General features: G+C 51.7%; 46 protein-coding genes. 38 read left to right on the top strand and 8 right to left on the bottom strand.

The window, feature by feature from the left end:
- Nucleotides 1-63 precede the first annotated feature (63 nt).
- The 4 genes from MKX63_RS00230 to MKX63_RS00215 all read left to right on the top strand — a co-directional run bounded on the left by MKX63_RS00230 (nucleotide 64) and on the right by MKX63_RS00215 (nucleotide 5,490).
- Nucleotides 64-1,221: a 5-methyltetrahydropteroyltriglutamate--homocysteine methyltransferase gene (locus MKX63_RS00230; protein ID WP_341014476.1), complete on the top strand. Its 1,158-nt coding sequence runs from the start codon at nucleotides 64-66 to the stop codon at nucleotides 1,219-1,221.
- Nucleotides 1,222-1,877: 656 nt separating this feature from the next.
- On the top strand, nucleotides 1,878-2,945 hold the full coding sequence (locus MKX63_RS00225; protein WP_341014475.1) for an ABC transporter substrate-binding protein: 1,068 nt from the start codon (nucleotides 1,878-1,880) through the stop codon (nucleotides 2,943-2,945).
- Complete coding sequence (locus MKX63_RS00220; protein WP_341014474.1) at nucleotides 2,932-3,714, top strand: (2Fe-2S)-binding protein; 783 nt, start codon at nucleotides 2,932-2,934, stop codon at nucleotides 3,712-3,714. The genes MKX63_RS00225 and MKX63_RS00220 overlap by 14 nt, the downstream gene beginning before the upstream one ends.
- 51 nt (nucleotides 3,715-3,765) lie before the next feature.
- Nucleotides 3,766-5,490 carry an AraC family transcriptional regulator gene (locus MKX63_RS00215; protein ID WP_341014473.1) on the top strand — a complete coding sequence of 575 codons (1,725 nt, stop codon included), beginning with the start codon at nucleotides 3,766-3,768 and terminating at the stop codon, nucleotides 5,488-5,490.
- 18 nt (nucleotides 5,491-5,508) lie between these two features.
- Here MKX63_RS00215 and MKX63_RS00210 read toward each other — a convergent pair whose 3' ends face one another.
- Nucleotides 5,509-5,940 (bottom strand): DUF6442 family protein, encoded by a 432-nt coding sequence (locus tag MKX63_RS00210; RefSeq protein WP_341014472.1) that lies wholly within the window; start codon nucleotides 5,938-5,940, stop codon nucleotides 5,509-5,511.
- Nucleotides 5,937-6,143 (bottom strand): helix-turn-helix transcriptional regulator, encoded by a 207-nt coding sequence (locus MKX63_RS00205; protein WP_036693024.1) that lies wholly within the window; start codon nucleotides 6,141-6,143, stop codon nucleotides 5,937-5,939. Before MKX63_RS00205 ends, MKX63_RS00210 begins: the two co-directional genes overlap by 4 nt.
- A 152-nt stretch (nucleotides 6,144-6,295) precedes the next feature.
- Between MKX63_RS00205 and MKX63_RS00200 the strand changes: the two genes are divergently transcribed.
- The 7 genes from MKX63_RS00200 to MKX63_RS00170 all read left to right on the top strand — a co-directional run bounded on the left by MKX63_RS00200 (nucleotide 6,296) and on the right by MKX63_RS00170 (nucleotide 15,423).
- On the top strand, nucleotides 6,296-8,047 hold the full coding sequence (locus tag MKX63_RS00200) for an ABC transporter ATP-binding protein (RefSeq protein WP_341014471.1): 1,752 nt from the start codon (nucleotides 6,296-6,298) through the stop codon (nucleotides 8,045-8,047).
- Nucleotides 8,044-9,798 (top strand): ABC transporter ATP-binding protein, encoded by a 1,755-nt coding sequence (locus tag MKX63_RS00195; protein WP_341014470.1) that lies wholly within the window; start codon nucleotides 8,044-8,046, stop codon nucleotides 9,796-9,798. Before MKX63_RS00200 ends, MKX63_RS00195 begins: the two co-directional genes overlap by 4 nt.
- 73 nt (nucleotides 9,799-9,871) lie before the next feature.
- Entirely contained in the window at nucleotides 9,872-11,419 is a 1,548-nt protein-coding gene (locus MKX63_RS00190; RefSeq protein WP_341014469.1) for a GGDEF domain-containing protein, read from the top strand.
- Nucleotides 11,409-12,347, top strand: coding sequence for a phosphotransferase family protein (locus MKX63_RS00185; RefSeq protein WP_341014468.1), 939 nt, complete (start codon nucleotides 11,409-11,411; stop codon nucleotides 12,345-12,347). The genes MKX63_RS00190 and MKX63_RS00185 overlap by 11 nt, the downstream gene beginning before the upstream one ends.
- A gap of 212 nt (nucleotides 12,348-12,559) precedes the next feature.
- Nucleotides 12,560-13,417 carry a hypothetical protein gene (locus MKX63_RS00180; RefSeq protein ID WP_341014467.1) on the top strand — a complete coding sequence of 286 codons (858 nt, stop codon included), beginning with the start codon at nucleotides 12,560-12,562 and terminating at the stop codon, nucleotides 13,415-13,417.
- A 45-nt stretch (nucleotides 13,418-13,462) separates the two neighbouring features.
- On the top strand, nucleotides 13,463-14,071 hold the full coding sequence (locus MKX63_RS00175; RefSeq protein ID WP_341014466.1) for a hypothetical protein: 609 nt from the start codon (nucleotides 13,463-13,465) through the stop codon (nucleotides 14,069-14,071).
- A gap of 182 nt (nucleotides 14,072-14,253) precedes the next feature.
- Nucleotides 14,254-15,423 (top strand): DUF4317 domain-containing protein, encoded by a 1,170-nt coding sequence (locus MKX63_RS00170; protein WP_076158698.1) that lies wholly within the window; start codon nucleotides 14,254-14,256, stop codon nucleotides 15,421-15,423.
- Between the two features lie 221 nt (nucleotides 15,424-15,644).
- Here the strand turns inward: MKX63_RS00170 and MKX63_RS00165 are convergent, their stop codons facing one another.
- A complete protein-coding gene (locus MKX63_RS00165; protein ID WP_341014465.1) occupies nucleotides 15,645-16,247 on the bottom strand; it encodes a DUF4304 domain-containing protein in 603 nt (200 codons plus the stop codon).
- A gap of 153 nt (nucleotides 16,248-16,400) precedes the next feature.
- On the opposite strand from MKX63_RS00165, the gene MKX63_RS00160 reads away from it, so the two are divergent.
- From MKX63_RS00160 to MKX63_RS00140, 5 genes are all read left to right on the top strand, one after another.
- Entirely contained in the window at nucleotides 16,401-17,132 is a 732-nt protein-coding gene (locus tag MKX63_RS00160; protein ID WP_341014464.1) for a hypothetical protein, read from the top strand.
- A gap of 365 nt (nucleotides 17,133-17,497) precedes the next feature.
- Nucleotides 17,498-19,756 (top strand): hypothetical protein, encoded by a 2,259-nt coding sequence (locus tag MKX63_RS00155; protein WP_341014463.1) that lies wholly within the window; start codon nucleotides 17,498-17,500, stop codon nucleotides 19,754-19,756.
- On the top strand, nucleotides 19,753-21,162 hold the full coding sequence (locus MKX63_RS00150) for a hypothetical protein (protein WP_341014462.1): 1,410 nt from the start codon (nucleotides 19,753-19,755) through the stop codon (nucleotides 21,160-21,162). The genes MKX63_RS00155 and MKX63_RS00150 overlap by 4 nt, the downstream gene beginning before the upstream one ends.
- 5 nt (nucleotides 21,163-21,167) lie before the next feature.
- Entirely contained in the window at nucleotides 21,168-23,810 is a 2,643-nt protein-coding gene (locus MKX63_RS00145; protein WP_341014461.1) for an S-layer homology domain-containing protein, read from the top strand.
- 359 nt (nucleotides 23,811-24,169) lie between these two features.
- Nucleotides 24,170-24,592 (top strand): NUDIX domain-containing protein, encoded by a 423-nt coding sequence (locus tag MKX63_RS00140; protein WP_341014460.1) that lies wholly within the window; start codon nucleotides 24,170-24,172, stop codon nucleotides 24,590-24,592.
- 7 nt (nucleotides 24,593-24,599) lie between these two features.
- Here MKX63_RS00140 and MKX63_RS00135 read toward each other — a convergent pair whose 3' ends face one another.
- Nucleotides 24,600-25,541 carry an AraC family transcriptional regulator gene (locus MKX63_RS00135; RefSeq protein WP_341014459.1) on the bottom strand — a complete coding sequence of 314 codons (942 nt, stop codon included), beginning with the start codon at nucleotides 25,539-25,541 and terminating at the stop codon, nucleotides 24,600-24,602.
- A 194-nt stretch (nucleotides 25,542-25,735) separates the two neighbouring features.
- On the opposite strand from MKX63_RS00135, the gene MKX63_RS00130 reads away from it, so the two are divergent.
- From MKX63_RS00130 to MKX63_RS00060, 15 genes are all read left to right on the top strand, one after another.
- Nucleotides 25,736-26,755 (top strand): glycoside hydrolase family 88/105 protein, encoded by a 1,020-nt coding sequence (locus MKX63_RS00130; RefSeq protein WP_341014458.1) that lies wholly within the window; start codon nucleotides 25,736-25,738, stop codon nucleotides 26,753-26,755.
- 12 nt (nucleotides 26,756-26,767) lie between these two features.
- On the top strand, nucleotides 26,768-28,942 hold the full coding sequence (gnpA, locus tag MKX63_RS00125) for a 1,3-beta-galactosyl-N-acetylhexosamine phosphorylase (RefSeq protein ID WP_341014457.1): 2,175 nt from the start codon (nucleotides 26,768-26,770) through the stop codon (nucleotides 28,940-28,942).
- A 48-nt stretch (nucleotides 28,943-28,990) separates the two neighbouring features.
- Nucleotides 28,991-29,254, top strand: coding sequence for a type II toxin-antitoxin system Phd/YefM family antitoxin (locus MKX63_RS00120; RefSeq protein ID WP_341014456.1), 264 nt, complete (start codon nucleotides 28,991-28,993; stop codon nucleotides 29,252-29,254).
- A gap of 271 nt (nucleotides 29,255-29,525) precedes the next feature.
- Nucleotides 29,526-29,780 carry a type II toxin-antitoxin system RelE/ParE family toxin gene (locus tag MKX63_RS00115; protein WP_341014455.1) on the top strand — a complete coding sequence of 85 codons (255 nt, stop codon included), beginning with the start codon at nucleotides 29,526-29,528 and terminating at the stop codon, nucleotides 29,778-29,780.
- Between the two features lie 25 nt (nucleotides 29,781-29,805).
- Nucleotides 29,806-31,077 (top strand): helix-turn-helix domain-containing protein, encoded by a 1,272-nt coding sequence (locus MKX63_RS00110; RefSeq protein ID WP_341014454.1) that lies wholly within the window; start codon nucleotides 29,806-29,808, stop codon nucleotides 31,075-31,077.
- A 58-nt stretch (nucleotides 31,078-31,135) separates the two neighbouring features.
- Nucleotides 31,136-32,302 (top strand): GyrI-like domain-containing protein, encoded by a 1,167-nt coding sequence (locus MKX63_RS00105; RefSeq protein WP_341014453.1) that lies wholly within the window; start codon nucleotides 31,136-31,138, stop codon nucleotides 32,300-32,302.
- Between the two features lie 81 nt (nucleotides 32,303-32,383).
- Nucleotides 32,384-33,142 (top strand): peroxide stress protein YaaA, encoded by a 759-nt coding sequence (yaaA, locus tag MKX63_RS00100; RefSeq protein WP_341014452.1) that lies wholly within the window; start codon nucleotides 32,384-32,386, stop codon nucleotides 33,140-33,142.
- Nucleotides 33,143-33,404: 262 nt separating this feature from the next.
- Nucleotides 33,405-36,767, top strand: coding sequence for a HEAT repeat domain-containing protein (locus MKX63_RS00095; RefSeq protein WP_341014451.1), 3,363 nt, complete (start codon nucleotides 33,405-33,407; stop codon nucleotides 36,765-36,767).
- A 126-nt stretch (nucleotides 36,768-36,893) separates the two neighbouring features.
- Nucleotides 36,894-37,538 (top strand): hypothetical protein, encoded by a 645-nt coding sequence (locus tag MKX63_RS00090; protein ID WP_341014450.1) that lies wholly within the window; start codon nucleotides 36,894-36,896, stop codon nucleotides 37,536-37,538.
- A 192-nt stretch (nucleotides 37,539-37,730) separates the two neighbouring features.
- Nucleotides 37,731-38,834, top strand: coding sequence for an ROK family transcriptional regulator (locus MKX63_RS00085; RefSeq protein WP_341014449.1), 1,104 nt, complete (start codon nucleotides 37,731-37,733; stop codon nucleotides 38,832-38,834).
- Between the two features lie 251 nt (nucleotides 38,835-39,085).
- Complete coding sequence (locus tag MKX63_RS00080; protein ID WP_341014448.1) at nucleotides 39,086-40,126, top strand: NAD(P)-dependent alcohol dehydrogenase; 1,041 nt, start codon at nucleotides 39,086-39,088, stop codon at nucleotides 40,124-40,126.
- A 439-nt stretch (nucleotides 40,127-40,565) separates the two neighbouring features.
- Nucleotides 40,566-41,189: a glycoside hydrolase family 11 protein gene (locus MKX63_RS00075; RefSeq protein ID WP_341014447.1), complete on the top strand. Its 624-nt coding sequence runs from the start codon at nucleotides 40,566-40,568 to the stop codon at nucleotides 41,187-41,189.
- Between the two features lie 167 nt (nucleotides 41,190-41,356).
- On the top strand, nucleotides 41,357-42,217 hold the full coding sequence (locus MKX63_RS00070; protein WP_341014446.1) for a formylglycine-generating enzyme family protein: 861 nt from the start codon (nucleotides 41,357-41,359) through the stop codon (nucleotides 42,215-42,217).
- Between the two features lie 226 nt (nucleotides 42,218-42,443).
- A complete protein-coding gene (locus MKX63_RS00065; protein ID WP_341014445.1) occupies nucleotides 42,444-44,009 on the top strand; it encodes a glycosyltransferase family 39 protein in 1,566 nt (521 codons plus the stop codon).
- Nucleotides 43,999-44,247 (top strand): hypothetical protein, encoded by a 249-nt coding sequence (locus MKX63_RS00060; protein ID WP_341014444.1) that lies wholly within the window; start codon nucleotides 43,999-44,001, stop codon nucleotides 44,245-44,247. The genes MKX63_RS00065 and MKX63_RS00060 overlap by 11 nt, the downstream gene beginning before the upstream one ends.
- Nucleotides 44,248-44,317: 70 nt before the next feature.
- On the opposite strand, the gene MKX63_RS00055 is transcribed toward MKX63_RS00060, so the two are convergent.
- Complete coding sequence (locus MKX63_RS00055) at nucleotides 44,318-44,848, bottom strand: ClbS/DfsB family four-helix bundle protein (protein ID WP_341014443.1); 531 nt, start codon at nucleotides 44,846-44,848, stop codon at nucleotides 44,318-44,320.
- 107 nt (nucleotides 44,849-44,955) lie between these two features.
- On the opposite strand from MKX63_RS00055, the gene MKX63_RS00050 reads away from it, so the two are divergent.
- A complete protein-coding gene (locus MKX63_RS00050) occupies nucleotides 44,956-45,873 on the top strand; it encodes an AraC family transcriptional regulator (RefSeq protein WP_341014442.1) in 918 nt (305 codons plus the stop codon).
- Between the two features lie 24 nt (nucleotides 45,874-45,897).
- Nucleotides 45,898-46,473 (top strand): GNAT family N-acetyltransferase, encoded by a 576-nt coding sequence (locus MKX63_RS00045; RefSeq protein ID WP_341014441.1) that lies wholly within the window; start codon nucleotides 45,898-45,900, stop codon nucleotides 46,471-46,473.
- A 750-nt stretch (nucleotides 46,474-47,223) separates the two neighbouring features.
- Here MKX63_RS00045 and MKX63_RS00040 read toward each other — a convergent pair.
- Both MKX63_RS00040 and MKX63_RS00035 read right to left on the bottom strand, forming a co-directional pair.
- Nucleotides 47,224-48,999 carry an ABC transporter ATP-binding protein gene (locus MKX63_RS00040; RefSeq protein WP_341014440.1) on the bottom strand — a complete coding sequence of 592 codons (1,776 nt, stop codon included), beginning with the start codon at nucleotides 48,997-48,999 and terminating at the stop codon, nucleotides 47,224-47,226.
- Nucleotides 48,986-50,761: an ABC transporter ATP-binding protein gene (locus MKX63_RS00035; protein WP_341014439.1), complete on the bottom strand. Its 1,776-nt coding sequence runs from the start codon at nucleotides 50,759-50,761 to the stop codon at nucleotides 48,986-48,988. Before MKX63_RS00035 ends, MKX63_RS00040 begins: the two co-directional genes overlap by 14 nt.
- Nucleotides 50,762-50,993: 232 nt before the next feature.
- On the opposite strand from MKX63_RS00035, the gene MKX63_RS00030 reads away from it, so the two are divergent.
- Nucleotides 50,994-52,373, top strand: a complete 1,380-nt coding sequence (locus MKX63_RS00030; RefSeq protein WP_341014438.1) for an amino acid permease — start codon at nucleotides 50,994-50,996, stop codon at nucleotides 52,371-52,373.
- A gap of 286 nt (nucleotides 52,374-52,659) precedes the next feature.
- Here MKX63_RS00030 and MKX63_RS00025 read toward each other — a convergent pair whose 3' ends face one another.
- On the bottom strand, nucleotides 52,660-53,634 hold the full coding sequence (locus MKX63_RS00025) for a DUF4003 family protein (protein ID WP_341014437.1): 975 nt from the start codon (nucleotides 53,632-53,634) through the stop codon (nucleotides 52,660-52,662).
- 990 nt (nucleotides 53,635-54,624) lie between these two features.
- Between MKX63_RS00025 and MKX63_RS00020 the strand changes: the two genes are divergently transcribed.
- From MKX63_RS00020 to MKX63_RS00005, 4 genes are all read left to right on the top strand, one after another.
- On the top strand, nucleotides 54,625-55,617 hold the full coding sequence (locus tag MKX63_RS00020) for a radical SAM protein (protein WP_341014435.1): 993 nt from the start codon (nucleotides 54,625-54,627) through the stop codon (nucleotides 55,615-55,617).
- Complete coding sequence (locus MKX63_RS00015; RefSeq protein ID WP_341014434.1) at nucleotides 55,617-56,105, top strand: hypothetical protein; 489 nt, start codon at nucleotides 55,617-55,619, stop codon at nucleotides 56,103-56,105. Before MKX63_RS00020 ends, MKX63_RS00015 begins: the two co-directional genes overlap by 1 nt.
- Nucleotides 56,106-56,125: 20 nt before the next feature.
- Nucleotides 56,126-56,914, top strand: a complete 789-nt coding sequence (locus MKX63_RS00010; RefSeq protein WP_341014433.1) for a hypothetical protein — start codon at nucleotides 56,126-56,128, stop codon at nucleotides 56,912-56,914.
- Between the two features lie 301 nt (nucleotides 56,915-57,215).
- Nucleotides 57,216-57,671: ABC transporter transmembrane domain-containing protein (locus MKX63_RS00005; RefSeq protein ID WP_341014432.1), on the top strand; the 456-nt coding region annotated here is incomplete at its 3' end.

The raw sequence follows: 57,671 nt of genomic DNA, 5'->3' as shown, positions 1-57,671 counted from the left end.
TATGCCCTTCATGCTAGAATTTATACACAAAGACAGAACAGTGGAACTAGAGGAGGACTAACCATGTGCGACAGATTTCAGATCGTAGGCAGCCTGCTGCGTCCGGCGGAGCTATTAGAATATAAGCAGCAAATCGAACACCGGGACGATATTCAGTATCCTTTTTACGGCGATTTCCAGGGCTATGAGCAGTGTGAGTCGAAGGCGATTCAGACGGTAGTGGAGCAGGAGAAGGAGAATGGGCTGTCGATTCTGACGGATGGAGAGTATTCCAAGTCGATGTGGCATCTGGACTTCGTGTGGGGCTTCCAGGGGATTGAGCGCTATATTGCGCCTCACGGCTATTTCTTCAGAGACATTGATGGCACCTCCAAATACGAGACGCGAAAAGACATCGGCCTCCGCATTACAGGCGAACTGGGCGGCAAGAATCACCACTTCCTTCAGGCTTACCGCCAGCTTCAGGAGCATGCCGGAGACCGGGAGACGAAGCTGTGCGTGCCTTCGCCGTCCCATATCTTCGGAGAGCTGTCCTGGTCGGATAACCTTGGCGGCGAGGGTGCAGTGTACCAGAACCGAGATGAGCTGAAGGCCGGTCTGGTGACGGCATATAAGGATTTTGTTGGGGAATTCGCAGCCGCTGGCGGCAAAATCCTGCAATTCGACGACTGCCTCTGGGAGCTGTTCGCCGACGATAATCCGAATTCGCCATTTACCGGTGAGGCAATCAACCATGAAGAAGTACAGAGTCTCGCCACAGAGTTCATCGACATTAACAACACCATTATTGATTACGGACATAGCTTGGGGCTCCTGATGTGGACCCATAACTGCCGCGGCAATTATGATTCCCGGAATATGGGCGGCGGCTCTTATGTGAAGATTGCCAACCTGTTCCTGAAGCAGCTGAAGTATGACCGCTTCTTCCTGGAGTGGGACGACGAACGCGCGGGCTCGCTGGAGGCACTTGCCGTGTTCAAGGATAGACCGGAGACGGAGATTGTACTTGGCTTGCTGTCTTCCAAAACCAGTACGCTGGACGATGAGACCCGTGTCCTCCGCATGCTGGATGAAGCGTCCACGATCATTCCGAAGGAGAGATTACTGCTCTCCCATCAGTGCGGCTTCGCCTCCTGCGACGGTGGGAATGAGCTGACGGAAGCAGAGCAATGGGCGAAGATCAGACAGGGGCAAAAGATTGCCCAGGAATATTGGGCTTAACTTCATTAATAATTAGCAACTGTTCATAAAAAGCAAGCCCGTATCTGGTAACCGGATGCGGGCTTGCTGCTGTTTAGGAGTTTCTCTGAACGAGGAGCAGATGGAATGTATATGAAAAACCGAATAGAATGTGACGGGCGAAGGTACCTAGGCCAATTGTATGCGGAAAACCGAATACAATGGGGGCTGCTGCGCCAAGGGAAGGACCCATCTCCACAGCCAGTAACATGTAGAGAGAAATCCTGCAAGAATTGCAACAATGCTGCTCCTTTCAAGCAGTTTATGCTGAAATTATGCAAGAAATGCAACAATTTCAGGGCTAATCTGCTCTAAACACCGAAAATTGTGCAAATAATGCAACATTGTACTCCAGCCAGTAATAGGTAAGGAGGAATCCTGCAAGAAGTGCAACAATTCGCTATACAAGCGGCTGGTGAGAGAAGGCATCAGCATCCTTCACCCGGCAGGGTGATTTCCTCATGTTCCCGTCTATATCACCTGCTATATAAACACCCTAATAGCAACCCATGTCGCATTTATCCGGCTGCCATGTCGCAAAAGTACATGGAAACAGAGGCAGCAGATCGGATATACTCGCTTTAACAATTATGATAATGAAAATCATTATCACATACTACATAACAGGGGGAGTCAGCGTGAACAGAGCAACACAGAAACAAGAGGCCGGCAGGAAGAAATTTGCCGCCCCAAAATTAGGACTATTCATGGTATGGATGCTGGCGCTGGTACTGGTAATGACAGCTTGCGGATCTGGAGGAGGCGCTAATGCAGGTGCAACCGCACAGCCGTCTGCGTCAGCGGAGCCGTCTCCATCGGCTGAAGCACAGGCGCATACATCGCCGGAGGCACAGGCTACAGCAGCCTACCCGGTTACCCTTAAAGATATGAAAGGTGAACATACGCTGACGGAGAAGCCGAAGGTGATCGCTGTACTTGACGTGAAATTCGCCGATCAGCTGATCGCGCTTGGAGAGAAGCCGGCAGGCAGCGTGGTTGCCGGAACCAAGGACGAGTTCCCGGAATATCTGAGTGCTCAGATGGAGGGTGTGAAGGTCCTGGGTACACGCGATGAGCCCAATCTGGAGGCAATTGTGTCGCTGAACCCGGATCTGATTCTGATGACAGATTTTCAGGAAGAAGCTTATGAGAGCGTAAGTAAAATTGCGCCTACTATTGTCCTGGACTTCTATGAGGATTGGCGGGATACGCTGGCTACCATCGGTACAATTACAGGTAAGCAGGCAGAGGCCGAAGTGGTGAAGAAGGCCTATGAGGATAAAATCACCGGACTGAGTGAGCAGCTGTCGGCGAAGCTGGGCGACGAGACGGTAGCGCTGATTCGTCCGAGACCGGAAGGGATTCGGGTACATGGTCCCGAGCACCGTACGGGAAGCATTTTGTATGAGGATCTGGGATTAAAGGCACCTGCGTTCGTTCAGGCGATCAAGGATGATACCTCGGTTGAAATATCGATGGAGACTGTCTCTGATATCGGGGCAGACCGCTATTTCCTGCTCTCCGATGATCTGTTCGCCAAAGAGGCAGAGGCTCTGGCCAGCAGTCCAATCTGGAAATCCCTTGATGCAGTGAAGAATAACCGTGCCTATGATGTGAATTCAACGCTCTGGATCGCGTATTATGGTCCCCTGGCGATCAATATTATTGTAGATCAGGCCTCGGAAGCGCTGCTTGGAGCTAACTGAGATGGACCTCTATCTGTCGTCGGCCCTCTGGAGGGAACTGGCGGAGGATTACCGGATGAGGCTGGGGGAGCCGCCGGCGGACAGCATCCGCACCATCGCTCTGAGTGAGCTGCAGGACGAAGCGGTATGCCGCGAATATGTTAGCTGGCTTAAGGATTATATCGGTGCGCCGGACACGCAGGTTGCCGCTTCCATGCTGGCCAAGCGGATCGGCTATCTGTGGATCGCGCCAATAGTGACCGCCATGACCGTTCATAATCGTGAAGTGTTCTTCCCGCTGGACAGAAGCTTCCTCTATCATCCGGCTTCTATAGAAGAGACGACCTTCCCTTTCCTGGCGGTGGACGGCCTTCAGTCATCCTCACTGGCGGGTGATCGGGGAGTGTGGCGAGAAGCTGTTGTACAGGAGAATTTTGCGGTACGGCTTGCACCGCTGCTGCAGATGCTTGCCACCGTTGGACCCGTCTCCATGGCCGTGCTGTGGGAGAATATTATGGTGCGTATTGCTCCGCTGTATGCGCCCGAATCAGGTCAATCCAGCGAAGAAAGGCTGTGGATTCAAGAGGACTTTTCGTTTCTGACCCGGACGGCTCCCGGCGCATTGTTCGGCGCAAGACGTAATCCGTTCACCCGGTTCACCGAGGGGAATGACGAGGCTCCGGTTGCGAAGAGCAAGCGCATTACCTGCTGCTTTTACTATCGGATGTCGGGGGAATATTGCAGAAAGTGCCCGAAAATTGACAATGAGAATGAATCTCAATTAAAATGACAGCAGGTCTATCCGTTTAGCAAAGGATACTGTTGTCAGGAGATGAGAGAAATGCCGCAACAAGAACAGGCAAGTCTATGGAGCGATACGGCGGTCAAGATGCTTGATGTGCGCAGTGGTACGGTTCCGCCCGGTGGTAGTGTGAGCGAAACGGAACTGGCGGCAAGTCAGCTGCTGCTGGCCATCGGCGGGCAGGGAGGGCTTGTGATGAATGGTGAAGGCTGCCATGTCCAGGCCTCTTTTGCTTGTCATGCTGCCAAGGGATCAGCCTATACTCTGAGTGCGGGATCAGACAACATTCATTATACAGCTATTAGCTACAAGGCCATTCCTGTTGCGGGAGCCGCCCATGTGCTCTTCCCGCAGCGCAATCACCCGCTGAGGACTTCATTTGTACACCACTCCGCGCCCCCTGCGGAGCTGCATATAGCAGCGGAGAGAATTGCAGCCAAATGGAGCCGGGGAGAAGGACTGGAGCGCTTCTATGCCAATGCGCTGCTGCAAGGTATGCTGTGCGAGCTTATTATGGAGCATGAACGTGGTCAGGGCGGCAGAGAGCCGGATATGGTGGGGGTTGTTACCGCCTATATCGAAGGGCATTATCGTCAGGAGCTGGGGCTTAAGGAGCTGGCCGCACTGGCCGGATGCGGCGTGCGGCAGCTCCAGCGGCGGTTCAAGCAGGAGAAGCGGCTCGGCCCGATGGAATACGTGATTCAGCTGCGGATGCAGAGCGCAGAGCGGATGCTGCGTTACACGGACGCTTCCATCGGCGAGATTGCTGAGCGGACAGGCTACCGCGACATGTATTATTTTAGCAGGGCGTTCAAGAAGCATTATGGAGTTCCTCCACAGCTCTACAGGCGTACTGCTGCTTCAGCTCCAGCTGCGCTCTCCGCTCCTTCGGGGAGGACAGAGCGCTTGGCCTCCCCGCACGGATCAATACAGGGCCCGGTAATCCCCCATCTGCGCGGCGAATATCTTGTCACCTCTGCTCCGCAGCGGATCGCCGTGCTTGACGTCCAGTATGCTGACCATTTACATGCCCTGGGGATGTCCCCCGCTGGAAGCGTAGGCTTCGGAAGCGGGGCGCTGAATTTCCCGCCGTATTTCCGGGAGAGATTAACGGCAACGGAAATGCTCGGCACGTATGAATACCCGGACTTACAGGCTGTAGAACGGCTGCGCCCGGATCTGATTATCTGCACCGAGGTGCATGCTCCGCACTATGAACGCTTAAGCCGGGTAGCACCTACGGTTATGTTCAAGCGCAATGAGAGCTGGCAGACAATTCTGCGCCGGTTCGGCGAACTGACAGGCAAGCAGGAGGAGGCAGAGCATATTATTGCTAATTATCTCCGCCGTACAGCTTTGCTGTCCGCAGAGCTTGCTCCGGTACTCGCGGGTAAAAGCGTGGCACTGATCCGTCCGCGCGAGTCCATCGTCCGGGTACACACGGCTTCTCACCGTACAGGCGCTGTGCTGTACCGCGACCTTGGTCTGCCTGCTCCGCGATTTGTGGCCGAACCCGCCTCCGACACGGCCTATCATATTTCCGTGGATAGACTTCCTGCAGTGCACGCCAACTACTACTTTTTGCTTAGCGGTGAGAGGATGCAAGAGGGGATATCGATGACAGAACAAAGCGTGAGGGGCATGCTAGGTGCAGACCAGCGGCAGCTTATATACCCGGTAGATGCGGCTACCTGGATCGGCTGCTACGGACCGACTGGCATCAACTGCATTCTGGATCAGGTGGCCCAGGCCTTACTGGCTTGAGCGGATCATGGCTGCCGCTCACATCTCCCGATCATACTTGAACCGGTAATAGACGCCGTACCCAATCGTGAACAGGTAGCCGAATACCAGTAACAGCACCACGGTGAGATCGGTCTCCATTAAGGCAAGAGCCAGCATCAAGGCCCCGAACACAAACACCATCATGTCATAGGCCTTCGCCTTCGCCCGGTTGGCAATGGTAACATTACGTTCATCGTTCTTGTTGATCTCTACCTGCTTGGCGGCGGCAGGGTTACTCTTCAACGCTTGCCGGCTCATGATCTCTCCCACGCCACTTCCGAACATGCCGGAAGCAAGCCCGATACAGACATAGGGCAGTGTCCGCAACACCCCCTCCGGCTCATGAACCGTTCTAATAAGGTACAGACTGCCTGCCAGCAGGACTACACCTGTAATAACCAGAAGATAAGCGGTGACGGATTTCTTCATGAATTCTCTTCCTCCTCATAAATAAAAATCTCCTCGATGCTCAGTCCGAAATAACGGGCGATCTTAAACGCCAGCAGGATGGACGGATTATAGCGGCCGTTCTCCAGTGAACCAATCGTCTGCCTGGATACCTCAAGCGCTGCTGCTAATTCCTCCTGCCTGATCCCGCGTTGCTTGCGTAGTTCTTCCAAACGGTTGTTCATGGAATCACTCTTTTCATGGAAAGTTAACTTTACATGGAGAGTGTATCTCAGGATGATCTAAATGTAAAGTTAACTTTCCGTTATTCGATGAATCGAGAGGTTGGTCACTCCCCATATACGAACATCCGTGCTACAATATTCCTTGTGAATATATGGAAGGCGGTGGGGCTGTGACTCCAGGGCAGTGGGTGTTCAAATTCATACGGATGCACAAGCTGGTATTTGTATGCGGTTTCTTAGTAACTACGTTAATGACCTTAGTGAACCTGATGTATCCGTTCCTGGGCGGACGGCTGATTAATATCGCTTTTTATGACCAGAATCTGAAGGCCTTCCTGAAGCTGTGTCTGATCTATGCCGGAATTCTCCTGTTCAATCAGTTCATTGTGGCGACGCTGAACAATCTGATCTCCTCCCAGCTGATGACGGGGTTCGTGTTCGATATCCGGCGGGCGCTATTCCGCAAGATTCTGCATCAGAAGGGGAAGGATCTCTCCGGGATGTACAGCGGTGATCTGATCAGCCGGATGAACCGCGATGCCAAGGACATTATGAATCTGCTCTTCTGGAGCGGACTGTGGGGGTATTCCAATCTGCTGCATATCGTGTTCGCCGTGGGCTTCATGTTCTATTATCATGTCCTGCTGGGATTGTTCACGGTGGTGCTGGTGCCTGTCGTGTTCTTGGCTTCGAAATATTTTAAGCAACGGGCGCTTAGCGTGAACCGGGATATGGCGGCAGAGCAGGGGAGGCTCTCCTCGTACTTATTTGAAATTGTGGCCAATATGCGGGAGATCAAGCTGCTGAATGCCGGGAGGCGGGTAACCCGCACCTATCTCAGAAGGACCGTCTCTATCCATCACAAGCATGTGGACAATGGAAGAATTGAAGTAACCACCGAGCGGGTGAACGCATTCATCACGCTTGCTGCACAGCTGCTGCTGTTCATCATCTGTGCCCGGCTGATTGTGAAGGGGCAGATGCAGCTTGGTGTTTTTGTGGCTGCCGCCAGCTATTTCAATATGGCTGTGACTTACTTCAGCTCGATAAGCGGCAAGATTACCGATACCTGGGGCCAGAGCGTGTCCTTGCAGCGTGTGGCGGAACTCCTGAATGAACAGGAGGAGGACTACAGAGAAGACCTTCTGCCCACACTGGTTAAGGAGGGGACGATTGAATTTCGCAATGTCAGCTTCGGATATACGAATGAGAGGCGGGTGCTGGACGGGTTCAATCTCCGTGTGGAGGGAGGAAGCATCGTCGGCATTGCCGGAAGGAGCGGAGCCGGGAAAACAACGCTCGGAAGCCTGCTTTGTAGCCTATATCCCGTTGACGGCGGCGAACTTCTGATTGATGGCCGCAACGTGAACGAATATAACCTGCACAGCTTGCGGAGTCAGGTGGGTGTGGTTCATCAGGAGACGGTTCTGTACGATAACACGCTGCGGTACAATCTGTCTTTTACGAATAACCGTGTTCAGGACAGTCTGTTACTCGAAGCACTTAAGAGAGCTGCGCTGCATGAGCTGGCCCAGAATCTCCCGGACGGACTCGACACAGTGCTGGGGACTTCCGGGCAGGAATTATCGGGCGGCCAAAAGCAGCGGCTGGCTATTGCACGAATCCTGGTCAAGAATCCGAAAATTCTGGTCTTCGATGAAGCGACTTCGTCCCTCGACAGCAAGAATGAGGCGCTGATCCGGCAGATGACCGGTGAGCTTGGGCTAGACCGGACGCTGATCATCATCGCCCATCGGCTGTCCACGCTTAGAGGCTGTGACCGGATTGCAGTGCTGGAGGATGGAAGGGTCACAGGCTACGATACGCACGAGGTGCTCATCAGAAGCAACAAAACATACATAGAACTATTTAGCGAACAATCTGCAGGAGGCGAAGCGGTATGACCATGACAAGATGGGCCGCCTATAAGGCGCTGACTCAGGGAATGGAAGGTGTCCGTAAGCCGCTGCTGGCGCTCGCACTGTTCAAGCTGTGGAATCTGGTCTGCGGACTGCTCCCGTTATTCCTGTACTCTATGCTCGTCAACCGCGTGCTGGTAGAGAAGCATATGAATGAGCTATGGCCCGTTATCGCGGGATATCTGGGAGTATTCCTGCTTACAACGGCCGGGATTGCGGTCAGCAGGCGCTACGCCAACCAGTTGCTCCTGAAGTATGACCTAAGGCTTAAGCGCAAGCTGCTGAATAGAGTGAGCAGCCTGGATTATGAGGAGTATAGCGGGTACAGCATTGGTGATCTGAAAAGCCGGATCGAGCAGGATTCAGCCGCCGCCGGACGGTTCTTCACGGTTCATCTGTTAGATTTCAGCTACGCTGTCCTGTATGCTGCTGCGCTTGCTGTGATCCTTGTAAGCTATGACTGGCGGATTGCCCTCCTTAGCTTCGTCTTCGTTCCGGTCTCCCTGCTGACAGTGAATGTCCTGGGCGAGAAAACAAGGAAGGCGGGGGAGGAGCTGTGGAGGCTGCAGAACGGGTACGAATCCTTTTTACATGGGAGTCTGCAGAACTGGAAGGATATTAAGACCAATAATCTGGAGGAGGCCCAGCTAAAAGAATTGAACGGGCATTATGCAGCCATCCGTCCGGTGTGGTTCCGCAGCCAGCTCTATCAGCATCTGGGCGTTACGTATTCGTTCTTCACCAAGAACTTCATTACCCAGCTGTTCATCTATTTCATTGGCGGACTCTTCGTGATTCAGGGCTACTCGGAGGTCGGTGTGCTGCTGGTGTTCATCAGCTTCTACGGGCAGTTCTTCGGGTTCATCGAGACGATCAGCAATGGCCTGATGAATTACAAGAATGATTCGGTGAATATCAGTAAAGTGATTGGACTGTTGCAGGCAGAGGCGGACCAGCGGCCTTACAAGCGCATTAGCGGACAAGAGATTGAGGTTCGAAATTTGCAGTTCCGCTATGAGGGGAAGACCTCCTTCGCACTGGACGGGATTTCTTTCTCGGTGGGGAAGGGGGAGCATCTAGCCATTGTGGGGCAGAGCGGCAGCGGTAAGTCAACGCTTGCCAGGCTGCTGACTGGACAGATGAAGCCTCAGGGCGGGAGCGTCCGCATCGGCGGCACGGATGTGCATGCGGTGAACAGCGGGAGTGTGGCGGCCAAGGTGAGCATCGTGGTGCAGGAGCCTGTTCTGTTCAATATGACGATCCGGGAGAACCTGCTGCTGGCTGGGGACGGGGCGACGGAAGCAGAGCTGATCGCCTGCTGCCGCAGCGCCAATATCTATGACTTCGTTGCATCGCTCGAGCAAGGGCTGGATACGGTTGTCGGGGAGAAAGGAATGAAGCTCTCCGGGGGCCAGAAGCAGCGGCTGTCGATTGCGCGGACACTGCTGCAGAAGCGGGATATTATTATTTTCGATGAAAGTACAAGCGCCCTGGACCCTGAGAATGAGAGCGGCATTAGGAAGGAGCTGAAGCGTCTGTCTACCGGAACTACCATGATATCGATTGCGCACCGCCTCTCTACGGTTCAAGACTGTGACAAGGTGCTGGTTCTGCAAGCCGGGAAGGTGTCAGCCTGCGATACCCATGCTAATCTGCATGGCCGGAATGAAGCCTATGATCTGCTGTTCCGCAGCCAATACGCCGCCTTAAGCAATACCACAGAACTTGTTCATTGACGGCGTCTCCGCCCGGTAATATATTAAAATTAAGATTTAAGTTGTCCGTGACAGACTGTAGAGGAGAAGAGATATGAGCCCGACCCATGTGTGGATACCTGTCGTATTTTATTGGCTGCCGATGCTCTTCTTTTTCTACATGGGAATGGATGTGCTGCTGCGTAACCCGCGGAAGGTTGAACATCGTCTGGTAAGCGCTACGATTCTGTGCTATTTCCTGATGTTCCTGGAGGAGTACTTCCGGTATATGCTGCCGATTGAATATAGTCCGGTGCTGGCTGCGGTCTGGTTCGCCAATGTGGGGATCTTCATTCCAGGGCTTGGCTTCCATCTGATTGCCCGGTTAATCGGCCTGCAGAAGCGGATGTCACGGCCGTGGTATCCTTATCTGTTCCATATCCTAACGCTGGCGATCCCGGCAGGACTTATTGGTCAACGATCCTATACCTCTGCCCAGTTGTTCATGGTATCCGGGGTCTGGAAATGGCCGTTAGCCAATTCTGCCTACTACGGGACCTTAACGGCAAGTCTGCTGCTTAGCTTCATCCCCATCGTCATGCTGCGCAAGGCGCGCAAATGGAGTGCCTCCGATCCTGACTATCAGGAGCATGACGGTATCTTCAAGCTGCTGGAGTACGGCTCCTGGGTGACGTTCCTTTGGGTAGCAGTATTCGGCTATTTCCGCTTCAATGAAGTGCTGCCGCCTTATACGTATATCTACGGAGGACTGATCTGGTGCTTCGTGCTGCGCCTGTCCATGCAGAGGTATGAGTTCCTTAATCATGCGGGACAGCGCTATAAAAAAATGTTCCAGATTAACTCGCAGGCTGCGCTGCTTGTCTCGTTGTCCGGGAGCATCATGGAAGCGAATCCGAGTGCCGGCAGGATGTTCGGCCGTCTGCCCCTCGGGAAGGCAAACCTTGCCGATCTCGGCGGTGCTGAGATCGTGACGAAGCTTCAGGCGCAAGAGGATATCGGCGAGCTGGAAATGGTGCTGCACAGCGGGGACAGTCAAATCGAGGTGATGATTAACGGGGATTACGTAACCGTGGATCATGAGCCTCATGCCGTGCTGCTCATCCGTGACATCCGGCTGCGCAATCAGCATGTAAGGCAGATTGCCTTCATGGCCTATCATGATCCGCTTACCGGGCTGCCGAACCGCAGACAATTCTACGACACACTGGAGGAGACTCTTGCGGAAGCAGAGCGCAGCGGCGGGGAAGTAGCCATCCTGCTGCTGGATCTCGACCGGTTCAAGCAGGTGAACGACCGCTGGGGGCATGAGGCCGGAGATCAGATGTTATGCAAGGTAGCGGGCATGCTCCATCAGCTGGTTCAGCCGGACGGGCTGGCGGCCCGCTTCGGCGGTGACGAATTCGTGCTGTTCTGTCCCGTGGGCGGGGACGGGCTGGCCGCCGCAGAGCTGGAGCACCGGCTGCTGGCGGCGGCTGCACAGGCCACGCTGGATTATGAAGGCGAAGAGCTGAAGATCGATATGAGCATCGGCTTCAGCTTGTATCCGCAGGACGGAACGGCCCCGGACGCGCTGCTGCGTCAAGCTGACAGACGGATGTATGCGATTAAGCGGGGAGAGGCGGAGGGTAATCATGAGATTTGAGCTTGGCGGGGGGAAGGATTTCATTGAGGAGACTGTGCGGCAATTCCTGTCTGATAAGGCAAGGGTCCTTGATATCGAGAGCACCCGATTGCATTCGGGCTATCAGGCTGTAGACTTATTCCGGCACCGGATTCTCGTGGAGAGTGAAGGCAGACAAGAGTACAGCTCTGTGATTACCAAAATGGCAAGTGGAAATGAACGCCGGGTAATGAACCGGTTATTCGATCAGGGGGCTAATGTCCCTTTTAATAAAGCGGGTGATCTGAATTCGGACCATCGGGCGCTCCTGTGTATTCAGGATGTAGATTATAAGACGAATTATCAGAATCTGGATATCGGGATGCTTCAGCACAAGGAAATGCAAGCACTGGCTTATATTCATAACCGTAATCGTGGATTGCAGGAGGAGTTATCCTGGCTCCCCCGGATTAACCGTGCGTACATAGAGACTATAATTGATGGAGTATGGCGGCCAGCATGGGAAGAGACCCAGCACAATGAACGGTTCGTGGAGACGTTCGGGACGTATATATCTGAGGTCAATGCCATATCGGAGAAGATCGTGGACGAGCTTGAAGCCCTCTGGAAGGATGAAGCCACTCACACGCTTATACATAATGATCTAAATCCCGGAAATGTACTGGTACACAATAATGATGACGTTATGTTTATTGACTGGGAAGAAGCGCGGTACGGCTCCCTGTTCCTGGACATCCCGATGCGAGTTGACCGGTCTCAAGCTGGAGAATACCGTGAAGTGCTGGCTTCGCTGGGATGGGTGCTTCCTGCAAATACGTTCGAACAAAGATATCGGGCCGCTTCGCGGTATCTCGGCCTGCGTTATATGACTTGGAGCTTGGGGGCTTGGCTGCAGGACTCTGGTACTGAGGGCGGGCTGCGGCGATATTTGGATATGGTTATTGTGTAGTTGGTATGTTTTGATGTAGGTGTAGCCTTTTCTGTTCAATGGCAGAAAAGGCTTTTTAACATTTCATAGAAGTAGAAATATGGAATTTTTGTGTAATTTATTACATTTAATGATTTTTTATGTATGATTGTAATAGGAGGTAATCTCATTTTAGTTAAGATACTCGTTAATAGTTTTGTGCCTAAGTCTTATGAAAATTAGGAGGGGTATTTATGAAAAAAAGTTTAAAAATGTTTTCTGGATTCTTGGTAATTATAATGTTATTTGTTTTCGCATTCCCGGCAAATCAAGTAAATGCTGAATCGAACCCTTTAGCATTAGAGAAGCTGGCACAATTAAGCAGTGATAATCTACTGGATACCCTCGTTGATAACGGGCTGATCTTGCCTGAGGCATTAGAACAGAATGAATACACTGAGAATGCTGTGAAAACAATAGTTGCTGACATTGAGCGGGGAGTAGTAAGCGCGGACCACATCCCATATAATTATACAGAGCTAGCTGAGTTAACTAGGAGGATTCTCAATATCTCATCCTCAAGCAGCTCTGCTAAAGCAAGCTATTCATTAGTAAATAGCACAGTGATAGGATCATGGTCGAACAGTTATACCGGATATAATTGTTATGGATATTCTATTGGAATGCATGTATTTCAAAATCCGGGCTATCATTCCAATCAGGGTTTCAGCATGAGCTTACCTATAGCTAGTATGGCGGACTTAGTTGTTGATGATTTGAATGCTCTTGGATATTGGGGTTATAAAACAACCACAAAACCATCGCCACTAGCTAATTATCAAAAAGTAGTTGCTATTAGAAAAGGCAGCGTAGATTATCATTTTATGAAAGGTGATCTATCAGGTAACGATTGGACACATAAACCTGGGGGGACCAATCCTTTAAGATGGAATTATTCGTCCCCAGGATATACCACCTGGACAAATGAATATTCTGTAAATAATATAAGTTACCCAGGGGACATAACATACAATAGCTCAATTTATTATATTATATATTGGGCAAAAAACGGTCCTGGGCCCCAACCTAACAAGATGGAGCCTGCAATCTGATTTTTAATTTTCTATTATCCCAATTGAATAGAGGAGGTGCTGAATATGAGATTCAACAAAATCAAAGTTGGCAGATTAAGTTGGGGATTTATTTATGTAGTCCTTATGCTGGCTCTGATTGGCACCGGGTGCTCGCTCAATACGGAGGAAGAAGTGAAGGAACTGAATACTGTTGATGTGCCTGCAGACGAAATAATTGATATTTCATGGAATGCAGGGTGGTCGCCAGCAATCAGCGTGACTCCAGGCATTCTGTTTGAGCTACGCGGCAATGATGATGTTATCTATGAATTATCTGGGGACACTGCTTACTTATGTGTTGATGCTGGGGGGAAGCTCGAAAGCCTCAGCAAAGGAGGGAACATAAAGAAATCTGGAGATCGCTTCTACTGGAACTACCTCTACGGAGACCCGCAGAAACAGCCTGGTGATATTGGAGACTCATGGATCAGCATTATCCGCAAGGAGGAAAATTATCGCACCGGCTGGGTCTTGATTAAGATAACCTCAGGAACAGACAAGACAGCAGAGAGGGAGAATGGATTGTTCAAAGCTGAAGTTATGGCAAGCCTGGAATTTCCCCAACAGGACGGTAATTACCAGGTAATCTCGGATAAGAATCTGCTGGACCTTGAAGCCGCCTACAAAAAATGAATAAAACTGATAAATAAAACCCCTTCTGGCGAAGGGGTTTTATTTATCACCAACGTTGAGAATTCACCTCCATTGAGGTGAGGCGCTGAATCGGAATTTTCAACTGCATGGAGAACGTACGTGCTATAATTAAGGAAGCTATTGCCTGACCAATTCATTTCATAGGAGCTGTGTCACATACCATGATCAAGAAAGAAGCCGCACATATACGCAAGCAGTTCAAGATGGACCATGATCAGCTGAATCTGTACGATATTCTGAATGTCTATATTATGAAAGAAACGAACGAAATCTACCACTTCGAGCGCCAGCCGTTCGCCATGCTGGAACGCGAGAAGCAGGAGCTGTATATGAGCAACTTCCGGAAGCTGCTGACGGGCGAGCTGGATCAGAAGCTGTTCGAGCTGAAGTTCCTGGAGGAAGCGGAGGAGCCGTCTCAGGTGATGCTGCACCAGGGACTGATCACCGGTGACCCGGAGGAGTGGCAGGACCTGATGCTCATGCTGGTGGACAAAATGCTGGTGGACGCCAAGTATGAGAAGGATGCAGTGGTCACGTTCGTGCGGGGGCAATACTTCCGGCCGACCAAGGCGCGTAATGACGAAGCCGAGGAGACCGGGAAGGACGAGGTCTTCGCGCATCCGTTCATTCTGTGCAGCGTGAATTCCACGGAGCAGCAGCGCAAGACGCTTTTATTCGATTATGTGGAGCGGGAGTTCAAATACAATATCATGGTTGATCCGATCATCAAGCTCAGCACGCCGGAACAAGGCTTCTTCTACCCGAGTGTGACCGACAACTATTCGGATATCAACCGTGTGCTGTACTGCACGGGAAGCGCGAATAACCCGAACCCGCAGTTCATTGAGCAGGTACTGAATGCGGAGCGGTCGGTGACGGCGCTGGAGGAACGGTCTATTTTTGAAGACATTGTGAAGGAAGTAGCGGGCGAACAGATCGATGTGGCGACCATTGCCCAGGTGTACGAGGAGATTCATCAGGTGATTGAAGACAACGCGGAGGAGGAAGAGCCGCCGAGACTCGATTACCGCGATGTGGAGCGTGTGCTGAAGGCCAGCGGTGTGGAGGATGTGACGGCGGAGAAGGTAGAGCGTGCATTCGAGACCATTGTAGACAATAAGCACTACGAGATGAAGGCCAGCAGTGTCATCCCGAAGTTCACCTCCAAGTCGATCAAGATCGATACGAAGGTCGCGTCCATCACGATCAGCCCGCAGGACCTGAGATATGTACGGCAGGTGAACTACCAGGGCAAGCGCTGTATCATGATTGAGATTGATGAGGATGCGGTGATCGAAGGCTTTACGTTGCTGACGGAGAACTTATCCTAATTTTGAAAAAGGGCTATCCCGATGTCTCCTCAGAGAGCGGGGAGCCCTTTTTGTGTAGGGCCGGTACGAGAGCGAACGGCCCAACCTATGCCCATGAAAATGAGTAGTAAGAGTTTATCGCAGGTTGTACCAAACGTATTTTCACAGAAAACCAACCACAATTGGACCGTGTGCGCTGGGTAGGCGAAATGTAATCGGAAAAGCGACTAGAATCTCCTGCGCTAGGAAGAGCTTCCGTATTTCTCCCAGACCGCTGCATATTTCTGCTCCCAGATTGCCCAGCGCTTCTCGGCGCCGTATTTCGCTTGGAGCTGCTTCAGGTACTGCTCCGCAGTCTCAGTATCCCCTGTATCCAGCAGGAACCCGAAGGTCTCCTCACTTAAATGCAGTGCTGTCCGCTGCATATAGTATTCAACAATGGCCCTGGCATCGGTTAAGGTGTACAAGAATTGAAGCCCCTGATCCAAGTGGAGCAGCAGGTCTGCCGTGAACTTGTCCACATCTACCTCCGGCGTCAGGAAGTAGCGTTCCGGGGCGGCGGGGACGATTTGGTTGATTCGGGCATAGAAGTGAGCCAAGCCCAGAGACTTAGCAGGCCTATATTGCGCAAGCTCTTCGGAATGAAGATTGTAATTCACATAGAAGCTGAGTTGCTTGTGTGTATTGTACTGGTATTTCTGAATATTGATTTTATAGCTGAACTGACCCTCTGTTTTGTAGAAATTCAGATCTTTTGTACGATAGCCCTGTGCGGAGAAAAAAGGCTTAACGTCCTGCTTGATGATCTGCTTGAACAATTCCTTCATATCTAACAATTCCTGCATAGTAAGTAATCCTCCTTCACTTGGGGTGATCATAGACTGCATATTATAACATGTCGGCTGACAGCTATAATGTACTATAAACAAGATCGCCTCAAATGACTTCTTTCTGGGTAAATATAGAATAGGAGGCAGGAAAGGAGAAGGAAGTAAGTGATGAAAAATCTTAAAATTCTGCTGGGTGTATTTGTATTCGCCGCCGTTATGGTAGTGCTGTTCGGGTGGGGAGGGCCTATTGTTCTAAAGTTATTCCTACATAATGATTATGCGAGAAGTGTTATCTTGCTGGTGGTGTTCAGTCTGGTTGTGTTCGGTAAGCGGATGAACTGGTCGAACGGTCTGGTCATTGTTATTGCCTTGTTCTCCTTCTTCGGCATGTTCATCGACTCGGCGGGCAATCCGGTCTATAACAAGCCGCTGGAATGGATCATCTCGCCGTTCGGACAATTGCAGGTGGACCGGCATGTCACTAATTATGCGCCGGGGCAGTTCTCCATTACGGAGAACGTGAGCATTCTGAAGCCGGACGGCGAGGTTACGCGCCTCAGTACCGTATGGTTATACCTGTACCGCTTAGCCCAGTATATGGTGCTCTATTCGATTGTCGGCACCTTGCTCGCAGCGGTCCGGGGAAGTAAGCCGGAGCGCTGGCCGGTGCCTGCCGCGACCGTAGACGAGACGTTGACACCGCATATGGAGCAGCAGGTAGCTGCAGAGCTGAAGCGCCGGGAGGCTGCAAGCACTTCACTGAAGGTCGTTCCCGAGGAAGTTCAGGAGCATGTCCGGCAGCTAAAAAAGGATGGACAGCTCATTCTGGCCATCAAGCTGGTCCGTCAGCATACGGATATGCCTCTTGGTGAAGCCAAGCGGTATGTGGAAGAAATGTAGAGGATTATTTAGCAGCCCGTTCTGTGCCATCGGCAGAGCGGGCTTTTTTGATAGAATTTATATGTTTTGGGGTCCCCGCAAAGTACCTGAGTCACCACCTACGCTAAAGCCTCACTTTGTGGGGTTATTTTGCGCGTATTTGCGTCTTTTCACATCATGCAAGGACTTAATACACATTTATTAGCGAAAAACCTGAAGATATTTTGTCGAATTAGTTAACTAAATCGCGAAAAATGTCGATAAACCAGTATGGAAAACTAATGCTTGCTAATGCCGGGCATGTGCAGAGCGTGTGCAGCATGTTCAGAGTTTTGCGGAAGCGTTATCAATATTATGGAAATGGTCATTCGACAAGGAGGAAAGCGATGTTTAAGAAATTGGGGAAGATCGGGCTGGCTGTGGTATTGGTGATTGGGCTGCTGCCCATGATGTCACTCCGTGCCTATGCGGCGGTGGCGTCATTCAATGAAGCGGCTGATTTTGTCATTGAGCCTCCGGTTACGTATTCGGCGGGCAAGAACCTGGCGGATGCGCAGGGTCTACAGGATGGAAGTACGGCGGTGCTGCTGAATTCATTCGTCTATCAGGGGAATTCTTACACGGCCTCTAATTTCTTAAGGGTCTATAACAGCGCAGGAACGCTTTTAACGGACGTTAACCTGGGCAATCTGATGGACACCTATTACAAAATGACGTATGTGAGTATGCTTGCGCTCAATAACGGCAATCTGCTGATTATGTATAGTAAAAGCGACTCCAGCGAGTACAACCTGCAGCTGGGCACAGTTACCGAGAGTACACCAAATGCCTATTTCATGGTGCTGGATAAGAACGGCCAGAAGGTGACCGGCCAGACCCGGCTGAATACCTTCAGTGCGGCCAGTCTGCCGCAGTTAACGCGCTTTATATCTGCGGCTGAGCTGTCTAACGGCGATATCGCTTTTTCCTGGCAACGAAATGATAATGTAAGCACGGTTACCCGCGTATTCACTGCTGCCGGCGTACCGGTGTCAAGCGAAACCCTGCTGGTAGATGCTAATGCGAGCATGTCTTACGTAGCTGCCGGTGACGGCGTGTATATGGCGGCTTACAACTCAGGACCCTCGAACGATAATATCTATCTGCGGTTATTCAATAACAGCGGAAGCCCTATAACCACGATTAATGTCGGGGCGAGAACGAATGAGAAGCAGCTGTATCTGTCTACGCTGAGCAACGGAAATTTCATGTTCAGTCAATATGCCTGGCAGACCGGAATCACGAGTGTCTCCTTATATGACAATGCAGGTGTCAGCCAAGGCGGATTTACCGTAAATGGTTCTCTGGGTGAAGCATCGGCTGCTATGTATAAGAAAGGCACACTGCCGGGATTCGTTACGGTAAGCACGGACGCTGCGTCGAATCAGGCTATTAATGATGCCTATAACTACGGCACAGAGTGGTCGGGGACCCAGTACGCCTACCTGAATTACTATGACAATGACGGGACCCTGCTGTACACAACGGATCAGCCAGTGGATTCGGCTCCTGCTGTATTTCAGGGATACGATGAAGACAGCTGGATGTTCAATGTGGAATATTATGCGAAGTTCGCCGTATATCCGGCCTTCGGCGACAAGATTGTTTTTATCACAACAGATAATACAGATGCCACTCATTACCGAATCACCGGCAAGCTGTTCAACAGGGTGGCCTTAACTCCGGTTGTGCTGCAATCGGCTGTAGCGGACGGTGTGCCGGGAACCACTACTTCAACGAAGATTGACCTGACCTTTGATGCTGCGATTGCCGGATTGACAGCAGACGATATCACCATTACAGACGGCACAGGCTCTGCGGTAAAAGGGTCCCTGAGCGGTTCCGGGACCGCTTGGAGCCTGGCGCTTACTTCAGTGACCGGCGAGGGCGCTGTATCCGTGGCTGTGAATTCGCCAAGCGGATATACGGTTAGCGGTTCGCCGCAGACAGCAACTGTATCGCTGTTCAAGCCAGCGCTGGAGCCGACACCGGCAGCGGTGATTGACTACGCAGCCGAGCAGCTAAGCGGTCTGACGGCGAATGGCACGTATACTGTGAACGGTACGGCGGTAACCGCGACTGCGGCTGGTACCCTGGCGCTGGAGCAGAGCTGGCTGGGTGAGTCTCTGAGTATTGTGAAGCAGGGGAATTCTACGACAACTGTAGACAGTGCGGCGCAGGTGCTGGTCATTCCATCCCGTCCCGCGGCGCCAACAGGTGTGACGGCAACGGATGAACTGGCGATAGATGCGGACAACGGTACACTTGAGAATGTGACTTCAGCGATGGAGTATAAGCCAAGTACCGGTGGAGTATGGACCGATGTGTCCGGTTCAACGGTGACGGGACTGGCTCCGGGTACGTACGAGGTCCGTGTGAAATTGACGGCGTCGTCTTTTGTATCGGAAGCGCATAGTGTAACGGTGAATGTGTATGTGCCAACGGCAGAGGCTACCCCGGCAGCGGTGATTGACTATGGGGCCGAGCAACTGAGCGGTCTGACGGCGAATGGTATGTATACCGTAAACGGTACATCGGTAACGGCGACTGCGGATGGTACGCTTGCGCTGGAGCAGAGCTGGCTTGGAGAGTCCCGAGTATTGTGAAGCAGGGGAATGCATCAACAACGGTAGACAGTGCGGCGCAGGTACTGGTCATTCCATCCCGTCCGGCAACACCGGCTGGTGTGACGGCAACGGATGAACTGGCGATAGAGGCGAACAACGGTACACTTGCGAATGTGACTACTGCGATGGAGTATAAGTTAAGTACCGGGGGAGCATGGACGGATGTGACCGGTACAACGGTAACGGGGCTTGCTCCGGGTACGTACGAGGTCCGTGTGAAACGGACGGCGTCGTCTTTTGCCTCCGAAGCGCATAGTGTAACGGTAAATACTTATGTGCCAATGGTAGAGACAACCCCGGCAGCGGTGATTGACTATGGGGCCGAGCAGCTAAGCGGTCTGCTGGCGAATGGTCTGTACACGGTGAATGGTACGTTATCGATACAGGCGGATTCGGCGGGCAAGCTTGTGCTGGATAGCTCTTGGCTGGGAACCACCCTGAACCTTGTGAAGCAGGGAAATGCGTCCACGACGATTAACAGTGCGGCGCAGACCTTGACCATCCCTGTTCGTCCGGCAGCACCTTCCGGAGTAACAGCAACGAATGAGACGGCGATTAACGCGAAGAACGGTACGCTTACGAATGTGCCTCCGGACATGGAGTACAAGCAAGGTGCCGCAGGCGTATGGACGGATGTAACAGGTACAACGGTGACGGGGCTGGCTCCGGGTACGTACTACGTCCAGACCAAGGCGACTTTGACGGCTTTTGCCTCGGAAGTACACAGCGTGAATGTGGTTGCGTATGTAGCGGTACCGGAAGCCACACCAGCAGCGGTCATTGATTACGAAGCTGAGCAGCTGAGCGGTCTGACGGCAAACGGTACGTATACACTGAACGGTACGTTGACCGTAACAGCAGATGCAGACGGTAAGTTGGCGCTGGATAGCGCTTGGCTGGGCAGCTCCCTTAGCCTAGTGAAGCAGGGGAATGCGTCAACTACTATAGATAGTGCGGCGCAGGCTCTGACTATTCCTGCCCGTCCGGCAGCACCTGCCGGAGTTGCGGCAACGGATGAGACGGCAATTAACGCGAAGAACGGTAAGCTCACGAATGTAACAACAGCCATGGAATATAAAAAAGGTTCAGCAGGCGCATGGACAGATGTCACAGGCACTAGCGTAAGCGGGTTGGTCCCGGATACGTACTCTGTCCGTACGAAGGGGACGGTTACAGCTTTTGCCTCGGAAGCACAAGCTGTAACGGTAAATGCCTACGTACCAACACTGGAAGCCACGCCAGCAGCGGTCATTGACTACGAAGCTGAGCAACTGGGCGGTCTGACGGCAAACGGTACGTATACACTGAACGGTACGTTGACCGTAACAGCGGATGCAGACGGCAAGCTGGCGCGCTGGATAGCGCTTGGCTGGGCAGCTCCCTGAGCCTGGTGAAGCAGGGGAATGCATCCACAACTATCGATAGTGCGGTGCAGACCCTGACTATTCCTGCCCGTCCGGCAGCGCCTGCGGGTGTAGCTTCAACGGACGAAACAGCGATTCATGCGAAGGATGGCACGCTCACGAATGTGACAACAGCCATGGAATACAGAAAAGGTACAGCAGGCGCATGGACAGATGTTCCAGGCACCACCGTCACAGGCCTTGCGCCAGGCGTGTACACTGTCCGCACGAAGGCGACAGCAACGGCGTTCAGCTCAGCTGCAGTGGAAGTGACAGTAGTCTCCTTTGCATCTGAGGCGGAAGCTACGCCTGCGGCGGTGATTGATTACGCCGCTGAGCAATTGACAGGTCTGATTGCAGAAGGGGTATACACTATAAATGGTACGGCTGTAACGGCCACCACGGATGGAACGCTCCTGCTAGACAGCAGCTGGCTGGGCAGCGTGCTGAATATGGTGAAGACGGGCAACGGGGTGACCACTACCGATAGTGATGCGCAAGTGTTGAGTGTTCCCATGCGTCAGGCCGCTCCAGTCGGAGTAAGTGTAACGGATGTGACCTATAACGGGGCTAACGACGGAACACTGCAGAATCTGACTGGCCTGATGGAATACCAGATGGGGAACACAGGGGCTTGGACAGAAGTTACAGACACTACGATTACCGGTCTTGCACCGGGCACGTACTATGTGCGTGTGAAGGCTACTTCAACGGACTTTGCTTCTGCTATTGCTCAAGTGATTGTGCATGATTCGGATGCCGTGATCCCGGCGGCTCCAGAAGTGGTAGCGGATGATCTGAACAATACGATTACGGGCCTGGACACCAGCATGGAATTCTCCGTGGACGACGGACCATACGTACGTTATGACGGAACGAACCTGCCGGACCTCAGCGGCGAGCATGCCGTGAAGGTACGGGTGGCAGCCAGCGGATCGGTTCCGGCGGGACCAGCAACTGCGCTGACTTTTACAACGAATGTTCTGATCCCTGCCGGGGACTTGGCTGTAAGTGCCAGTGATCCGGGTGGTGCAGAGAGTAACGGCTATACACAAATCAAGGTTACGCCTGTACCGGCTGAAGGGCATAAGCTGCTGTATAAGAATTTTGGTGCTGGCAGCATCATCGTGCCGAATGTGGGAGATCTTCTGAATGGATACACACTTGTTGGCAGTGAAGGGCTGATTCCGGCAGCCGATGGGGATACGCTTGGCATTGCTGAGGTAGATGGGGAAGGCAGGGTGGTAAAATACGGCAGCGTTATTGCAGTAGTTGCGGTGACTACTCCGGTAACACCAACTCCCGAGCCAGTCAGCCCGGGAAGCGGAAGCAACCCGAACAGCGGGGCTCCTTCCGGGAATCCGGCCAGTACGGTCACCGATGTGATTGTCCTTGTGAACGGCAAGGAGGAGAACGCGGGTAAAGCAACGACCACGACCTCCGGTAACGTTAGAACAACGACCATCGCGGTAGATCCGGCCAGATTGCAGGCGAAGCTGGATGCTGAGGGGAACGGGGCTGTAGTAACTATTCCGATGATGCTGGATTCAAATGTGATTGTCGGAGAATTGAGCGGCCAGATGATCAAGAATATGGAGAATGTGGCGGTCACCCTGGTGCTTCAGACCAGCAAGGGCAGCTATACGTTACCTGCATCACAGATTAACATCGGCGCATTGGCCGAAAGATTAGGTAACGGGGCTAAGCTGGAGGATATTACACTGAGAATTACCATTGGTGACGCTTCGGCTGCCATGAATCAGGTGGTTACTGCTGCGGCAGACAGAGACGGCCTTACCCTTGCAGCACCAGCCCTGGATTTCACTGTTACAGCTTCTTCCGGGACCTCAACAGTAGAGTTGAACCGGTTCAATGCTTATGTATCGCGGACAGTGGCGTTGCCGCAGGGGGTTAACCCGAACCGGCTTACAACAGGTATCGTTGTTGAACCGGATGGAACGGTGCGTCATGTACCAACCCGAATCATCCAGAAGGATAGTAAATATTACGCAGAGATCAACAGTCTGACGAACAGTACCTATTCAGTGGTCTGGCATCCGCTGACGTTCGCGGATGTGGAGAAGCATTGGGCGAAAAATGCGGTGAATGACATGGGCTCCCGTCTGGTCATTAACGGGGTTAGTGAATCCACGTTCAACCCGAACGCCGACATCACCCGTGCCGAATTCGCAGCGATCATCGTACGCGGTCTGGGCCTGAAGCTTGGAGAGGGAACTGCGAAGTTCGCAGATGTTCCGGCGAATGGCTGGTATGCAGCAGCAGTTGGTACAGCGTCCGAAGCAGGTCTGATCAACGGCTTCGAGGACGGAACCTTCCGTCCCGGAGACCGGATCACACGCGAGCAGGCCATGAATATCATCGCCAAGGCGATGAAGCTGACCGGTCTCGCCGAACAGACCGGCACGGTGGACACCGCAGGCGTGCTTGCAGGCTTCACGGATGCAAGCCGCACGGGAGCCTGGGCGAAGGACAGCCTGGCGCTCGCAGCCTCCGCCGGCTTAATCACCGGGCGCGGCGGCAATAAGCTGGAGGCGCAGGCTAACGTCACCCGCGCAGAAGTGGCGGTGCTGATCCAGCGTCTGCTCCAGAAGTCGGAGCTGATTGACTAACGCATTAGACTAAGATATTCGAATCAGAAAAATCGGATTCAGACATTGTGCTGAATTCGCTTTTTTTTGACCGATGAAGTTTAGGGTTTGGCGTATAGCCAATTAGGATAAGGCTCGATCTGGACCTTGGATAACCTGTGGGGAGGGAGATAGCAGGATGGCGGGTGGAAGCAGTTGGATTTTATACAATTGGCACAATCACTAGAATTAGTTGCTGTTTTTCCACCTGTTTGCGTACAATCCCCGGAAAGCGATAAATTAAGATACGTTTGTCCACTTGCTGATTACCCGGGCGATTGGAAGCCTTGTATTTGCTATAATTGGCTATAACAGAATCTTCAGGAGAGGGGCATGGTAGCGTGTTCATAGTTAACGTAGAAGCAGCAATCTGTAAGGAAGATAAGTGGCTTATGATTACACGGAGTACCAAAGAGGAGCATGCAGGAGGGACCCTAGCTCTTGTAGGGGGAAAAGTGGATATGGAGGGCAACACGCTCGAAATCCTCGAACGGACGGTGAAGCGCGAATGCGAGGAGGAGGTTGGCATCGTGATCAAGGATGCGGTTACTTTTGTGTATAGCTCCTCCTTCGTAACTGAGGATGGGCACCATGTCATCAATATGGTATTCCTATGTGAATATGAGAGTGGTACAGCAACTAACAGAAGTCCGGATGAAGTGGAAGCCGTCCATTGGCTGACCTGCGATGAGATCATGAAGCATCCCCAGGCTCCTCCCTGGACACAAGAGAGTATTCGAAGAGTAGCGCTGGCAAGAAAATAACCTGCGCTCACACCCAACCCGTGAACTCCAGAATACTCGCCTTCGCCGACTGTGCCTCCGACTGCGTACCCTTGCGCCATTCCTTGGGGGAGACGCCCATCAGCTTGGAGAAGCAGCGGTTGAAGCTGGAGATGGAGTGGAAGCCGACCTTCTCCGAGATCTCCAGAATGGAATCCTCGGTGCTCTTCAGCTGCTTGCAGGCTTCCTCAATCCGGGTGCTGCTCAGGAAATCCAGGGGGGCGGTGCCCATGATGTCATGGAATTTGCGGCGGAAGTGGGTGGTGCTTAAGTGGCACAGCTCGGCCAGATCATTAATGGTCATCGGCGTCATATAGTTCCTGGTGATATACTCCAGCGCAGGGGAGATTGCAAAATCGCCCTTCAGGCTATGCCCGGCCTCCTGGCCGCTCAAGGCTTCGTTCGTAGAATGAATGCGGAGCAGCTCAATATACAGGGACAGCAATAAGCCGTACGCACTCTCCTGATAGTAAGGCTTCTGCTGCTGCAATTCGCGGACGATGGAGGTAGCCAGCGTATAGACCAGGGGGTGTTTGTCCCTGCCCAGAATACAGTTCGCTCCTTGCACTGCCCAGAGATTCGGCTCGAAGCCGGCGTAGGCGCTCTTGAAGGAATGCTGAAACAGCTCCTCCGGCGAGAAAAACAGATAGGACCACAGACTGGCCTCACCCGGAGAGCTGTACGTCGTATGGGGCAGATACCGCGGCAGAAAGGTCACATCTCCGGCGGCAAAAGGCACGTTCTCGCCCTTAATCTCCATAATCCCGCTATCCGAATAGCAGATCCCGATCTCCAGATGGTTGTGGAAATGCAGGTGCTCGCTCTTGATATCGGAGATCTTCCAGCGTTCGCCGCTGAGCAGCAGGACAGGGAAATGGATCGGCAGGCTGTAGTGGCGGTACTCAATGACGGGTTTCTTTTTTCTGGGCATCTTCAGCAGCTCCTGTCCTTCTTGCGTTAGAATAGGATTGAAGAATAAAGGGTCGAAATTGCGCAGTTTTGATGTGAATGTGCTTAGATGTAGAACATTTTACTGCTTACAATAAATTATGTAAAGCGCTTGCAAGCGGATGGACGGATGATAACTGCCTTCAAGAGACGCAGGGAACAGAGAGGGGAATACATATGCTTCAAGTTCAATATAACCGGGAAGAAATCTTAAGTGTAATCGATAAAGTGGCAAGGAAGACACTGGCGATGGATTTAACGTGGGAGTGGCCTTGCGGCGTTGCCTATTACGGGGTGTCCAGAGCCTACCAGACGACGAGGAACCAGGAATACCTGGACCAGCTGGTGAAGTGGGTGGATGAATATATTGAGCTGGGGCTGCCCGCCTTTACGGTCAACACCTGTGCGATGGGCCATATGCTGATCACGTTGTACGAAGAGACCGGGGACCAGAAGTACTGGGATATTGTGTTGAGTAAAATCGGCTATATCCGGGAGAACGCGCTGCGGTTCGGGGATCATGTGCTGCAGCATACCGTCTCGGTATCCAATGACTTCCCGGAGCAGGCCTGGGCGGATACGTTGTTCATGGCGGCGTTCTTCCTGCTGCGCGTGGGCAGCAAGCTGGAGGATCAGGAGCTGATCCAGGACGCGCTTAACCAGTATTACTGGCACATCAAATACTTACAGGACCCAAGCACCGGCCTCTGGTTCCACGGCTATAACCATGTGAAGCAGGATCATATGTCCGGGCTGTACTGGGGCCGGGCGAACGCCTGGGGAGCCTATACGATGTCGCAGGTGAAGCCGCTGCTTAAGGAGTGGTACCTGTACCCGCAGTGCATGGATGTGGAATGCTCGCTGCGGGATCAGCTGGCGGCGCTGAAGCTGGTGCAGACGGAGAACGGCCTGTGGCGCACGCTGCTGGATGATGAGGAGTCCTATGAAGAGGTGTCGGCATCCTGCGGGATCGCGGCGGCCATGGTGAATAACGGCAATCCGCTGCATACCAAATATGTGCAAAAGGCCCTGAAGGGTATTCTGGAGAACATCACCGAAGACGGACGCGTACTGAACGTATCGGGCGGCACCGCCGTCATGAAGGACCGTGAAGGGTACCGCAATATCCCTAAGGACTGGACTCAGGGCTGGGGCCAGGGCCTCGCGCTTGCGTTCCTGTCGGATCTGCTCAAATAGGAGGAATTTACGTTGCAGACACCATCTACAGGTTCCACAGGAGCTTTTACCCTGCCGGGGGAAGCCGGTTATGAAGCACTGACCTTGAAGCTTGCCGAACGCTGGGGGGCCGATGTCATTCGTGACAGTGACGGTACGCAGTTGTCGGAAGAGATTATTAATGCCGGTTACGGCATTTATTCGACCCTGTGTATCATCCGTGACCATAACGCTTGGGCGTCGAAGAACCCGGACAAGCTGCAGCAGACCTTCCTGATTACAAGTCCGAAGGTGGCTGTGCAGGATTACCTATCCATCTACCTGCTGGAGGATTTCTTCGCGGAGCAGTTCCGGGTGAATGATTCCCGTGAGGCGTTCAAGTACTGGCAGGTGTACGACCGGACAACCGGGAAGGAGGTGCCGGGGGAGCAGTGGAATTACGACCGGGAGTCCGGCAATGTGGTGCTGACCGGCATAACGCCTTGGCATAAATATACGGTCAGCTTCATGGCCTACCGGATCTGGGAAGAGATCTCGATGTACAACCACACGACGAATCATTGGGACAAAGAGCATCTGATGCAGATCGATCCGATGTATCCTGAGACCCGGCAGTACCTGCTGGACTGGATGGAGGACTGGTGCGGGGAGCATCAGGCGACGACCGTGGTCCGCTTCACCTCCCTGTTCTACAATTTCGCCTGGATTTGGGGCCGCAGCGGGCAGAACCGCCATCTGTTCTCGGACTGGGGGTCCTACGACTTCACGGTGAGCGCGCGGGGCCTGGATCTGTTCGCGGAGCAATACGGCTATTCGCTGACCGCAGAGGATTTCGTGAACGGCGGCAAATACCGTGTCAGTCATATTCCGGCGGAGCAGCGTAAGCTCGATTATATGGCTTTTATCAACGATTTCGTCATCGGGTTCGGCAAGCAGCTAATTGACATTGTGCATAAGCACGGCAAGCTGGCATATGTCTTCTACGACGACAGCTGGGTGGGAGCAGAGCCGTATAACGACCGCTTCGGGGAGTTCGGCTTCGACGGGATGATCAAATGCGTGTTCTCGGGCTATGAAGCCAGACTCTGTTCAGGGGTGAAGGTGGACACGCATGAGATCCGGCTGCATCCGTATCTGTTCCCGGTTGGCCTGGGCGGTGCACCTACCTTCATGGAAGGAGGCAATCCCACACTGGATGCGAAGCAATACTGGATTAACATCCGGCGCGCCCTCCTGCGTGAGCCAATCGACCGGATCGGCCTGGGCGGCTATCTGCATCTGGTCGAGCCGTACCCGGATTTCTGCGCGTATATTGAGAAGATTGCGGATGAATTCAGGGAGATCAAGGAGCTGCACCGGCAGGGGAGACCTTATCACATCAAAACTAAGGTAGCTATTCTGCACTCGTGGGGCAAGCTGCGGTCATGGACCCTCTCCGGCCACTTCCATGAGACGTATATGCATGACCTGATCCATATCAATGAGGCCTTATCCGGCTTGCCGGTAGAGGTGCGGTTCATCGACTTCGGGGATGTCCGCCAGGGTGCCTTGCAGGATGTGGATGTGGTGATCAATGCAGGCAGCGCCGGTTCAGCGTGGAGCGGCGGGGACCACTGGAAGGACAGTCAGGCGGTGGACGCCTTGACGGAGTGGGTGTATAAGGGCGGTACATTGATCGGGGTGAATCAGCCTTCCGCCGTGGACGGCTACGATCATTACTTCCGGATGGCGCATGTTCTCGGGGTGGATGAGGACACCGGCGCACGGGTAGCGCACGGCAAATGGGCTTATGAGGTTCAGCCAGTACATGGTCTGGTGCCGGATGGTGTCAGTCTCACGCCGAAGAACGAAATCTATCTGACGGACGGGGCTGCTGCGGTGGTCCATGAGGCAGAGGGCAAGCTGGCCCTGACTGTGAATAGCTTCGGAAGAGGGAAGGGCATCTACCTGCCGTCCTTGGCCTTCAACTGGGAGAATACCCGCCTGCTGCTGAATCTGATCCGCTACGCCGGCAATGAGCTGGAGGAGACCCGCTACCTCCCGGATAACCTCTACACCGAGTGTGCGTATTATCCGCAGAGCAAGCGCCTGGTTGTGATTAACAATAGCGACCAGCCGCAGCAGACCACCATCGAGACGGACTACGGTCCGCAGGTTGTGGAGCTTGAGGCTTTTGATACGGTGATTCGGGTAATGGATAGGAATTGAATCATTATCATAATTATGATAACATGGCGCTAAAAGGAGGGGGGGTTAATGCCACAGATTCGGCCCGTATCCGACTTGTGCAACCATTTTGCTGAAATATCCCGGATTGTTCATGAGAATAATGAGCCTGTTTTATTAACCAAAAATGGTTATGGGGATATGGTAGTGATGAGTATCGAACAATATGAGAATATTCATATCATGAAACTTAAAGAAGCTGAGCATGAAGCCGATACCTCTAAGGAGCGCTATAGTCACTCTGAAGTACTTAATAAATTGCGAAAGCAGATTCGGATTAAATCAGATCAATAACGCCCTGCCAAGGCGTTTTTTATTTGCGTGAATTTGCGTGTCCAGGCACGCATCATTTAGCCGAGGAAGTAAGAAGAATTCTGCAAGAAATGCAACAATCTTGCCCATAGAAGCGGTCTATCCCTGAAATCATGCACAAAATGCAACAAATCCAGCGATAACTTGCCCAAAACACCAAAAATTGTGCAAATAATGCAACATTGTAATTCAGCCAGAAATAGGTGTGGAGGAATCCTGCAAAAAGTGCAACAATTCTCTCTACAAGCGGCCAGTGAGAGAAGGCAGTAGCAATGAGCTTGCGGCACCGGATGCAGCTAATGATCTGTTGGATAAGTTTGATGAAGCCATTGCCAGGTTAGAGTTATTTCCATTCTCAGGTCCGGTTGCCCGTAGCATGAATGGCTTAAAGGATGAATACCGTTCTCTGGTTGTGGAGAATTACATCGTGTTCTATGTTGTATTAGATGATATTGTTGAGATTAGACGGGTGCTTCACGGGAAGCGCAAGTATGAAGATCTGATGTAATATATATTCAGCCGGAGGAATGCCTATGCCAGGGTCCGACCGCTTCAGACAATCTATCGCCTTCATCGAGGAGCATCTGCATGAGGAGATTCCGCTTGAACAAGCTGCGCAGGCCGGATTCACCTCGCTGATGCAGCTGTACCGTGACTTCTATACCTACACCGGCCACTCGGTCAAAGAGTACATCCGCAAGCGCAGGCTCTCGGTGGCGCTCGGGATGATCCGAAGCTCACAGCGCCCGCTTGCCGAGATAGCATACACCTGCGGCTACAGCTCGCAGCAAGCCTTATGCAAGCATGTGAAATCAGCCACAAGCTTAACCCCGTTAGCCTATCAAAAAAGTCCCGCCTGCTATTTCTTCCCCAGATTCGACAGTGAAGCCGTCCGGCAGGTAACCGTCAGCACAGAGCTCCTTCCTGCAACCCTACATATGAAATTCTATTCAACCAGGCACAGCGGCATTGAACAGCAAGCACTGGAATCGTTATATGCTCTTCTCCCAGCCTACCAGGGCAGACTCTTCGGGCGGGACGGGCAGCCGCAGGGCGGCTTGTTCTGTTATGAGCTTGCGGTGGAGCATGACCCGGCCCTGCTGAACAGCTTAACCGGAAGTATCTTCCGGGAGCTTGCGGTTGTCCCGGCACGCAGCTTCACCTGTGCCAAGCTGGCGGTCCGAGGCGATGAGGCTGAGATTGGACGGGCCTGGGACTATCTGTATCTGAAGTGGCTGCGGACCAGCATGTTCGAGCAGGCTGAGGAGCGCTATGGGGAAGAGTATATCCGCAAGGGCTGCGAGGTGAAGAAGCTGATTCTGTATGTGCCGGTGAGGAAGCGGACGGATTATGACAAGATCAGTGTAAACTTCAGTGAAGGCCTTGAATTTCTGGCTGCATCGAGGGAAGGGGAGCAGGCGGAAGAGGAGGCAGCAGCAGCCGTGATGAGTTATTGCTCACGTTATCATCCTGAGGTACTAAGAGCGGCAAGCATGTTCTGCGTTATCCAGCACGGCGGCCGCTATACCTGCGGAGTCCGGCTGGAACAAGGGCAGGCGATAGCGCTGGCCGGAGATAGCGGCCTGCAGATTCTGCAGGCTCCCGAAGGCAGGTATGCGGTGCTTGAGAGCAGCAGCTATGGGGACCGGAGAATGTTTATCACGCTTTTGGAGAGCTGGGTAGAGGAGAGCGGGTGGAGCAGGGAGGGGGCGCCTGCTTTTACAACCTATGAGACAATAACCCCGAATCGCCCGGATGCCATAACGATGAGCGTGTGGATGAAGCTGAAAGATGTTAAGAAGTGATAATATTTACGAACCGCGGGCTACTATACTTGAGCTTAACCAGGAGAGGAGCTGACCTATGAATCTGAGCAAGCAAGCACTGCCGCAGCAAGCAGCTGAAGGCTATAGTCCCCGTGTGAAGCCGGTAATCCTGAGAATGGTGGAGGAGCTGAAGCAGATGGAGATGTTAAGTGAGGTTCATGTAGAGCAGGTTACGGAGCTGTGCAGCATTGTGGACAGGCCGGAAATGAAGGTTGTGGGGATTGCGCTGCCAATATCGTATGAGAGCCGGGGGTATGGCGGGTATTATGATTCCGGGCAGGCGGGCGGTACGATTAATGATTACTTTTATACAAAAAAGCTGGCGGCAGAAGGAGAGATTGCACTGCTCTCCAGTCTGATAGAGCACCAGATTAAAGGCCGGGAGATCGTCACAGTACGCACTGAGGTTCAGGGGGATGGCAACTACAAAGTGATTGTGGGCATGGAGGTAAGCAGCTTCGGGGGGCTGCCAGCGCATTTGCCGGAGTATACGGAGACGCTGACCGTACCCGCTTGCCGGTATGCCAAGGTTCTGATCAATGAATCGAAGAGCGCCGGGCGGACCGGCTACGAGGAACGGATGCACGCCGATGAATATTTCGTGGGTGAATTCCGCAAGGATACAAGCTATGTCTATAATCCCGCCGGCCTCAGCTTCAATACATATGACCCGTCCGGTGAGATTCTTACCAAATACGAGCCGGTGATTCTGCCGGGGAATACGGCCGAACAGTTCGGCTCCCTGCGCTTCAAGCCCGTAACCCTGCCGGAAATGAAGATTGCCTGCAGCATGACGCTGCCGGAGGATGAGGAGTTTGTGATCACCAAATATTTCGGCGTGCAGGATCAGGTATTCGCCACCGGGGCAGCCCGTTATTACTTGCATGACTATTACGGATTCCCGGTGAACAGCGGGGAGGAGGGGAAGGTGAATTCCTGCTTCGGCACAAGGGTCAGCAGCTTCGATGGCCTTCCTGACAGTGTGGAGAAGGTGACGGTGCCCGGGGGCATCTATCTGCATATTACCCAGCTTGAGGTGAACGGCGACAATCCGGGCATCCCGTACGATGCCGCGTTCAATCATCTGGAGGAGCTGTACCTGAGCGCCCACCCTGAGTATACGCGTGACTGGAGCAGGCATGTGATTGCCCGGTTCCGCCAGGCGAACTGCGCCTCTGTCTTCGTACCGCTTGCTGCTGAATAGCTTGGCCGGGGGCCGGCGGGGAGATAATATGATAGTATAGAGGTACATTTATTTTCCCGTAGGGGTAGAAAAGAGCGTATCATGAGAATCATCATTTCACCTGCCAAAAAGATGAAGACGGACACGGATTTCCTGGAATCCCGCCAGGCTCCGCAGTTCTTAAACGAGTCACAGACGCTCCTGGCTCTGCTTCGTAAATTGAGTTACGCAGAAGCCAAGGCGCTGTGGAAATGTAATGATGCTATTGCTGCGCTGAATATGCAGCGGATTGAAGAGATGGACCTGACCCGGAACCTGACCCCGGCGATCTTCGCCTATGAGGGCATCCAGTACCAGTACATGGCGCCGGGGATTTTTCAGACGGAGGAGCTGGACTATCTGCAGCAGCATTTGCGGATACTGTCCGGGTTCTATGGGATCGTCCGGCCGTTCGACGGGGTGGTCCCTTACAGGCTGGAGATGCAGGCCAGGCTGGGCGGGCCGGGCTTCAGTACCCTCTATGAGTTCTGGAACAGAGGATTAGCGGACCAGCTGTTCGCAGAGACTGACACGATTGTGAATCTGGCCTCCAAGGAATACAGCAAGTGTGTCTCTCCCTATCTCAGCAGCGGTGTCCGGATGGTAAGCTGTGTATTCGGGCAGGAGATCGGCGGCAAGGTAGTGGAGCGGGCGACACTGGTTAAGATGGCCAGGGGCGAGATGGTCCGGTTCATGGCGGAGCAGCAGATTACCAGCGTGGAGGAGATTCAGGGCTTCAGCGGATTTGATTTCCGGTATGAAGCGGACTTGTCGGATGAGAACACGTATGTGTTCGTTCAAGCCAAGCAAGACAAAGAGTAGACTGATAGAGTGAGCAGTATAGAGGGTAATCTTGAAGATGGTGGAAGCACCGGATTCGGGGTTACCCTTTTGTTTGAAATATAAGAATTTATAGGTTTCACTCCATAACTTATCCTTATATTTCTCGCTGAAACGGTACCGTCCTTCAAAAGGACGGCAATGCCGTTTCCACTTGTTGCGGGTGAAAGCTTGCTTTTTGTAAAATAAGGAAGAACTCAGAACAGATCCAAGAGGAGGACGTATGACTAGGAGACGAGACCCATTGAATAAAGAGCGCTTACTGGGGGAGCTGGATGCCCTGGGGTATTCCGATAGAATCAAAGCAATCACAAGACTAGGCCGCGATCATCTGGGGTCCCCGGAATACTCACAGTTACTTAACTCCTTACTTGGGGGCGGGGCTTATGAAGCACGGCTGGCCCTGATGGGGGCGATCGCGACAATGGATGCGCCAGTGATTCTGGCGGGGCTGAAGCACCCCATGGCCAGCATCCGTAATATGGCTGCGGGTCTGCTGCCCAAAGCCGCTTCAGCCGAAGAGATTGAACGCGAGCTTCCGCAGCTGTCACAGGATTGCCGCCGCAAGCTGCTGCGTACGGTAGCCCTGATGAACCGCCAGGAGGTGGCGGAACGGCTATTGCCAGTGGTACAGGCCCGCTGGGGCGCGGGCGAGGCGGCGATTGTGCTGCAGGCTTGCTCTGCGGCAACCGTCCGCGCGCGGCTTGCTGAGCTGGGGTACGCCATTCAGGATTGGAAAAAGCTGTCCAGCCGCCATCTGGAGGTGGTCGCGGAGTATTTCACCAGAGAGCTGGAAGCGGCCCCGCTAAGGGCTAAAGGGCTGGTGTGGTCACAGTTCTCCTCCGCGATGGAGCATTTGAGTGTTCATAAGCCTGATCTTATGCTTGCCTATGCGGTGAATCATGGGCCGGCAGACATGCTGCCGCCTGCGCTTAAGGCGAATCTCGGCACACTGATGCGCCTGCGACCAGGCGCGGTGTATGAGCTGCTGATCCGGACGCAGGTGCGTGGTGAGCTTATGACTTATGGTGTGCCTGAAGCTGTGCTCAAGCGGGCGAAGCTCCTCTCCATGAATCAATTGTCGCAGCTTGCCAAGCTGCTGGCGGACGAGCCCTACCATGTGGCGCGGCTGCTGGAGCATCTTGCGCCTTCTAAGCGCCAGGAGATTTTCGATGCTGCATATGAGGAGGAGAAGCGCCGGGAGCGGGTTTTTCCGGAGAGCCTGCTGTATGTATTGCCGCATGCGCTGCGTGAACGGGAGGCTGCCCGGATGCTGGGCCTGCGTGAGATCAGGGAGAACCGGGAGAGCACCCTGCGCATCACCGCCGCCCGCCCGATTCTTCAGGTCAGAGAGCAGCTGGAGCAGGCAATCCGGGTATCGAATGCAGATGAACGCGCTACGGCGCTGATGCAGCTGATCCGCAGCACCGTTCTGGCAAGGCAAGGCATGGAGGCTACACTGCTGACCTTAGGCCGTATCCGTAATGATCAGGACCCGGTGCGGGGGGCGGTGTTCAAGGAGCTATCGGAGAGTCCGGCGTCTGTGTACGAGACTGCCCATATCCCGGCGCTTACTGTGCTGGTAAACAGCGTGATTGATGCCAGAGACACCTCCTACGGAACGAGGTACTCTGTGCAGCAATTGGCCTTCTCGATTCTGCGCCATCAGGCGGCGGAGCCGGACGGAGAGCTGTTCAAATTCGCGCTGAATACGCTCCAGAAGCTGGCGAAGCAGGACGGGCAGTTCTCCCTGCCATCCCTGGCGAAGAACATGCCGCGGGGCGTGGAAGAGATCATCTTTGACAGTATCTATTCCTACGCCGCACAGGCGGGCAAGCGGGAGAATTACAACCTGGTGCTGAGCCTGGCGACTTCTTTTGGGAAAAGGGGATACAGCATCGTCAAGCTACAGCAGCTCTTACGGGAAGCCACCCGGGCCAAAAACGAAGGAACCGCGATCCGGGCAACCCGGCTCTGGCTGGAGCCGCTGCAGACGCGCGATGAACGGGTGAAGGAGCTGCTGGATGCAGATCCATCTTATATCACCATCCGCGAGGTGTTCTTGCATCTGCACCTGAAGCGTCAGGAATGGCTGGACCCTTATATTTCGGGGGCTGCGATCAAGGGAAAGTTCCTCTCGGGCAAAACGGTCTATCCTGTTCCGGCTGCGGACGGATTCTACCGCTGGCTGCCCCGCCAGCAAGAGGCGTATGCTGCCCTGTTAAGCACCATTGCCTTCGGTCCCAAGTACAGCCTGTTTGAGCGTTCCAGAGCGATCAGAATTATGGCAAGTATGCCGGATGGGAATCCGGAGCGGCCGTATGAGCTGGTACAGGACAAAGAGGTGGCTGTGGCGGAGGCAGCGCTTCATGCCTTGTCCCTGCTGGAGGAGCCGGAGAAAGCCCTGCCCGTGCTGCTGGAGCATCTGGATAGCGACCGGGCCCGTGTAGCGATGTACTCCATCCCGAGGTGTATCCGCCGGGTCCGTCCGGCGCTGCTGTCCCTGGTGCTGAAGGAGCTGCTGGACCGTGAGAAGCTGAAAATTACCGTCCGGAAGGAAGCCATCCGCCTGCTTGGTGCGTATAGAAGTGAGGACAGCCTTCCGCTGCTGTTGAATGAATTTGCGAAGCCAGCTGTGCATAAGGATGTGGTGATTGCTATAGGGCATGCTGCCAGAGGGCTGCTGGATGATGAACGGAGCTGGGAGCTGCTGCGTGCCATCGCTGCTTCTCCAGAGCGTGATATCGCAGTGAGCTTATTGTCCCAGCAGCCTGCCGGGCTTCCGCTTGCTTGCAGACCGCGCTATCTGGACTTAATCATAGCCATTGCCGCTCACCCGGATGAATCCGTCAGCAGCCAGGCTTATAGTTTCATGAAGTGGTGGACAAGCGGTTATGAAGGCGCCGTTGCAGAGGCTGCCGCTCAGGCAGTTGCGGGTCTTAAGAACAGCTCCAGCTGGGAGTTCGCGATGTTGACCTTGATTGAAGCTGCCCGGGACGGTATGGTGAATGCGGCTGTAGCCGATATCTGCCGGGAGCTGGCGGCAACGCCCGTGACGCAGGAATGGAATGCAGCGGCGGATAGAGACCTGCCGCACCGGCAGCGCCTGCAGGTACTCGTCAAGCAGTTAACCGGTCTGCCCAAGAGTACAAGGGTACAGCTTACCCCATTGTACCTGGAGCTGGCCGATACGCTGGCCGCCGATGAGACGTTACAAGAGCTTGTCTTGACCTTATATATCGCAGTGATCGATTGGAGTAACACAGAGGAGGCGTCCGGGTATGTGAAGCGGATCGCGCAGGGAATAACCCGTCAGCCGCAGCTCTTGAGCGAGTTGTACCGTGGGCTTGCCGCCAGCCTGGAGAACAGCGCCGGATACTGGACACCGGAGACATTGCTTGAGATTGTGGATGTTCTGCGGGCAGAACCGTCTTACGAGGCTCCGTATCTCGGACTGTCCTTGCTGGAAGCGGCGGGAAGCGCACTGCGCTGGAGCCCGGAACCGTCGGAGCGTCTGCGGGAGTACAGGAATTATGCGAATCCCGCAGTCCGCACACAGGCGCTGAATATTTGGACGGCGAGGGAATCCCGGCTGTTCATGCTATAACCGCATATGCAGGATGGGCCGAGGCTTGCCTTGCTCATCCTGTTCGGAGCGGCCGTAGACCCGGAAGCCTAAATGTTCATAGAATCCGGCAGCATTAAGAATAAATAAGAATCGAGATGAAGCGATATGATGACCCGTCAGCGGCTGATCCGGTTTGGCGGAATGGCGTTTATTGGCTCCGGCCTGCTCTTTTTGGCCCAATATCTGTTCCTTAGACCGGTGCCTGCTCCCCCGCTGGAGGATGCTGCGCTCTTATCATGGCTGAGCGAATGGCGGTTCCAGCTGTCGATGGCAGACGAGGTCTTGTTCTTCGCTGCGGTACTTCTCATCCCCTCCATCGCGGCATTATACCGGCTGCTGGTGCAGGTGAATCCGGTCCTGACTGTGTTTGGCTGCGGCCTGCTGGCGGTTAGCGTTCCTGTCTATATCGTATTGGTTATTATTCTGGGGAGGCTGGTCTATCCGGTATATGGGATTGAGCTTACGCCGGAGAGCTACAGGCTGATTATCAGCTTCTATTACGGGGGCGTGCATTGTGTTGCATTAATCGTTGGAATCGCAACGATTCTGCTGAGCCTTGTAATTTGGAAGAGCGGACTGGGAACATTCACGGCAGCTCTCGGGCTTCTGACCGGCGTGTTTGATCTAATCGGCTCCTATCCATGGTTACTTGGTGAGGAAATGATCCTGATCTCCCAGTTACTGTTCGCCGGCTGGTTCGTCATGCTTGGCGTTAACATGCGAATGATTGCGACAAGAGGGACCGATTAAGGCCATCGGCCCAAAAGATTAATGACGGGCCTTCCAATTCTTGATACAATAAAACTACATACGTGAAATTATTCACAATAAAAACGGCTATGATTGCTATAACGGGTGTGATTGCATATTATATGTATAAAATTATAAAGTACATTTGTAAAAGTGAGGGGGATTCGAATGGCGACACATCGCTTGAATAGTATGGAAGTTAAAAAGATGAACCGGAACGCCATTTACCGGTACCTGTATCACCGTGAATCCACTTCCATTCAGGAGATTGCACAGGCGCTGGGTCTAAGTCTCCCGACCGTGACACAGAATCTCAAGGAGCTGCAGGAACGGGGGCTGATTGAGGAGACCGGGCTGTATCAATCCACCGGGGGGCGTAAGGCCAAGTCAATGGCCTGTAACAGTGTGGCGGGATATGCCGTCGGACTGGACATTACCCTGAATCATGTGGGGATTGTCGTCATTGACCTGAGCGGCAGAATGATTAAGAATGTCAGGAAGCATTATCCGTTTGCGAATGAGGAGACCTACTTCCAGGGGGTAGGCCAGCTGGTGAAGGAGTTCGTAGAGGCCTGCCAGCTGGACCGCAGCCGGATCCTGGGAGTGGGCATTGCGCTGCCTGCGATTCTATCCGGGGACCGGCAGACAGTGAGCTATGCTACAGTCATAGATTTCAAGGGAGGCAGTGTCCGGCGGTTCGCCGAATACATCCCTTATCCCTGCGTTCTGAGCAATGATGCGAATGCGGCGGGACTTACTGAACTGTGGGGTGAGCAGGACATACACAATGTGGTCTATCTGTCCCTTAACAATAGCGTGGGCGGTGCCATTATAGTCGGTAACCAGATCTATGCAGGCCAGAACCACCGTAGCGGAGAGTTCGGGCATATGACGATTCTGCCTGAAGGGCGTACCTGTTACTGCGGACAGAAGGGCTGTGTAGATGCCTATTGCTCGGCGAGAATTCTCTCGGATAGTACAGGGGGGAGCATTGCGGAATTCTTCCGGCTGCTGGGAGAGGGCAAGGAGGAGCAGCAGGCCATCTGGCAGGAGTATGTAGGCTATCTGGTGATTACAGTGAATAACCTGCGGATGCTGTACGATTGCGATGTGATTCTCGGCGGCTATGCCGGGGCTCATATGGAGAAATACATCGATGAACTTCAGACACTGGCAGCGCGCAAGAACACCTTCGAGCAGGATGGCTCCTACCTGCGGGTCTGCAAATATAAGCTGGAGGCCACCGCTGTGGGCGCTGCCCTGGAGCTGGTGACGGAATTTATCGCCAGCATCTAGATTCCGGTTGATTTTACCCTAATGCAATATCTGCTTTCCCCGCTCCTCCGGAAGAGGGACGTTGCTGCAATCGCGGCCTTGTCCTTCTCTGGGGGAGTTTTTGTTGACTTCATCCCAATTCTGTTTATAATCTTATTTAAACTGTTTTATAAAAGTATATTATTATTGGATGACTGGAGAATGAATGCAGAAGCCTGGGAATAACAGGAGTTTTGCTAAGAGTGTCTAAGGTCCCTGAGGAGGAGAAACAGATGAAGAACAGAGCCTTTTATATGACGGAACTGCAAAAAATGCAAATGAAGGACATCGATATGCCCGTAGCCCGGGAGGGCGAGGTTATTGTGAAGCTGGAGGTTGTCGGCATCTGCGGATCGGATGTGCATTATCTGGAGCATGGCCGGATCGGTGACTTCGTGGTGAATGGGGACTTCATTCTCGGACATGAATGTGCCGGTGAAGTGGTGGAGCTGGGGCCGGGCGTGAAGCATTTGAAGGTGGGGGACCGGGTGGCGCTGGAGCCTGGTGTGACCTGCGGCCAATGCGAATTCTGCAAAAGCGGCAAATATAATCTGTGCCCGGATGTACGTTTCCTCGCTACGCCGCCGTACCATGGCTGTCTGATGGATTATATGGCTTACCCCGAGAACATGGCCTTCAAGCTGCCGGATAATGTGTCTTCGGAGGAGGGCGCGCTGGTCGAGCCGTTGGCGGTGGGGCTTCATGCTGCGGCGCAGGGCGGCGTTAAGCTGGGAGACCGGGTTGTGATTCTGGGAGCGGGCTGTATCGGGCTGGTCACTCTGCTGGCCTGTAAGGCTTACGGGGCTACGGAGATTGTGGTGGTGGATATCATTGAGAAGCGGCTGGAAGCGGCAATGAAGCTGGGAGCTACACGGGTGATCAACGCCAGACAGGAGGATGTGCTGGAGGCCATTGCGGCCTGGACCGGTGGCGCGGGCGTGGATAAGGTTATTGAGACGGCAGGCAGCGAGCATACGGTGAAGCAGACGCCATATCTGGTCAAAAGAGGCGGAACCATCGTCCTGGTCGGCCTTGCCGCCAAGGATATCATCGACTTCGACTTCATGCAGATTATGTTCAAGGAAGCCGGCATCCAGTCGGTCTTCCGTTACCGCAACCTGTATCCGGCGGCCATTGGAGCCATCGCGGACGGCAAAATCGACGTCAAAGGCATCGTCACCCACGAATTCGAATTCGAGGACACGCAGCGAGCGTTCGATTACGTGATCGACAATAAGGAGGATGTGGTCAAGGCCGTTATTAAGATGGGGTAGAGGGACGATAGAGGATTGGTTAACAGATTAGCAATGGACGAATAGTGACAAGTGAGTAAAGCTGAACAGTACAGAGCTGCCCCGTTGGGGCGGCTTTTTTGGCGTGAGGAAGAGCATTAGTGCACCTGATTTCGGCAAAAGTAGGCCGGATGAGCAAATATTTGTCCGCCACCGGCCACTGCCGAATTTCCCCGAATTTTCACCACATATCTCCCAGGAGGTTACAATCCGCTTAATTTCGACCCATTATTTCCATAATATCAATAAAAATTGGGGGTTAATCTTTAGTTTGCAGAGAGTAATGTAAACGCTTACTAGATATAATTTTCTCGAAAGGAGGACAAGTAAATATATGGGATAACCATCAGGATAAGTTATATCCTACGGGAAGAAGCAAGCTGCAAGCAAACACATTATAATCGGGAGGTATTAATTTACAATGAAAAAGAAACTTCTTACGGTATTAATGACAGCGGCACTGAGCTTCAGCGCGTTCGCAGCGACTGCAGGCGCAACAGATTATTGGCAAAACTGGACCGATGGCGGCGGAACTGTGAATGCGGTTAACGGAAGCGGCGGGAATTACAGTGTGAACTGGTACAATACCGGGAACTTCGTAGTCGGCAAAGGGTGGACCTACGGCACGCCGAACCGGGTAGTGAATTATAATGCAGGGGTGTTTGCGCCTTCCGGCAACGGCTATCTGACCTTCTACGGATGGACCCGGAATGCCCTTATTGAATATTATGTGGTAGACAACTGGGGAACTTACAGACCAACCGGCGATCATAAAGGCACGGTGTACAGTGATGGCGCCACTTATGATATCTATCGTACTATGCGTTACGACGCTCCTTCCATTGACGGAAATGCTACGTTCCCGCAGTACTGGAGTGTAAGACAATCCAAACGGCCAATCGGCAGCAATGTCCAGATTACGTTCAGCAACCACGTGAACGCCTGGCAGAGCAAATCGATGTATCTGGGAAGCAACTGGTCATACCAGGTACTGGCCACCGAAGGCTACCAGAGCAGCGGCAGCTCCAACGTAACTGTGTGGTAATAGACAAGCTGACAGGCGTCTTGCCGTTCCGGCAGCGGCGTAAGTTCAGCTAACCTTTGACAGGGCTAAGGCCGGCCGGGTGGACAAGCTGCCGGCCTTATCATTTTCACACACTGAACTGCGCTAAGGTCCTGTACCTTGCCCATCTGCTCAAAGGAGAGGTATTCATGAGAAAACCATTAATGATTCTGATTCTATGTATGGCAATCGCGGCTATAGCCAGTGCTTGCTCGCAGGAGAAGCCTGCCACGGATGAACGTTTGGTGCGTATAGAAGGCGGTACTTTTAAAAATACGAAATCCAATTACTACGGGACAGAGATGACCCTCCCGGACTTCTACATCGGTAAATATGAGGTCACCCAGCAAGAGTGGCTGGAAGTGATGAAGAGTAACCCCTCGCAGTTCCAAGGAGACAAGCTGCCGGTGGAGAGCGTAACCTGGTATGATGCCGTGGAGTACTGTAATGAGCGGAGTGTGAAGGAAGGCCTGGCCCCCTACTATAATATAGACAAGAATAAGGTCGATCCGAATAATACAAGTGACCGGGATTTCATAAAATGGACTGTAACGGCCAATGAAGGGGCGGACGGTTACCGTCTGCCGACAGAAGCCGAGTGGGAATATGCAGCAGGCGGAGGCCAGATGAGCACAGGCTACCCGTATAGCGGAAGCGACAACCCGGAGGAGGTAGCCTGGTACTGGAGGAACTCCGGCGATCAATTCCTGACCGGGGACTGGACCTGGCCTGCGATTGAGAACAATCATAGCCAGCCGAGAAATACCGGCCTCAAGCAGCCCAATGAGCTGGGACTCTACGATATGTCAGGCAACGTAAGGGAATGGTGCTGGAATTGGTACGGGGAAGCGGATTCGAATAGCAAGACCGGCTCGGTCCGGCTGGTGAAGGGCGGCGGCTGGATCGGCGGGGTGGATAATACGGAGATCTCCTTCCGCGGCCAATTCGATCCAAGCAGCCGGGGGAATGACCAGGGCTTTCGTGTGGTTCGTGCTGTTGCTGACAAGTGATTCACCCGTTCGTATTCAACAGGAACAGAATAGTTTAAGCAGCAGGCCTTCGGGAAGCTTTTCCGGCATGAGCGCATCTGTGGATGCGGCGGCTGGAGAGGACCCGGAGGTTTTTTGGTGTCTGAAGCATCCTTTCAACTAACATTCAGATTCACTATGTATACTCCGTATATGGATTAAGGCACATGCGAAAGACTCGCCGGACGCTGCCAATCAGGAGGGTATCATGGTAAAAAGAATCCAGCAAATCGTAACAATCATCCTCGCCTTATTCATTGGGCTGTTCATTGCTTCATCCTTCTTTCTCCGGGCAAAATATAGCTATTCCGTGTATGGAGACCGGGCGGTGCTGGAAGGGCAGCAGCCGCTTGTGTTCCTGCTATGGATTGTAGTTGTTCTGGGATTGGGCTTCGTGCTGTACAGACTCTCCCGGAGGCTTGAAGGGTATAGCCGGGCCAAGGTTATTCCAGCTGTTCTGCTGTTATCTGGTGCCATGCAGCTCGTGATTATTTTTCTGTTCACCCGCATGCCTACGGATGATTCACAGACGGTGCTGTCCCTGGCCTGGGCGATGCTCTATGACAAGGATTATTCCTCCTTCCAGTCAGGCGGATACCTGTACATGTTCCCTTTTAATTTCTCCTTCGTGCTGTATTTGAAGACGCTGCTGCTTCTATTCCCGGACAATTACCTGGTGATCAAAAGCTTCAACATTCTGTTCACGCTCGCCACCACGCTGGTCATCTATCTGCTCGCCCAAGAGCTGAATCCTAAATCAAGCAGGAAGGACTATGGCCTTCTGATTATCGCTGCGGCCTATGTTCCGGCATTGTTCATGAGCAACTTCATCTATAATGATGGAATTGCCACGGCTCTGCTCACCAGCGCGCTCTACTTCGGAGTCAGGTTCATCCGCAGAAGATCCATGAAGGATATGCTGTTCGCGGCAGTACTGCTTACACTTGGTAACTACTTCCGCAGCATAGGTATGATCTTCCTGATTGCCATTGTTCTCAGTCTGCTCCTGAACCTGCGGGCGATTGGCGTGAAGAAGGTCATTGCTGCCTGTGGCATAACCCTGCTGCTGTGGGTTCTTCCTGCCTGGATTCAGAATACGGCGCTTCAAGCCACAGGCATTGTGGACGAATCGCCGTCCAGCAATTCTGCTCCGGTGTACATGTGGCTGAACATGGGAATTAATCTGGAGACACTCGGGTTCTGGGATGACCGTGAGAGCTATAATATCTACCAGCAGGAGGCCGGCTATAATAAGGCGGAGAGTGTAGAACTGTTTAAGGACTCTATCCGCAGCAAGCTCTCCGGCGCGACCTTAACTGAGCTTGCAGAAATGTATTATAAAAAGCTGGTCTGGACCTGGACGGAAGGGACATATCAGATGGAGCGCTACGGGATTGGAAATGAAGCCGCCTCCTCCACTGGCGGGAGGGGCGGCATGGTGATGGGACACTACAGCTATTCCACAGCCGCAAGCAGACTGTTTGAATGTGATTCCATATACCGGCGCGGCTTGCTGTGGGCCTTATATGTCCAGAATTTCCTGATGTACATCTTCATTCTGATCCGGTTAATCCGGGGACTGCTTGCTAAGCGTTTCGCGGAGACCCCGCTCCTTCTGGTGATTCTTGGCTTCATCGGGTTCTACCTGCTCTGGGAGATTAAGTCCCGGTATCTGTATCCCGTGTATCCGCTGCTGCTTGTCTTGTCTTACCTGGGTTTCCAAGATGCCTATAGCCTGCTGACCGGCAGAAGGAGGTCTCATGATGCGGAATAAGAAATACTATATCACCTTAATTATTAGTGTGCTTATTTGTTCGCTGCTGCTCACTTCCTGCGAAGCAATCACTGCCCAGAATATTACCAGTGCAGACTTCAATTCCCGGCCCGGCGGGTTCCCCGGCATGAACGGCGGCGGCGCCAACTTCAGGGACGGGAGCAGGGGAATGAACCGGGAAGGCACTGGCAAGAGGGGGATGCAAAGGCCAGACGGGAGGGCAGACAGCACGCAATGATTGCGAAGCAGTGGACGCTAACCTGTTATCCCGCTATCCCGCTATCCCGCTTTGTGATGCTGCCACTTTGTCACTCTGCGAGTCCTTCAGGACAATGCTTTTTCCACTTCCGGATCTTCCCCCGGAAGGTCTTGAACGGAGCGGCAGAATTAATGTGAATCCACCGGGCCATCGGCCAGTTCTCCTTGGCTCCGGTCCACTTACGCGCGCCTTGGATGAACAGCTCCTCCTCCGTCAATGTGCTGATCCAGTCCAGCCACTGCTGCTCTGATTGCCGGAAGAGTTCACGCAACTCAGACAGAGAATACTCCGCATATTTACTGTAGAAGGACTGATACAACCCGCCGAGCTGATTCCACTTGTAATCCGCAGCAGGCATGGAGAAGGTCTGTCCTTCCAGCTCACTCCGGTCCCAGCTCCTCACCAGCTCCAGCCAGCCCAGCTGATAAGCGATGATCTCGGCTGGGGTTTTGTCCACCTCAGGAATTCGCGTATCCTTATATGTATTGTTAATTCCGTCATACTCGGCATCCAAGAGCAGGTACAGATTATGGATCGTGTCGATCAGCTCCTGCCGGGACGAGTATTCATAGCTTGCCATAACAATCACTCCTTTCCTCTGGTTATACCACAGGGTTGTGACAACAGTCTGTCCAGTTTACAATATTTGTACAGTATTGTAACACGAAGGAGACAGGGGGTTCAGTGATGAAGGAGCAGTATGGGGAGAGGATCAAGCAGGTCATTGCCTACATAGAAAATCACAGCAGCCAGCCGCTGCGGCTGGATCAGCTGGCGGAGATCTCCCATTTCTCCAAATATCATTTCACCAGAATATTCACAGCCTTCACGGGCATGACGCCGATGGCCTTCGTAACCAGGAAGCGTGTCGAGCAGGCCATGGTGCTGCTTAGCCGGACGAATCAGACGATTCTGGAGATTGCAGGGGAGAGCGGCTTTGAATCGGTATCTGCTCTGAATGTCCATTTCAAACGGCATTTCGGCTGTACCCCCAGCAGTACCAGGAATAGCAGGCAGAAACATAGCAATTTCCCGTCACTCCTCAGCAATAAGCAGGCAGAGCCGGCCGCCCCGGCGGAATACAATAAAGCAGAAGGTAATCCGCTGTTAAGGAGGGCATGGGACAGTATGGTGGAACTCAGAGAAATTGCAGAGGTTGAGGTCGCTTATGTCAGGCATATTGGAAGTTACATAAACACGCATAACGCATGGGACAAGCTAACCGGCTGGGCTGCTAAGCAGGGGCTGCATCCGGCGAATCAGCAGTACATCGGAATCTCACTGGATGACGGGGAACTTACAGAAGAGTCTGTATGCCGCTATGATGCTTGCATTACACTCCCGGAGGGATTCGAACGGGAGACCCACCGGGAGGAGGTAGCATACAAGACTCTATCCGGCGGGCTGTATGCGGTGTATTCCTACTATGATGCGGTAGATAGATTTGTCCTTGCGTATGATACCATGTTCAGCGTATGGTTACCCCGCAGCGGCTATGAAGCCGATGACCGGCCATGTCTTGAATTCTGCCTGAATGATCCTGCGCAAGATCCGCAGGGCAAGTGCATGGTTGATTTGTACGTCCCCATTAGGCCAAGCGCTTAAGGATCAGAGAAGGGAGTGCCCCGGATGAAGATGGAGATTGTGTTTGACCAGTTCCCTGTCTTAAGGTCAGAGGAGCTGGTATTGGGCAAGATTGAGGAGCAGCATCTGGATGGGCTATTCGAGATTTACAGCAATGACCAGGTGTTCGAATATTGCGGCATTATCCCCAAGCACAATAAGACTACAGTCAAGAGCATGATCGGTCATTATGAGCGGGATTATGGCAAAAGATCGCGGATCAAGTGGGGCATCTTCGCCCCCGCAGACGATACGCAACTGCTCGGAATTATTGAAGCCTGCGACTTCAATCAGAGGGTCAATATGGTGACCATTGGCTACTTCCTTGCGGAAGCCCAGTGGGGGAGGGGCCTCGCTTCCAAGGCCGTTGAGCTGTTGACAGCATTCCTGTTCCAGCAGGCTCAGGTGAACCGGATTCAGGCAGAGGTGATGCTGAACAATGAGCCTTCCAAGAAGGTGCTGCTGAAGAACGGATACGTCAAGGAAGGGATGCTGCGGCAAGCGGCCCTCTGGTCCGGCAAGGGAGTGGTCGATCTGGAGATCTACAGTATGCTGAGGGAAGAGTACATGAAGCAGGAATAAATAATGCACGGGTAACAGGTTTTCCGCTTAAAGGTTTTACCACCGGACCATGAGGCTCTTATTTTGTGAAAAAGATAGCTTTATCGCTCGCCTGCGGACTGAGGGGCCGTTATAGGGCCAATTGGTGATGGAAATGAGGCGAAAATGACTAGTTAAGTGCATGTGAGTCCGCCTGGCCCGCAAAATGGTACAATGTACAGGAATAGCGGCTCTCCAGTCCGCGTGGACCGCAGTAGTAGTACTGCTTCATTGCACATGATAGAGGAAGCCAGTAACAGTAGTGTTAGGCGGTATCCGTTCTTACATGTGTAACTATTCTTCACTGAAGATGTGCTGTACGGTTCAACTAAGCACGCAAAAACCGCAGACAGGGGAGTCCCTACTGCGGTTTTTGGCGATTTCTTAAAATATAAGAATCTATATGTTTCACACGATAGATTATCCTTTTATTTTTCGCTGAAACGGTACCGTCCTTTAACAGGACGGCAAAGCCGTTTCCACTTGTTTGAGCCTATATAAATTGAACTTAAAGTAAACAGACAGGGAAAAGTGGCGGAGGAGAATTTTGGAACTGTAGGAGCGTCAGCGTCCGCCTTTGTCACCGGATTTCTACCGCTAATAGCGGTTCAAATTAATTCAAGAAATCTGGGGACAACAGCGGCCGGAGGGCCAAATATTCTCTGGAGTCACGGCAATCCCAAAACTGAAAACTAAAAGTATAATCTATATAGCTTTATCCTGCGCTACACCTCAGGCTTCCATCTTCTGCGCCGTATACAGCCGGTGGTACAGGCCGCGGCGGGCGATCAGCTCGTCATGTGAGCCGCTCTCGGCAATGCCCTTATTTGAGACATACATAATCCGGTCGCAGTTCTTCACCGTAGACAGGCGGTGCGCGATGATGAAAGAGGTGCGCCCCTTGAGCAGCTCATTCAGCCCCTTCTGGAGCAGACGTTCGGTCTGCGCATCAATGGAGGAGGTGGCTTCATCCAGGATGAGTATCCGCGGGTTGGCCAGCAGCGTTCTGGCGAACGAGATCAGCTGGCGCTGTCCCTGGGAGAGCTTGGAGCCGCGTTCGTTCACCTCGGTCTGGTAGCCCTGATCGAATTCGCGGATGAAGTCGTCCGCGCAGACCGCCTTCGCAGCGGCGATAACCTCCTCCTCGGTCGCATCCGGTCTGCCGTAGCGGATATTATCCAGAATGGTTCCCGAGAAGATGAAGCTGTCCTGCAGCATAATTCCCATCTGGCTGCGCAGTGATTTCAAGGTAATCTGCGAGATATCCTGCCCGTCAATCAGGATGCGTCCGCCGGTCAGATTATAGAAGCGCGAGATCAAATTAACGACGGTGGTCTTACCCGCACCGGTCGGACCGACTAGAGCGATGCTCTCTCCGGCAGCCACATCGAAGGAGATGTTCTCCAGGATATTCAAGCCCGGATCGTAGGCGAAGGTGACATCATCGAACGTCACCCGGCCCTGTACAGGCGGCAGCGCCTTCGCACCGGGGATATCGCTGACCGTCACCGGCTCATCCAGCGTCTCGAAGATCCGCTCCAGATAAGCGACCGCATTAATGAAGTTGTTGTACAGGTTCGACAGGTTCAGGATCGGCTGCCAGAAGCGTGCCGCGTAGCTGCTCATGGCGAGAATCACGCCCAGCGTCATGTTCTGAGGGTCCAGAGTCAGCAGGCCGACCAGGAAGATCATAGCTGTAACAATGGTAGACAGGTTATCGACACTGAACGGAATCAGAATGTTGTAACGCAGCGCCTTCATCCAGGCCGTGCGGAAGTTGCCGGCCAGACGGGTGAAGATGCCTTCATTGCGCGTCTCCCGGGAGAACATCTGGGTGACGCCGATGCCGCTGATGCTCTCCTGCAGATAGGCATTCAGGTTGGAGCTTTTATTCGATACGGCCTGCCAGGCCCGGCGCTGCCGGGTCTTGATCAGCAGCATGATGCCGAGGAATACCGGCAGTCCGGCCAGAATGATGAAGGAGAGCCGCACATCCACGGCGAACATGAACACTGCAATGAAGATCAGGTTCACAATTTCCAGAATGAAGTTGATAATCCCGTTGGACAATACATCGGAGACCCCGTTAACGTAGTTCACGACCCGGATCAGGATTTTGCCCTGCGGCCGGTCGTCGTAATATTTGAAGGGCAGCTCCTGCAGATGCTTGAACAGGTCGGTACGGATATCGAAGATAATATCCTGGCCGACACGGGTCATAATCCGCGAGCGAATCGTAGCCAGAATGACGCTGACCACGATCGTTGCCAGCATCAGCCCCGACCAGCCTGCTAGTGCTCCCATGTCTTTGGCGGGAATGGTCACATCCACGACATGCTGCATGATCAGCGGGGCCGACAAGGCGATTGCCGCCGACAATGCGCTAAGCGCGAATGCGATAAGCATCGGCTTCTTTTTGCGCCGTATATAGACCATGGCCCGCCGGAAATGCTTGATATTGAACGGCGATTCCAGATTCTCATCGACATCGAATTTATTTCTGGCCATTCTCGGTCACCTGCCTTCCAATGCCCTCGTTCTGAAGCATGAATACATCATAGTAGTAACCCCGCTTCGCAAGCAGCTCGGCATGAGTCCCTTCCTCAATTAAGCGTCCGCCCTCAAGAATCAGAATGCGGTCAGCCTGGGCCGTAGTGGATACCCGCTGGGCGATGATGATCTTCGTGCAGGGATACTCCAGCTCCCGCAGGCTGCGCTGAATATGCTCCTCCGTCTCCAGATCGACCGCAGAGGTCGTATCATCCAGGATCAGAATCGGACGTTGGACCGCCAGGGCGCGTGCCAGCGCAATCCGCTGCTTTTGGCCCCCGGACAACCCGACGCCGCGTTCCCCGACTACGGTATCGTAGCCTTCAGGCATCCGGACAATGAAATCATGGGCAGCGGCCAGAGCCGCGTAAGCCTTCGCATCCTCCTCAGGCAGCTCGGGATCGCCGTAAGCGATGTTGCCGTCAATGGTATCAGAGAACAGCAGGACATCCTGTGTAGCCATTCCGATGTTCCCGCGCAGTTCATCCAGCTCCAGCTCCCGGACATCTCTGCCGTCGACCAGCACACGCCCGCCAGCCACATCATAGAAGCGGGGAATGAGGTTGATCAGCGAGGTTTTGCCGGAGCCGGTGGCCCCCATAATCGCAATGGTCTCGCCGGGGGCTATTGTGAAGCTCACATCATCCAGCACGGTAGCGTTATCATATTTGAACCGGACATGGTCGAATTCGATCCGTCCCTCATAGCGGCGTTGCTCCACCGGATTATGATCATTGGCAATCGCCGGACGGGCGTAATAGATATCGACGATTTTGGATAAGCTGGCAAAGAAACGTTGAATATCATTAATAATAATTCCGATATTGCGCATCGGGTTCGAGACGGCCCAGATCAGCGAGGAGAACGCCGTGAACTCACCGAAGGTAATCCGCCCCTCCATCACGTAGTAACCGCCGGCCAGCATCAGGACCACGTTGAACCCTTGGGCGAACGACTCCAGGTAAGGGAAATAGTCGAGCCAGACGAGGGCCGCTTTTTTATTCGCCACCGCGTAGTTGACATTCTTCTCTGTGAACTTGGCAATCTCGAACTCCTCACGGGCAAAAGCCTTCACCACCCGGTTCCCGGAGATATTCTCCTGGGTCGTTGTATTGAGCTGGGACAGCCGTTCGCGCAGGTCGATGTACATGGGACGCACCCGTCTGGCGAAGATAAAGGCCACCACAAATATCGGCGGTGACAGGATCAGCATCCACAGCGTCAGCTTCACATCAATTGTGAGGAAATAAATGACGGCTGCCAGGAAAATCGTAAGCGATTCAATGATCGTCTTGAAAATCCACGCCATCGAGTGGCGGACCATATCCAGATCCCCCGTCATTTTGGTCATCAGGTCCCCGGTGCGGTTGCGGTCATAATATTCCCGGTCCTGGCCCTGAATCTTGTTGTACAGATAAATCCGGATATTGTACATCATATTCTGTGAAGAAATTTCGTACTGCATGGTCGTGAAGTATGCCAGCCCTGTACGGAGCAGAGAGAAGCCGATCATGCCCAGGCACAGTGCAATGAGCAGTCCGCGTCCTGTAGCAAGATTCTCTCCTGCTTGGTCACCGGCAATGAACGTATCGACGATGCGCTGGCTGATGTAGGGGTTCACTATCGTAAGACTTGAGCCCACCACTGAGAGGCAGAGTGCCACGATATACCGCGCCCGGTTGCCCTCCAGGTTCTGCCACAGCCATTTGATTTCAAACATCTGATCACCTGTTTCCTGTTGTCTTGTGATAAACAAAGTGATTATAACACTATGAAACCAAATGTATAGGGATACGAATAATTTCTTTTTACAAAAGCTTGAACTTTGTAATGGAGTAATTCTGCATTGCGTTAATGTAGATCACAGCTTACAATGATGCTTACATATTAAGATAGATTGCGTGGAGTACATGTGAGGTGTACAGGTGTACATTTGAGGGGGAGCATAACGCTTGGAATCGAAACAGTTAACAAGAGGACTTAAGCCGCGGCATATCGAGCTGATCGCACTGGGCGGCACGATTGGCGTGGGATTATTCATGGGCTCGGCAAGTACGATTAAGTGGGCGGGGCCGTCCGTGCTGCTTGCGTATCTTATGGCAGGAATCATTATGTTTTTTGTGATGCGGATTATGGGGGAGATGCTGGTGGTGGAGCCGGTGACCGGTTCGTTCGCCACGTTTGCCCACAAATATATCAGCCCGCTGGCCGGCTTCCTGACCGCCTGGAGCTACTGGTTCCTATGGGTGACGGTCGGTATGGCCGAGGTTACGGCGATTGGTATCTATGTCGGGTACTGGTTCCCGGATATTCCGCAGTGGATTCCGGCGCTGATCGGTGTAGGCATCATTGCAGCGGCCAATCTGGCGGCGGTGAAGCTGTACGGGGAGTTTGAATTCTGGTTTGCGATGATCAAGGTGGTCGCTATTGTGGTGATGCTGGTGATCGGCACCGGGGTGATTTTCTTCGGTCTGGGGAATGGCGGGCAGCCGCTCGGGCTGTCCAATCTGTATAGCCACGGCGGTTTTTTTGCCGGAGGACTCAAGGGCTTCCTGTTCGCGCTCTGCATTGTCACGGCGGCCTATCAGGGGATTGAGCTGGTGGGGATTACGGCCGGGGAAGCGGAGAATCCGAAGCATACGCTGCGAAAAGCAATCAAGAATATCATCTGGCGTATTCTGATTTTCTACGTGGGGGCCATCTTCATCATTGTGACCATCTATCCGTGGAATGAGATCGGCGGGATCGGCAGTCCGTTCGTGTTGACCTTCGCCAAGGTCGGGATTGTCGCTGCGGCAGGCATTATCAACTTCGTGGTGCTGACCGCGGCGATGTCAGGCTGCAACAGCGGGATCTACAGTGCGGGAAGAATGCTCTACACGCTCGCCCAGAACGGACAAGCTCCGAAGTTCTTCGGCAGAGTCTCTGCCAGCGGAGTGCCCCGCAACAGCATAATCACAACGATCTCCCTGCTGCTGGTCGGCGTATTGTTAAACTATCTGATGCCGGACTCCAAGCTGTTTCTCTATATTTACAGTGCCAGCGTGCTTCCGGGAATGATTCCGTGGTTCGCCCTGGCCTTCAGCCAGTTCAGATTCAGAGAGCGATGGGCAGGCGAGATGGCCGCCCATCCGTTCAAGTCCCGCTTTTTCCCGGTCAGTAACTACATTATTATCATCTTCCTGTCGCTGGTCATCATCGGCATGTGGTTCAACCCGGATACTCATCTGTCGCTGATCGTCGGCGCGTCGTTCCTGGCTGTTGTTGTGGCGGGGTACTATGCGTTTGGGATCGGCAGACGCCGTATGCCCGGGGATGGGGAGGAAGTGTAGGATTGTTGCGGAAGGGTGGCAGGCAAGCGGCCGCAGCTGCTTAACATAACAACAAGTGGATAAACGTCATCTAATTATAACAAAAACGTTGTTTGGCGAATTGTAGTTGGAAATTATACACCTAATCCAGCCGGATATAGGTAACATCGCAGATATGGGCAGAGTTAAGTGTCATAAATCCAACTAATTTCCGTCACACGGGAGATAGCCCGTTAACAAGTGCCTGAAATCCAACTAAAAGGCTTCCGAAGCAATTACGCTCCGGAAGCCTTTTGCATGTCAACCCTTAAGAAGAAGCTGCCGCAGCAGCAGAGGCCGCAGCTACAGCAATCGCTGTCTGCTGGGCAATGATGATGTTGGTCAGACTGGTAGATAGGGCGGATTCAATAATGCCGTTTCGCACGTCCACTATATATTGATAGGAGACGAGTGCGGCAGACAGCAGGAGCAGCTCCTGCTTGTTGATCGACCAGCCGCCGAAGCCCTTCTGCGGACGGAGAAACTCATAGGTATCCGAGACATCGCTTACCAGCTGTTGCTGTTCGTACGGAAGCAGGGCCAGGATGCCAAGGGACGAGAGAGTATACTCCTTATCCAGCCGGATATCCCGGGCCCGGAACGCCTCGCGCAGAGTTAGCACCCGGCTTGTGAGATCCTCTCCGCCTAGCACCAGCACCTGTGTCAGCGCCTGAACACTATTGCCGGAGAAGAATTCGGGCTTGAGCGTAGCATAGAGCTGCTCCAGCTGCTCCAGCCCTTGCTCTACAGGGATATCGGAGAGTCCGAGCATGGCAGCGAAGATATAGTCATCCCGCCCGGTGAGGAAACGGTGCTTCGACCGCATCCCTTCATAGAAAGCTTGAGTGCGGTCTATGGCTGCGGCATATTGATCGTACGGGGTATGAGCAGCGATCTGATAGGCGGCAATGACCAGGTAGTCGGAGGCCCGGAATTTACGTTCCTTAAGCAGGTCATATACAGCCAGCGTAGCTGCAAGCTGCTGCTGCGGCTGGGGGGACAGGGAGAGCAGCGCAGCAATACAGATGGCTGAGGTTCCCCGGAAGGAAGAGAAGCCCCGGGTGTTATCCTTGACCATCTCATGGTACATGCGGATTGCCTGCACATTGGCGATCTTGTCCTCCACGGCGTAGAGCAAGGCTGCCAGCCGGTTCACGGAGGCATTTTGCCAGGGGAATTCCTGTTTGATCTGCTGGGCGTTGGTTACGAATAATTCAAGTCTGGCTATGTACGATTGCTTCATCTGATGCACCTCTCATTTAGTGGTAGTTAACTTGGGTGTATTCTACTATAAAAACCAAATCAATGAAATTGAAACTCATTCTGCAGACTTGTAATAGTAGTAACACTCAATGATGAAGAACACGAAAAGATACGGCAGCTTCTTCATGGGAATGGACGTTGCAGGGAATTCGAAATCGCTGTCTCATTCCCATGTTAGTCAATGAAAGTCAAGGAGCCCTTCCTAAGCGAATGGAAATTTCCTAGTGAGTCAGGGGAAGTGAGTTATGATGCCCCATGGCTTTGAGCCTACCTTGTGAGTTATTGGAAACAGCCGGCCAGGGATGGCTGCTATCATTACGAGAGAACTGAAGGTCAGAATTTTCGTCTTGGCCTGTTCAAAGCGGCTTGTGTGCTATGCCCACTGGACAGTTGACCTGTTGAAACAGCGGTTATCGAGATGAATTTCATGGAATTTGTTTAACGAGAGACAATTCGGACGACATTAAAAAACGAAACTTGATCCTCACTTTAAAGAAGCGATGGTGTATTCCTACTAAATCTAACGCTGAATTTGTTGCTTGTATAGATGACGTTTTGGAGATCTATGCTTTACCCTACGATCCTAAAATTCCATTGATTTTTATAGGTCAACAGCCGAATATGTGTGAAAGGAAAGCTGAAGTATATTTTTGTTTACGGAACCGTTAGCGGGATGGCGTCACATAAAGGCCTCCGAAGGACGACAAAAATCGCGTAAGTCCTTTCTAATTAAACAATTACGGGACCTTTCATTATCCAGAGGTGAAAATGGATTCGACTCGTTATGAATAACTTTAATATAGAATGGCATTTTATCCTGAAATTTGATTATAAAGTTACTATAAGGGTCTTTGTAATTTCTTGGATTATTATATACAATGACAAAAGTCATTTATTACCTAGAGGGAAAATATGTATTATATAAAAATAAATAGGTTTTAAGGTTAAGATTACTTACTGAGGTGATAATATGTATAAGATTGGTTCTGCATCGCTGGATGTTACCTACAAATGTAATTTAAGATGCAATCATTGTTTTAATTCTAGTGGTGCACCTATTAAATGCGAAATGAGCGATGAGAAACTAATTGAAATTGTTGAAAGCTTGGCTCACTTAAAGGTATCATCACTTTGTTTCTTCGGAGGAGAAACTTTACTTAAATATGATGTTATAACTAAAATGGCGAAAAAGTTCAAGGATGTTTTTCCTAAAGGTGCAGTTAATCTAGTTTCTAATGGCTTACTCTTTAATCGAGAAAAAGCTGAAGGGTTAAAGAATGCAGGAATAAGTTTGATTCAATTTAGCTTGGATGGCATAAGTGATGATTCATATGACTTTATTAGAAACTCGAATGGTAAGCTGAGTAAAGTTCTAGAGTCTATAACTATTGCAAAAAAAGCTGGCTTGAATGTCGGTATTGCTTGTTTACCTCACAAAAAAAATCTCAGCGAAATTAACTCGATTATTGATTACTGCATAGAACATGGAGTGTTCGAATTAAGATTCCAACCCTTTATGCCATTAGGGCGAGGCGATGATAATTTCAACAAAATCTCACTGAATAGGGATGAATATAAGGAATTATTAAAAATTATTGATGAAGGTAAAATTAAAATACTTTCAAAAAGTAGTGAACTAAAAATAGAATGGGGAGATCCGTTAGACCATTTCTATATGCTTAGAGAAGTAGATTATATACCTTACATAAATATAAATGCATATGGGGAAATTTTGTTATCCCCATACCTTCCATTAAAAATGTGGGATCTCAATAAGGCATCTCTTGAAAATTACATAGAAGAGAATATACCTAAAAATGTATTGGGTATCTCCTTGGTCAAGGAAGTCTTAGAAGGTATCTTTAGTGTTCGTGATATGAATCTGAGTAAATTTAATTTACCTAAAATTTTTATGCAAGAGAATATTGATTTACTAGAAATGATGGAAAGCGGGAGAAATTAATGGAGCAAGCTAATGCTAGGTTAGCCGCTGAAGATGATATTAACTCTATTATGGACTTTCTTAAGGATATTAAAGAAGATTCAAAAGCGTATTATGTTTTCGATATGTTGTCAGAAAAAACATCAGATAAAAGTATGAACAATAATATGTATAGAGCAAGAATTGTTCGTTCAATGATCTTTGGGCAGGAAACGGATTGGGTATTACATTATGATTTTAATGATTTGATAGGGGTATCATTAATAAGCTATCCATCACATATAATGCGAAACACCACGGTGTCTTTACTATTTAATGCTTACAAAAAGGTTTCATTACTAGATCAGGTATCTTTGTTGGCGGTAGTAAATAAGTTAACTCCACTTGAATACACAAAAATAAAAGCAGTGGCCAGTTCAATAAATGAAGAACTAATACAATTAGGTTTTGAATTAGAGTTGGAAATTAGTTATCTCAATAGTAAAGATTTTGTATATTCTTCTTATTGAAACGAGGGGATAAAGTGAATTTGGAACAATTTACACCTAGATTTCAAGGTGATGTTGATTTAGAGAAAACTTCTGATGGAGCAATAATTAGAAAGGTTACCTCAGATTATTTTGAACTAAATGTAAATAAAGTCGGAGCAAAAACATTAGAACAGATAAATGGGAAAAATACGCTCTCTAAAATAATTGATAATTTGTATAAAAATCAGAAAGAGCAGGATTTTGAATTATTAAAGAATAAAACGATTGATTTTATTTATGAAATATGGAAAAGAAGGTTTTTTTTGGAAGATGAAGGAATTGAAATCTTCAATAAATTGAAACACTCTTCTGGTGCTTACACTGTAGATCCATTTGGAATTAACACCGGGAATATTCTAGATGACGTGATGTTTAAAGGTCAATTATCAAGTTTTTATTATCCTGATTTCTTAAAAGAAAATTTAAAAAACTTCGTTCAACTAATAGTTAGTAATGGGTTTATTGTTCAGAAAACAGATTTAGATGGGGAAATAAGTGAATTGATATTTATGGAGAAAACCAAAGATTTAAATACATATTATGTCTCGGGTTGGTTCTCAAAATCAGATCTAATAGTAATTAAGGCGGACGCAAGTTTAAAAGATGCAATACAAAAGCATATATCGCTTTTCTATAATATCAATTGCGACTCTCAGCAAATAAAGTTATTGTTTTATGCTGATGATACTAAGGAAAAAATTTTTACATCAAATGGTTGGGTGAAGGTAGGGATTTTTGAAAAAGAATTCCACGATCAATCTTGTGTGTTATTCTCAATAATAACATAAATTTAATTTCGAGGTGAGAGAAGTGCAAGAAAATTATCCGTTGGTAACATCCAGTAATATTAGTCCGAGTTATGAGCCTCAATCAGTTGTAGCCGGTGTTGTGTTTGTTGTTTATGCTGCTGCCGTTTGGAGTGCTGCAGTAGCAGTGAATTACGCTGGGGCTGTAAATTTGGCAGCAGTAGTAAATGTTGGGGCTTGGGTATACGTAGCAAGTTAGTATTGTCTCTGAAATAGAATGAGTGATTAATGTAGGTTTAAATCCTTGTTGGATTTAAACCTACATTAAGGAGGAGTGTTTTGGTTGGAAGTTTTAAATCAAAGTAAAAAGATTCTTAAAGAGTATTTTAAAAAAAAATACATTCTTCTTTTTGGTGGAATATATTTAATTACTACATTAGGGTCAATAATCTTTCCTTATGTTTTTGGAAATACTGTTAATTTATTTATTAGCAATCAATTGAATGATAGCATGATATACATAATTACTCTTTTACTACTACAAATATTACTACTTATAATAAATGGATTTTATAAATATTTTAAAGATAAATATATGTTTGGGGTTGATTTTAGGGTAAAACTAAACTTTTTAGGTCTGCTACAAAGTAAAAATATAAATTTTTCGCTATCTAAAAATCCAGGTGAAATTCAGTATAGAATGTTTAGTGACATTACAATTATTGTAAACAGCTTGTTTGGATATCTAGTTGAAATTCCAGGTTATATATTTCTTTCAATTTGTGTTGTTTTCTTTATT

This window comes from Paenibacillus sp. FSL R7-0179 (genome assembly GCF_038002265.1).
Lineage (GTDB): Bacteria > Bacillota > Bacilli > Paenibacillales > Paenibacillaceae > Paenibacillus_AQ.
This window is presented reverse-complemented; position numbering and strand designations above follow the sequence as displayed.

Coding starts and splice junctions, on each gene's coding strand:
- MKX63_RS00105 (WP_341014453.1), top strand. CDS start 31,136: ATGAATCTGAGCAAGCAAGCACTGCCGCAGCAAGCAGCTGAAGGCTAT.
- MKX63_RS00060 (WP_341014444.1), top strand. CDS start 43,999: ATGCGGAATAAGAAATACTATATCACCTTAATTATTAGTGTGCTTATT.
- MKX63_RS00025 (WP_341014437.1), bottom strand. CDS start 53,634: ATGAAGCAATCGTACATAGCCAGACTTGAATTATTCGTAACCAACGCC.
- MKX63_RS00215 (WP_341014473.1), top strand. CDS start 3,766: ATGCCGCAACAAGAACAGGCAAGTCTATGGAGCGATACGGCGGTCAAG.
- MKX63_RS00090 (WP_341014450.1), top strand. CDS start 36,894: ATGATGACCCGTCAGCGGCTGATCCGGTTTGGCGGAATGGCGTTTATT.
- MKX63_RS00195 (WP_341014470.1), top strand. CDS start 8,044: ATGACCATGACAAGATGGGCCGCCTATAAGGCGCTGACTCAGGGAATG.
- MKX63_RS00200 (WP_341014471.1), top strand. CDS start 6,296: ATGGAAGGCGGTGGGGCTGTGACTCCAGGGCAGTGGGTGTTCAAATTC.
- MKX63_RS00170 (WP_076158698.1), top strand. CDS start 14,254: ATGATCAAGAAAGAAGCCGCACATATACGCAAGCAGTTCAAGATGGAC.
- MKX63_RS00040 (WP_341014440.1), bottom strand. CDS start 48,999: ATGGCCAGAAATAAATTCGATGTCGATGAGAATCTGGAATCGCCGTTC.
- MKX63_RS00135 (WP_341014459.1), bottom strand. CDS start 25,541: ATGCCCAGAAAAAAGAAACCCGTCATTGAGTACCGCCACTACAGCCTG.
- MKX63_RS00080 (WP_341014448.1), top strand. CDS start 39,086: ATGAAGAACAGAGCCTTTTATATGACGGAACTGCAAAAAATGCAAATG.
- MKX63_RS00175 (WP_341014466.1), top strand. CDS start 13,463: ATGAGATTCAACAAAATCAAAGTTGGCAGATTAAGTTGGGGATTTATT.
- MKX63_RS00230 (WP_341014476.1), top strand. CDS start 64: ATGTGCGACAGATTTCAGATCGTAGGCAGCCTGCTGCGTCCGGCGGAG.
- MKX63_RS00015 (WP_341014434.1), top strand. CDS start 55,617: ATGGAGCAAGCTAATGCTAGGTTAGCCGCTGAAGATGATATTAACTCT.
- MKX63_RS00165 (WP_341014465.1), bottom strand. CDS start 16,247: ATGCAGGAATTGTTAGATATGAAGGAATTGTTCAAGCAGATCATCAAG.
- MKX63_RS00050 (WP_341014442.1), top strand. CDS start 44,956: ATGAAGGAGCAGTATGGGGAGAGGATCAAGCAGGTCATTGCCTACATA.
- MKX63_RS00155 (WP_341014463.1), top strand. CDS start 17,498: ATGTTTAAGAAATTGGGGAAGATCGGGCTGGCTGTGGTATTGGTGATT.
- MKX63_RS00130 (WP_341014458.1), top strand. CDS start 25,736: ATGCTTCAAGTTCAATATAACCGGGAAGAAATCTTAAGTGTAATCGAT.
- MKX63_RS00065 (WP_341014445.1), top strand. CDS start 42,444: ATGGTAAAAAGAATCCAGCAAATCGTAACAATCATCCTCGCCTTATTC.
- MKX63_RS00180 (WP_341014467.1), top strand. CDS start 12,560: ATGAAAAAAAGTTTAAAAATGTTTTCTGGATTCTTGGTAATTATAATG.
- MKX63_RS00185 (WP_341014468.1), top strand. CDS start 11,409: ATGAGATTTGAGCTTGGCGGGGGGAAGGATTTCATTGAGGAGACTGTG.
- MKX63_RS00070 (WP_341014446.1), top strand. CDS start 41,357: ATGAGAAAACCATTAATGATTCTGATTCTATGTATGGCAATCGCGGCT.
- MKX63_RS00120 (WP_341014456.1), top strand. CDS start 28,991: ATGCCACAGATTCGGCCCGTATCCGACTTGTGCAACCATTTTGCTGAA.
- MKX63_RS00045 (WP_341014441.1), top strand. CDS start 45,898: ATGAAGATGGAGATTGTGTTTGACCAGTTCCCTGTCTTAAGGTCAGAG.
- MKX63_RS00075 (WP_341014447.1), top strand. CDS start 40,566: ATGAAAAAGAAACTTCTTACGGTATTAATGACAGCGGCACTGAGCTTC.
- MKX63_RS00110 (WP_341014454.1), top strand. CDS start 29,806: ATGCCAGGGTCCGACCGCTTCAGACAATCTATCGCCTTCATCGAGGAG.
- yaaA (WP_341014452.1), top strand. CDS start 32,384: ATGAGAATCATCATTTCACCTGCCAAAAAGATGAAGACGGACACGGAT.
- MKX63_RS00160 (WP_341014464.1), top strand. CDS start 16,401: ATGAAAAATCTTAAAATTCTGCTGGGTGTATTTGTATTCGCCGCCGTT.
- MKX63_RS00035 (WP_341014439.1), bottom strand. CDS start 50,761: ATGTTTGAAATCAAATGGCTGTGGCAGAACCTGGAGGGCAACCGGGCG.
- MKX63_RS00020 (WP_341014435.1), top strand. CDS start 54,625: ATGTATAAGATTGGTTCTGCATCGCTGGATGTTACCTACAAATGTAAT.
- MKX63_RS00190 (WP_341014469.1), top strand. CDS start 9,872: ATGAGCCCGACCCATGTGTGGATACCTGTCGTATTTTATTGGCTGCCG.
- MKX63_RS00055 (WP_341014443.1), bottom strand. CDS start 44,848: ATGGCAAGCTATGAATACTCGTCCCGGCAGGAGCTGATCGACACGATC.
- MKX63_RS00210 (WP_341014472.1), bottom strand. CDS start 5,940: ATGAAGAAATCCGTCACCGCTTATCTTCTGGTTATTACAGGTGTAGTC.
- MKX63_RS00205 (WP_036693024.1), bottom strand. CDS start 6,143: ATGAACAACCGTTTGGAAGAACTACGCAAGCAACGCGGGATCAGGCAG.
- MKX63_RS00085 (WP_341014449.1), top strand. CDS start 37,731: ATGGAAGTTAAAAAGATGAACCGGAACGCCATTTACCGGTACCTGTAT.